The sequence below is a fragment of the Sphingomonas sp. R-74633 genome, from assembly GCF_013416555.1.
Taxonomy (GTDB): domain Bacteria; phylum Pseudomonadota; class Alphaproteobacteria; order Sphingomonadales; family Sphingomonadaceae; genus Sphingomonas.
The window spans coordinates 111,792-165,581 of the sequence record NZ_JACCFG010000006.1 but is presented as its reverse complement, the minus strand read 5'-3'; the positions used below and the strand labels follow the sequence as shown (position 1 = coordinate 165,581).

The 53,790-nt window shown below is 66.8% G+C and carries 62 protein-coding genes (2 of these 62 running past the window's edge); 27 read left to right on the top strand and 35 right to left on the bottom strand.

Annotated elements, in window-relative coordinates; all coding sequences use genetic code 11:
* The 4 genes in view from HZY97_RS19465 to HZY97_RS19450 are tightly spaced (at most 40 nt apart) and all read left to right on the top strand, a layout consistent with a single transcriptional unit that may run on beyond the window.
* Positions 1–227, top strand: partial view of a MauE/DoxX family redox-associated membrane protein gene (locus tag HZY97_RS19465; RefSeq protein ID WP_180147754.1) — the end only. 529 nt of this gene lie to the left of the window's left edge; only the last 227 of its 756 coding nucleotides appear in the window; the start codon falls outside the window, past its left edge; the stop codon is at positions 225–227.
* 2 nt (positions 228–229) lie between these two features.
* The gene (locus tag HZY97_RS19460) at positions 230–1,546 is read left to right on the top strand and encodes a hypothetical protein (protein WP_257215181.1); all 1,317 of its coding nucleotides are present in this window, start codon (positions 230–232) and stop codon (positions 1,544–1,546) included.
* Between the two features lie 40 nt (positions 1,547–1,586).
* Complete coding sequence (locus HZY97_RS19455) at positions 1,587–2,858, top strand: ectonucleotide pyrophosphatase/phosphodiesterase (RefSeq protein WP_180147752.1); 1,272 nt, start codon at positions 1,587–1,589, stop codon at positions 2,856–2,858.
* Positions 2,859–2,897: 39 nt separating this feature from the next.
* Positions 2,898–3,347, top strand: a complete 450-nt coding sequence (locus tag HZY97_RS19450; protein WP_180147751.1) for a MaoC family dehydratase — start codon at positions 2,898–2,900, stop codon at positions 3,345–3,347.
* A gap of 135 nt (positions 3,348–3,482) precedes the next feature.
* Here HZY97_RS19450 and HZY97_RS19445 read toward each other — a convergent pair whose 3' ends face one another.
* The 4 genes from HZY97_RS19445 to petA all read right to left on the bottom strand — a co-directional run bounded on the left by HZY97_RS19445 (position 3,483) and on the right by petA (position 6,777).
* Positions 3,483–4,019, bottom strand: a complete 537-nt coding sequence (locus tag HZY97_RS19445; protein ID WP_180147750.1) for an adenine phosphoribosyltransferase — start codon at positions 4,017–4,019, stop codon at positions 3,483–3,485.
* An 83-nt stretch (positions 4,020–4,102) separates the two neighbouring features.
* On the bottom strand, positions 4,103–4,939 hold the full coding sequence (locus HZY97_RS19440) for a cytochrome c1 (protein WP_180147749.1): 837 nt from the start codon (positions 4,937–4,939) through the stop codon (positions 4,103–4,105).
* Positions 4,940–4,953: 14 nt separating this feature from the next.
* Complete coding sequence (locus tag HZY97_RS19435; RefSeq protein WP_180147748.1) at positions 4,954–6,213, bottom strand: cytochrome b/b6; 1,260 nt, start codon at positions 6,211–6,213, stop codon at positions 4,954–4,956.
* Positions 6,214–6,225: 12 nt separating this feature from the next.
* Positions 6,226–6,777 (bottom strand): ubiquinol-cytochrome c reductase iron-sulfur subunit, encoded by a 552-nt coding sequence (petA, locus tag HZY97_RS19430; RefSeq protein ID WP_180147747.1) that lies wholly within the window; start codon positions 6,775–6,777, stop codon positions 6,226–6,228.
* A 203-nt stretch (positions 6,778–6,980) separates the two neighbouring features.
* On the opposite strand from petA, the gene HZY97_RS19425 reads away from it, so the two are divergent.
* From HZY97_RS19425 to HZY97_RS19415, 3 genes are read left to right on the top strand one after another with little or no spacing between them, the layout of a single operon-like run.
* Complete coding sequence (locus HZY97_RS19425; RefSeq protein WP_180147746.1) at positions 6,981–7,430, top strand: tRNA (cytidine(34)-2'-O)-methyltransferase; 450 nt, start codon at positions 6,981–6,983, stop codon at positions 7,428–7,430.
* Positions 7,427–8,269 (top strand): oxygen-dependent coproporphyrinogen oxidase, encoded by an 843-nt coding sequence (gene hemF / locus HZY97_RS19420; protein WP_180147745.1) that lies wholly within the window; start codon positions 7,427–7,429, stop codon positions 8,267–8,269. Before HZY97_RS19425 ends, hemF begins: the two co-directional genes overlap by 4 nt.
* Before the next feature lie 7 nt (positions 8,270–8,276).
* Positions 8,277–8,873: a GNAT family N-acetyltransferase gene (locus HZY97_RS19415; protein ID WP_180147744.1), complete on the top strand. Its 597-nt coding sequence runs from the start codon at positions 8,277–8,279 to the stop codon at positions 8,871–8,873.
* On the opposite strand, the gene HZY97_RS19410 is transcribed toward HZY97_RS19415, so the two are convergent.
* Together HZY97_RS19410 and HZY97_RS19405 are read right to left on the bottom strand one after the other, a co-directional pair.
* On the bottom strand, positions 8,840–9,574 hold the full coding sequence (locus HZY97_RS19410) for a hypothetical protein (protein ID WP_180147743.1): 735 nt from the start codon (positions 9,572–9,574) through the stop codon (positions 8,840–8,842). The genes HZY97_RS19415 and HZY97_RS19410 overlap by 34 nt on opposite strands.
* Positions 9,571–10,413, bottom strand: coding sequence for a hypothetical protein (locus tag HZY97_RS19405; RefSeq protein ID WP_180147742.1), 843 nt, complete (start codon positions 10,411–10,413; stop codon positions 9,571–9,573). The genes HZY97_RS19410 and HZY97_RS19405 overlap by 4 nt, the downstream gene beginning before the upstream one ends.
* Before the next feature lie 83 nt (positions 10,414–10,496).
* On the opposite strand from HZY97_RS19405, the gene lipB reads away from it, so the two are divergent.
* From lipB to HZY97_RS19390, 3 genes are all read left to right on the top strand, one after another.
* Entirely contained in the window at positions 10,497–11,141 is a 645-nt protein-coding gene (lipB, locus tag HZY97_RS19400; protein ID WP_180147741.1) for a lipoyl(octanoyl) transferase LipB, read from the top strand.
* 114 nt (positions 11,142–11,255) lie between these two features.
* Positions 11,256–11,495: a hypothetical protein gene (locus HZY97_RS19395; RefSeq protein WP_180147740.1), complete on the top strand. Its 240-nt coding sequence runs from the start codon at positions 11,256–11,258 to the stop codon at positions 11,493–11,495.
* Positions 11,496–11,680: 185 nt separating this feature from the next.
* A complete protein-coding gene (locus tag HZY97_RS19390) occupies positions 11,681–12,361 on the top strand; it encodes a hypothetical protein (protein WP_180147739.1) in 681 nt (226 codons plus the stop codon).
* A 164-nt stretch (positions 12,362–12,525) separates the two neighbouring features.
* Here the strand turns inward: HZY97_RS19390 and queE are convergent, their stop codons facing one another.
* From queE to HZY97_RS19355, 7 genes are all read right to left on the bottom strand, one after another.
* A complete protein-coding gene (queE, locus tag HZY97_RS19385; RefSeq protein ID WP_180147738.1) occupies positions 12,526–13,158 on the bottom strand; it encodes a 7-carboxy-7-deazaguanine synthase in 633 nt (210 codons plus the stop codon).
* Positions 13,155–13,838 (bottom strand): 7-cyano-7-deazaguanine synthase QueC, encoded by a 684-nt coding sequence (queC, locus tag HZY97_RS19380; RefSeq protein WP_180147737.1) that lies wholly within the window; start codon positions 13,836–13,838, stop codon positions 13,155–13,157. The genes queE and queC overlap by 4 nt, the downstream gene beginning before the upstream one ends.
* 158 nt (positions 13,839–13,996) lie before the next feature.
* Positions 13,997–14,359, bottom strand: a complete 363-nt coding sequence (locus tag HZY97_RS19375) for a hypothetical protein (protein ID WP_180147736.1) — start codon at positions 14,357–14,359, stop codon at positions 13,997–13,999.
* A 111-nt stretch (positions 14,360–14,470) separates the two neighbouring features.
* Positions 14,471–15,397, bottom strand: coding sequence for an Hsp33 family molecular chaperone HslO (locus tag HZY97_RS19370; protein ID WP_180147735.1), 927 nt, complete (start codon positions 15,395–15,397; stop codon positions 14,471–14,473).
* Positions 15,398–15,497: 100 nt separating this feature from the next.
* Entirely contained in the window at positions 15,498–16,418 is a 921-nt protein-coding gene (gene argF / locus HZY97_RS19365; protein WP_180147734.1) for an ornithine carbamoyltransferase, read from the bottom strand.
* A gap of 179 nt (positions 16,419–16,597) precedes the next feature.
* Positions 16,598–17,794, bottom strand: coding sequence for an aspartate aminotransferase family protein (locus HZY97_RS19360; RefSeq protein WP_180147733.1), 1,197 nt, complete (start codon positions 17,792–17,794; stop codon positions 16,598–16,600).
* Positions 17,795–17,959: 165 nt separating this feature from the next.
* Entirely contained in the window at positions 17,960–18,799 is an 840-nt protein-coding gene (locus tag HZY97_RS19355; RefSeq protein WP_180147732.1) for an ABC transporter permease, read from the bottom strand.
* 69 nt (positions 18,800–18,868) lie between these two features.
* Between HZY97_RS19355 and HZY97_RS19350 the strand changes: the two genes are divergently transcribed.
* The 3 genes from HZY97_RS19350 to HZY97_RS19340 all read left to right on the top strand — a co-directional run bounded on the left by HZY97_RS19350 (position 18,869) and on the right by HZY97_RS19340 (position 20,336).
* The gene (locus HZY97_RS19350) at positions 18,869–19,534 is read left to right on the top strand and encodes a GcrA family cell cycle regulator (protein WP_180147731.1); all 666 of its coding nucleotides are present in this window, start codon (positions 18,869–18,871) and stop codon (positions 19,532–19,534) included.
* A gap of 89 nt (positions 19,535–19,623) precedes the next feature.
* Positions 19,624–19,938, top strand: a complete 315-nt coding sequence (locus HZY97_RS19345; RefSeq protein ID WP_180147730.1) for a hypothetical protein — start codon at positions 19,624–19,626, stop codon at positions 19,936–19,938.
* A gap of 8 nt (positions 19,939–19,946) precedes the next feature.
* Complete coding sequence (locus HZY97_RS19340) at positions 19,947–20,336, top strand: hypothetical protein (RefSeq protein WP_180147729.1); 390 nt, start codon at positions 19,947–19,949, stop codon at positions 20,334–20,336.
* A 4-nt stretch (positions 20,337–20,340) separates the two neighbouring features.
* On the opposite strand, the gene HZY97_RS19335 is transcribed toward HZY97_RS19340, so the two are convergent.
* The gene (locus HZY97_RS19335) at positions 20,341–20,715 is read right to left on the bottom strand and encodes a hypothetical protein (RefSeq protein WP_180147728.1); all 375 of its coding nucleotides are present in this window, start codon (positions 20,713–20,715) and stop codon (positions 20,341–20,343) included.
* A 131-nt stretch (positions 20,716–20,846) separates the two neighbouring features.
* Here HZY97_RS19335 and HZY97_RS19330 point away from each other — a divergent pair, with 131 nt between their 5' ends.
* From HZY97_RS19330 to HZY97_RS19315, 4 genes are all read left to right on the top strand, one after another.
* Positions 20,847–21,161, top strand: a complete 315-nt coding sequence (locus tag HZY97_RS19330) for a hypothetical protein (RefSeq protein ID WP_257215180.1) — start codon at positions 20,847–20,849, stop codon at positions 21,159–21,161.
* Positions 21,158–22,684 (top strand): methyl-accepting chemotaxis protein, encoded by a 1,527-nt coding sequence (locus HZY97_RS19325; RefSeq protein WP_180147727.1) that lies wholly within the window; start codon positions 21,158–21,160, stop codon positions 22,682–22,684. Before HZY97_RS19330 ends, HZY97_RS19325 begins: the two co-directional genes overlap by 4 nt.
* A 199-nt stretch (positions 22,685–22,883) precedes the next feature.
* On the top strand, positions 22,884–24,866 hold the full coding sequence (gene parE, locus HZY97_RS19320) for a DNA topoisomerase IV subunit B (protein ID WP_180147726.1): 1,983 nt from the start codon (positions 22,884–22,886) through the stop codon (positions 24,864–24,866).
* A 73-nt stretch (positions 24,867–24,939) separates the two neighbouring features.
* Positions 24,940–26,271 (top strand): serine hydrolase, encoded by a 1,332-nt coding sequence (locus HZY97_RS19315; RefSeq protein ID WP_180147725.1) that lies wholly within the window; start codon positions 24,940–24,942, stop codon positions 26,269–26,271.
* Here HZY97_RS19315 and HZY97_RS19310 read toward each other — a convergent pair.
* Entirely contained in the window at positions 26,268–26,534 is a 267-nt protein-coding gene (locus tag HZY97_RS19310; RefSeq protein WP_180147724.1) for a hypothetical protein, read from the bottom strand. The two genes, HZY97_RS19315 and HZY97_RS19310, sit on opposite strands and share 4 nt — an antisense overlap.
* Positions 26,531–27,364, bottom strand: a complete 834-nt coding sequence (locus HZY97_RS19305) for a TIGR00266 family protein (RefSeq protein ID WP_180147723.1) — start codon at positions 27,362–27,364, stop codon at positions 26,531–26,533. The genes HZY97_RS19310 and HZY97_RS19305 overlap by 4 nt, the downstream gene beginning before the upstream one ends.
* 118 nt (positions 27,365–27,482) lie before the next feature.
* Here HZY97_RS19305 and HZY97_RS19300 point away from each other — a divergent pair, with 118 nt between their 5' ends.
* Positions 27,483–28,637: a hypothetical protein gene (locus HZY97_RS19300; protein ID WP_180147722.1), complete on the top strand. Its 1,155-nt coding sequence runs from the start codon at positions 27,483–27,485 to the stop codon at positions 28,635–28,637.
* Positions 28,638–28,640: 3 nt separating this feature from the next.
* Here HZY97_RS19300 and HZY97_RS19295 read toward each other — a convergent pair whose 3' ends face one another.
* From HZY97_RS19295 to HZY97_RS19280, 4 genes are read right to left on the bottom strand one after another with little or no spacing between them, the layout of a single operon-like run.
* Positions 28,641–29,177 (bottom strand): GNAT family N-acetyltransferase, encoded by a 537-nt coding sequence (locus HZY97_RS19295; RefSeq protein ID WP_180147721.1) that lies wholly within the window; start codon positions 29,175–29,177, stop codon positions 28,641–28,643.
* Positions 29,174–29,965: a LysR family transcriptional regulator gene (locus tag HZY97_RS19290; protein WP_180147720.1), complete on the bottom strand. Its 792-nt coding sequence runs from the start codon at positions 29,963–29,965 to the stop codon at positions 29,174–29,176. The genes HZY97_RS19295 and HZY97_RS19290 overlap by 4 nt, the downstream gene beginning before the upstream one ends.
* Entirely contained in the window at positions 29,962–30,360 is a 399-nt protein-coding gene (apaG, locus tag HZY97_RS19285) for a Co2+/Mg2+ efflux protein ApaG (protein ID WP_180147719.1), read from the bottom strand. Before apaG ends, HZY97_RS19290 begins: the two co-directional genes overlap by 4 nt.
* Positions 30,360–31,568, bottom strand: a complete 1,209-nt coding sequence (locus HZY97_RS19280; RefSeq protein WP_180147718.1) for a PLP-dependent aspartate aminotransferase family protein — start codon at positions 31,566–31,568, stop codon at positions 30,360–30,362. The genes apaG and HZY97_RS19280 overlap by 1 nt, the downstream gene beginning before the upstream one ends.
* Before the next feature lie 152 nt (positions 31,569–31,720).
* Between HZY97_RS19280 and HZY97_RS19275 the strand changes: the two genes are divergently transcribed.
* The gene (locus tag HZY97_RS19275; protein WP_180147717.1) at positions 31,721–33,022 is read left to right on the top strand and encodes a glycosyltransferase family 39 protein; all 1,302 of its coding nucleotides are present in this window, start codon (positions 31,721–31,723) and stop codon (positions 33,020–33,022) included.
* 4 nt (positions 33,023–33,026) lie between these two features.
* On the opposite strand, the gene HZY97_RS19270 is transcribed toward HZY97_RS19275, so the two are convergent.
* The 7 genes from HZY97_RS19270 to uvrC form a co-directional block, all read right to left on the bottom strand.
* Positions 33,027–34,130 (bottom strand): glycosyltransferase, encoded by a 1,104-nt coding sequence (locus tag HZY97_RS19270; RefSeq protein WP_373684444.1) that lies wholly within the window; start codon positions 34,128–34,130, stop codon positions 33,027–33,029.
* Positions 34,127–35,179 (bottom strand): 3-isopropylmalate dehydrogenase, encoded by a 1,053-nt coding sequence (leuB, locus tag HZY97_RS19265; RefSeq protein WP_180147716.1) that lies wholly within the window; start codon positions 35,177–35,179, stop codon positions 34,127–34,129. Before leuB ends, HZY97_RS19270 begins: the two co-directional genes overlap by 4 nt.
* Positions 35,180–35,227: 48 nt before the next feature.
* Entirely contained in the window at positions 35,228–35,959 is a 732-nt protein-coding gene (gene recO, locus HZY97_RS19260; protein ID WP_180147715.1) for a DNA repair protein RecO, read from the bottom strand.
* Positions 35,960–36,084: 125 nt separating this feature from the next.
* Complete coding sequence (locus HZY97_RS19255; RefSeq protein ID WP_218943167.1) at positions 36,085–37,026, bottom strand: GNAT family N-acetyltransferase; 942 nt, start codon at positions 37,024–37,026, stop codon at positions 36,085–36,087.
* 5 nt (positions 37,027–37,031) lie between these two features.
* Positions 37,032–37,988 carry a polysaccharide deacetylase gene (locus tag HZY97_RS19250; protein WP_180147714.1) on the bottom strand — a complete coding sequence of 319 codons (957 nt, stop codon included), beginning with the start codon at positions 37,986–37,988 and terminating at the stop codon, positions 37,032–37,034.
* 59 nt (positions 37,989–38,047) lie between these two features.
* A complete protein-coding gene (locus HZY97_RS19245; RefSeq protein WP_180147713.1) occupies positions 38,048–40,840 on the bottom strand; it encodes a DUF3857 domain-containing protein in 2,793 nt (930 codons plus the stop codon).
* Positions 40,841–40,904: 64 nt separating this feature from the next.
* Complete coding sequence (gene uvrC, locus HZY97_RS19240) at positions 40,905–42,827, bottom strand: excinuclease ABC subunit UvrC (RefSeq protein WP_180147712.1); 1,923 nt, start codon at positions 42,825–42,827, stop codon at positions 40,905–40,907.
* Between the two features lie 96 nt (positions 42,828–42,923).
* Between uvrC and HZY97_RS19235 the strand changes: the two genes are divergently transcribed.
* Positions 42,924–43,673 carry a class I SAM-dependent methyltransferase gene (locus tag HZY97_RS19235; protein ID WP_180147711.1) on the top strand — a complete coding sequence of 250 codons (750 nt, stop codon included), beginning with the start codon at positions 42,924–42,926 and terminating at the stop codon, positions 43,671–43,673.
* A gap of 146 nt (positions 43,674–43,819) precedes the next feature.
* Here the strand turns inward: HZY97_RS19235 and HZY97_RS19230 are convergent, their stop codons facing one another.
* Complete coding sequence (locus HZY97_RS19230) at positions 43,820–44,011, bottom strand: hypothetical protein (protein WP_180147710.1); 192 nt, start codon at positions 44,009–44,011, stop codon at positions 43,820–43,822.
* A 100-nt stretch (positions 44,012–44,111) separates the two neighbouring features.
* On the opposite strand from HZY97_RS19230, the gene HZY97_RS19225 reads away from it, so the two are divergent.
* On the top strand, positions 44,112–44,540 hold the full coding sequence (locus tag HZY97_RS19225; protein ID WP_180147709.1) for a surface-adhesin E family protein: 429 nt from the start codon (positions 44,112–44,114) through the stop codon (positions 44,538–44,540).
* A gap of 54 nt (positions 44,541–44,594) precedes the next feature.
* Here the strand turns inward: HZY97_RS19225 and HZY97_RS19220 are convergent, their stop codons facing one another.
* The 6 genes from HZY97_RS19220 to HZY97_RS19195 form a co-directional block, all read right to left on the bottom strand.
* The gene (locus HZY97_RS19220; RefSeq protein ID WP_180147708.1) at positions 44,595–46,451 is read right to left on the bottom strand and encodes a CHASE3 domain-containing protein; all 1,857 of its coding nucleotides are present in this window, start codon (positions 46,449–46,451) and stop codon (positions 44,595–44,597) included.
* 58 nt (positions 46,452–46,509) lie between these two features.
* On the bottom strand, positions 46,510–47,061 hold the full coding sequence (locus tag HZY97_RS19215) for a hypothetical protein (protein ID WP_180147707.1): 552 nt from the start codon (positions 47,059–47,061) through the stop codon (positions 46,510–46,512).
* Positions 47,054–47,548, bottom strand: a complete 495-nt coding sequence (locus tag HZY97_RS19210) for an ATPase (RefSeq protein ID WP_180147706.1) — start codon at positions 47,546–47,548, stop codon at positions 47,054–47,056. The genes HZY97_RS19215 and HZY97_RS19210 overlap by 8 nt, the downstream gene beginning before the upstream one ends.
* A 25-nt stretch (positions 47,549–47,573) precedes the next feature.
* Entirely contained in the window at positions 47,574–47,786 is a 213-nt protein-coding gene (locus HZY97_RS19205) for a F0F1 ATP synthase subunit C (protein ID WP_180147999.1), read from the bottom strand.
* A gap of 64 nt (positions 47,787–47,850) precedes the next feature.
* On the bottom strand, positions 47,851–48,636 hold the full coding sequence (locus HZY97_RS19200) for a F0F1 ATP synthase subunit A (protein ID WP_180147705.1): 786 nt from the start codon (positions 48,634–48,636) through the stop codon (positions 47,851–47,853).
* Positions 48,633–48,932 carry an AtpZ/AtpI family protein gene (locus HZY97_RS19195; protein ID WP_180147704.1) on the bottom strand — a complete coding sequence of 100 codons (300 nt, stop codon included), beginning with the start codon at positions 48,930–48,932 and terminating at the stop codon, positions 48,633–48,635. The genes HZY97_RS19200 and HZY97_RS19195 overlap by 4 nt, the downstream gene beginning before the upstream one ends.
* 194 nt (positions 48,933–49,126) lie before the next feature.
* Between HZY97_RS19195 and radC the strand changes: the two genes are divergently transcribed.
* Positions 49,127–49,807 (top strand): DNA repair protein RadC, encoded by a 681-nt coding sequence (gene radC, locus HZY97_RS19190; protein ID WP_180147703.1) that lies wholly within the window; start codon positions 49,127–49,129, stop codon positions 49,805–49,807.
* Between the two features lie 57 nt (positions 49,808–49,864).
* Entirely contained in the window at positions 49,865–50,305 is a 441-nt protein-coding gene (locus HZY97_RS19185) for a hypothetical protein (RefSeq protein ID WP_180147702.1), read from the top strand.
* Positions 50,306–50,389: 84 nt separating this feature from the next.
* On the opposite strand, the gene HZY97_RS19180 is transcribed toward HZY97_RS19185, so the two are convergent.
* A complete protein-coding gene (locus HZY97_RS19180; protein ID WP_180147701.1) occupies positions 50,390–50,932 on the bottom strand; it encodes an EF-hand domain-containing protein in 543 nt (180 codons plus the stop codon).
* 206 nt (positions 50,933–51,138) lie between these two features.
* Between HZY97_RS19180 and HZY97_RS19175 the strand changes: the two genes are divergently transcribed.
* The 4 genes in view from HZY97_RS19175 to HZY97_RS19160 are tightly spaced (at most 47 nt apart) and all read left to right on the top strand, a layout consistent with a single transcriptional unit that may run on beyond the window.
* Positions 51,139–51,795 carry a DUF1287 domain-containing protein gene (locus HZY97_RS19175; protein WP_218943166.1) on the top strand — a complete coding sequence of 219 codons (657 nt, stop codon included), beginning with the start codon at positions 51,139–51,141 and terminating at the stop codon, positions 51,793–51,795.
* A gap of 47 nt (positions 51,796–51,842) precedes the next feature.
* Positions 51,843–53,153, top strand: a complete 1,311-nt coding sequence (purB, locus tag HZY97_RS19170; protein WP_180147700.1) for an adenylosuccinate lyase — start codon at positions 51,843–51,845, stop codon at positions 53,151–53,153.
* The gene (locus tag HZY97_RS19165) at positions 53,150–53,701 is read left to right on the top strand and encodes a biliverdin-producing heme oxygenase (RefSeq protein ID WP_257215179.1); all 552 of its coding nucleotides are present in this window, start codon (positions 53,150–53,152) and stop codon (positions 53,699–53,701) included. Before purB ends, HZY97_RS19165 begins: the two co-directional genes overlap by 4 nt.
* Positions 53,685–53,790 carry the start of an HWE histidine kinase domain-containing protein gene (locus HZY97_RS19160; protein WP_180147699.1) on the top strand. Its footprint extends 2,447 nt past the window's final position, so the window shows 106 of its 2,553 coding nt (coding positions 1–106); its start codon is at positions 53,685–53,687; its stop codon lies off the right edge, out of view. Before HZY97_RS19165 ends, HZY97_RS19160 begins: the two co-directional genes overlap by 17 nt.

The window sequence follows — 53,790 nt, the reverse complement described above, 5'->3', positions numbered from 1 at the left end:
TGACCGCGGGCGCGCTGACCTGGTTCGCCGCACCTTTGGGGCTGGTGATCGGCGGGATCGGCGCGGTCTCGGTGTTCAAGGCAGTGTACATCGACCGGCGGGCGCTGAAATGCGCGTGCGTGGGCGGGAGCAGCAATGTGCCGCTGGGCTTCGTCTCGCTGACCGAGAATCTGTTCATGGTCGGGATGGGCGTGTGGATGCTGGCCAAGCCGGGAATGGGGATGTGATGATGAAGACCCTGCTCCTCGCCACCGCCGCGCTGTTCCCCCTGCCCGCCTTTGCGCAGGATCATGCGGGGCATTCGATGCCGGGGATGGATATGCCCGCACCGGCTCCGGCCCCGCAGGACCATGCGGGTCACGATATGGGCAATATCGCCGAGACGACGACGGTGACCGAAGTCACGGGCACCCCGACCCTGGCGCGCGGTTCCGGCACCTCCCTGCTGCCGGTGACCGACGGGATGAATGGCGGTTTCCACGTCATGGCCGGCGACTGGATGCTGATGGCGATGGGGTCGGCCAGCCTCGCCTATACCGACCAGGGCGGACCGCGCGGCGACAAGGCGGCCTATACCGCGAACATGGCGATGTTCCAGGCGATCCGCGGCTGGGAGGGCGGCACGGCGCTCACCTTCGATGCGATGCTGAGCCTCGACGCAGTCAACGGCCAGCGCGGCTATCCGAACCTGTTCGCCACCGGCGAGACCGCGCATGGCGCGCCGCTGGTCGACCGCCAGCATCCGCACGACCTGTTCATGGAATTGACCGCCCGGCTCGACGTGCCGCTGGCGGAGGGCCTCAAGGGCTTCATCTATGGCGGCCCGGTGGGCGAACCGGCGCTCGGCCCCTCCGCCTTCGTCCACCGCAAGTCGGCGCGCTATCTGCCGCTGTCGCCGATCTCGCACCATTGGTTCGACAGCACGCATATCAGCTATGGCGTGGTCACCGGCGGCCTCTCCGCCGGGGGCGTGCAGATCGAGGCCTCGGCATTCCGCGGGCGCGAGCCCGACGAGAAGCGCTGGGACATCGAGACGCCGAAGCTCGACAGCTGGAGCGTGCGCGCAACCTGGATGCCCTCGCCCAACTGGGTGATCCAGGCCAGCCATGGCCGGCTGACCGATCCCGAGGAGATGCACCCCGGCCAGGACGAGAACCGCACCACCGCCAGCGTGCAATATGCCGGCGGCGGCGTATCGGCGATGCTCGCCTTCTCAGCCAAGGACCGGGTGCCGGGCGACACGCTGACCGCCTGGATCGCCGAGGCGAACTGGGACTTGTCGAAGCACCACAGCCTGTTCGGACGCGTCGAGAATGTCGCCAATGACGAGCTGTTCCCCGACCATGCCGACCCGCTGCACGATACCAGGTTCCGGGTGACGCGCTTCGAGGGTGGCTATGCCTATCGCATCCCGCTGTCGGACAAGGGCGAGGTCGCGCTGGGCGGGTCGCTGGCGGCCTATGCCAAGCCGGCGGCGCTCGATGCGGCCTATGGCAAGGCGCCGCTCAGCTACACGCTGTTTGCCCGGCTGGGGCTGGGGATGTAACGACTTACCCTCGCAACAAACTGCTGCCAGGGGGCCGAGCATGCGCTGGTATTCGAAGATCGCCGCCGCGGCCCTCGCCGCCATCCTCCAGGCCTGTGCCACGGCGCCCGTCGCCGCGCCGCCGCCCGCGCCGGCCCCGGTGGCCATGGAGCAGCGCGCGCCGGTGACGATCCTCGTCTCGATCGACGGCTTTCGCAGCGACTATCTGGGCCGCGGCGTGACGCCCACCCTGACGCGCCTCGCCACCGGCGGCGTCACCGCGCCGATGCACCCGAGCTTCCCGTCCAAGACCTTCCCCAATCACTGGACCCTGGTGACCGGCCTCTATCCCGACCATCACGGCATCACCGCCAACAAGATGGAAGACGAGGCCCGCCCCAAGGAGGTCTTCACCATGTCGACCGACGATCCCTATTGGTGGAACACCGCCGAGCCGATCTGGGTCGATGCGGAAAAGGCCGGGATCCGTAGCGCGACCGAGTTCTGGCCCGGATCGAACGTGGCGATCGGCGGCACCAAGGCGAGCGAATGGCCCTATGAGATGCAGGGCGGCACGCGCCCGAGCGACTGGGCGCAGTTCAACCAGGTCATCACCGGCGAGCAGCGCGTCAACGCCGTGCTCGACTGGCTGCGGCGCCCCGCCGCGATCCGGCCGAAGCTGGTGACGCTCTATTTCGACACGGTCGATACCGCCGGCCATACCTATGGTCCTGACGACAAGCGCACCACCGACGCGGTGGCCGATATCGACAAGTCGATCGGCATGCTGGTCGACGGTCTCGCCGCGCTCGGCCAGCCGGCAAACCTGATCATCGTCGCCGATCACGGCATGGCGCAGACGAGCAGCGCGCGGGTGGCACTGCTCGGCATCGGCCCCGACGATGCGCATGTCGTCGAGACCGGCCCCTATGCCAGCCTGATCCCCGCCCCCGGCCGCGAGGCGCTGGTGGAGAAGGCGCTGCTCGGCAAGCACGAGCATTTCGAATGCTGGCGCAAGGCCGAGATCCCGGCGCGCTTCCATTATGGCACCAACCCGCGCATCCCGCCGATCTTCTGCCTGGCCGAGACCGGCTGGCAGCTGCTCGACAAGCCGCCCAAGCGCGACCAGGTCGGGGGCAATCACGGCTTCGACAACATGGCGCCCGAGATGAGCGCGCTGTTCATCGCCAACGGCCCGGCGTTCCGGCCCGGCGTGCTGCCCGCCTTCACCAATGTCGATGTCTATCCGCTGCTGCGCGACCTGATCGGGCTGCCGGCCAAGCCGGGCATCGACGGGAGCGACGCGCCGTTCAAAGACGTGCTGCGCCGCTGAGGGCTTGCCAAGGATCGGTTTTCATCCGAAACCGATCCCATGCTCTATCTCGAAGATATCCATGTCGGCATGAAGCGGAGCTTCGGCCGTTACGAGGTCACGCGCGAAGAGGTGCTCGACTTCGCGCGCAAATATGACCCGCAACCCTTCCACCTCTCCGACGAAGCCGCGGCGAAGACGCATTTCGGGCGGCTGGCGGCGAGCGGCTGGCATACCTGCGCGATGACCATGTCGATGTATGTCGCCGAGATGGGGGTGAACCCGCAGGCGAGCCTTGGCGCGGCCGGGGTGGACGATCTCAGGTGGCTCAAGCCGGTCTATCCGGGCGATGTGCTGCGCTGCGAGAGCGAGATCCTTGAAGTGACGCCCTCGCGCAGCCGCCCCGACATGGGCAGCCTCAAGAGCCAGACGACGACGTACAACCAGCATGACGAGCCGGTGCTGCGGTTCGTCGCGCTGGCGCTGATGCGGCGGCGGCCGGCGGAATAGCACCCGCATAGCTGCTCCCCGGCGACGGCCGGGGCCCAGCTCTTAGAAAATCACGCGCGGTAGCGCGCCTTCGCGCGCACGATGAGTCTGGGCCCCGGCCTTCGCCGGGGAAAAGAAGTTCCAGGCGCGGAAGCCTTAATGCCCCTCGAACGCGACCAGCGCGTGGACCTTCACGCCGTCGCCGCGCAGCGCATCGGCGCCGCCCAGTTCGGGCAGGTCGACGACGAACGAGGCCTGGACCACTTCCGCCCCAGCCTTGTTGAGCAGGCGCACCGCGGCGCGGGCAGTGCCGCCGGTGGCGATCAGGTCATCGACCAGCAGCACGCGGGCGCCGGGCGCGCAGGCATCGGCGTGGATGGCGATGCGGTCGGTGCCGTACTCGAGGGCATAATCCTCGGCGATCGTCGCGCCGGGCAGCTTGCCGTCCTTGCGGACCAGCAGCATCCCCGCGCCGAGCTTCACCGCCAGCGCCGCGCCGAACAGGAAGCCGCGCGCCTCGATCCCGGCGACCAGGTCGATCGGCCATTCGACCGCTTCGGCCATGCGGTCGATCGTCAGCTTCAGCCCCTCGGCATCGAGCAGCAGCGTGGTGATGTCGCGGAACATGATCCCGGGCTTGGGGAAATCGGGAATGGTCCGGATGCGCTGCCGGATATCGTCATTCTCTGCCATCGAACCCAAACCCTTTTAGTCAAAAAATATCCCGCCCGGGGCTGCCCCGGGCGGGATTTAAACTGTCCGCGCTGCCGCGGCTATCAGTGCTTCACGTTCGCCCAGACGACGCGGTACGCGCCATATGCCAGGATCGTTGCGAAGAGCAGGAAGCCCAGCACCACGAAACCGACCATGCGGCGGGTCTCGAGCGTCGGCTCCGCAGTCCAGGTCAGGAACGCCGCGACGTCCTCGGCCATCTGCGCCTTGGTGGCGCGGGTGCCGTCCGAATAGGTGACCTGGCCGTCCTGCGTCAGCGGCGGCGGCATCGCGATGTTGAGGTTCGCGAAATAGGGGTTGAAGTGCATCCCCTCCGGCGTCTTGGCGAATTCCGGGAACTTCTTCACGGCCTCGGCCGACGGCTTTTCGTCATAGCCGGTGAGCAGCGAATAGACATAGGCCGCGCCGTCATGCCGCGCCTTGGTGATCAGGCTGAGGTCCGGCGGCGTGCCGGTGCCGGCATAATAGACCTTGGGGAAGCGATCCGAGGGAACGTTGGGACGCTCGCCCCAGGTGCCGCCCTTCTCGTCGAACACCGGCTGCTTCATCGCCCAATCCTTGGCGATCTTCTTCACCTCGGGATCGGTGTAGCCGAGGTCCTTCAGGTTACGGAAGGAGACCAGGCTGAGCGAGTGGCACTGCGAGCAGACTTCCTTGTAGACCACGAAGCCGCGCTGGAGCTGCTGGCGGTCGAACTTGCCGAGCGGCCCGTCCGACGCGAGGCTGAGCTCCTTCGGGTGCTTGTGGATCGCGTGCTCGGCGGTTTCCTTCGGCGGCTCCTGGATGAGGCCGACGACGGTCCAGAGCAGCGCCCAGAGGAACACCCCGACGAACACGAGGCCGACCAGGTACTTGACCGATTTGATGGCTAGCGAATTCATTGGTCCTGGCCCCCTTATGCGCCGGTCTTGGCCAGCACGGCCTCGGTGATCGAGCCCGGCAGGGGCTTCGGCGTCTCGTACATCGAGATCAGCGGAACGATGATCAGGAAGTGCGCGAAGTAATAGGCCGCCGCGATCTGGCTGAGGACCACATAGAGCGGCTCGGCCGGCGAACCGCCGCAATAGCCCAGCACCAGCACGTCCGCCACGAGCACCCAGAAGGCGATCTTGTACATCGGGCGATAGGTGCCCGAGCGCACCGGCGAGCGATCCAGCCAGGGCAGGAAGAACAGGATCAGGATCGAGCCGAACATCGCCAGCACGCCCCACAGCTTCGCCGGCAGGAACAGGTTCGAGGTGCAGGCGCGCAGGATCGCGTAGAACGGCCAGAAATACCATTCAGGCACGATGTGCGCCGGCGTCGAGAGCGGGTTTGCCGGAATGTAGTTGTCCGGGTGGCCCAGATAGTCCGGCGCGAAGAAGATCAGCACCGCGAAGACCATCAGGAACACCAGCACGCCGACGCCGTCCTTCGCCGTGTAATACGGATGGAACGGCACGGTATCCTGCTCGCCCTTCACTTCCACGCCCGTCGGATTCGACGAGCCCGGGATGTGCAGCGCCCAGATGTGCAGGATCACGGCGCCCGCGACCACAAAGGGCAGCAGATAGTGGAGCGAGAAGAAGCGGTTCAGCGCGGCATCGTCCGGCGCATAGCCGCCGAGCAGCCAGATGCGGATCCAGTCGCCGACCACCGGGATCGCCGAGAAGAAGCCGGTGATCACCTGCGCGCCCCAGAAGCTCATCTGCCCCCAGGGAAGCACATAGCCCATGAAGGCAGTGGCCATCAGCAGCAGGAAGATCACCACGCCAAGCAGCCACACCATCTCGCGCGGCGCCTTGTACGACCCGAAATAGAGGCCGCGGAACATGTGGATGTAGATCACGATGAAGAACATCGAGGCGCCGTTCGCGTGGGCGAAGCGCAGGAACCAGCCCGCGTTCACGTCGCGCATGATGCCGACATTCACCGAATCGAAGGCGCCTGTGGCCGACGAGTGGAAGTGCATCGCGAGCACGATGCCGGTGACCAGCTGGCAGACCAGCGCCACGCCGGCGAGCACGCCGAAGTTCCACCAGTAATTCAGGTTGCGCGGCACCGGATAGCCGGCACCGACGGCGTTGTAGACGAAGCGCGGCAGGGGCAGACGCGAGTCCACCCACTGCATCACCGGGTTCTTAGGCTCATAATGCTTGGCCCAGGGAAAGCTCATCGCGCTATATCCTCACCCAACCACGACGACAGAGTCGGACGTGAAGTTATATTTCGGAACCTCGAGGTTCTTCGGCGCCGGACCCTGGCGGATGCGGCCGGCCGTATCATAGGCCGAACCGTGACAGGGGCAGAAATAGCCACCGAACGGCCCGCGATTCTCGCCCTCGCCCGCGCCCAGCGGCACGCAGCCGAGATGGGTGCAGACGCCCAGCGTGATCAGCCAGTTGGTGTGGCCCTTGGCAGTGCGCTGCTCGAGCGTCTGCGGATCGCGCAGCTCGGAGACCGGCACCGCTTCGGCGGCGGCGATCTCGGCCGGCATCAGGTTGCGCACGAACAGCGGCTGCTTGCGGAAGCTCGTCTTGATCGCCATTCCCGGCTCGATCTTCGACACGTCCACCTCGGTCGTCGACTGCGCGAGCACATCGGCGGACGGGTTCATCGAATTGATCAGCGGCAACACCACGACGCCGGCACCGACAGCCGCCACCGAAACGGCGGCATACTGCAGGTAATCGCGACGGCGGGGGTTTTCGGGACCTGCCAGATCGCCTTCAAATGCCATGTTTACCCCTTGCACTTCGGACTTGCCGCGAAAAACACGCGGGTACGATGGACGCAGACACGGGCGCTAAGGCCCCCCTCGTAGCCCGCCGGTGTTGTTCCCGGATTAAGCTAGCTGGCCTGATAGACGTGGCCCAAGCGCTTCGGCAACAGGGATTTTGAGCGGCTTGTTACACAGGCGCCGAGAAGGCTAGGAGCGAGGCCATGCGACTAGCCCTGTTCGAGCCCGATATTGCCGGCAATGTGGGTGCCGTGCTGCGCCTCGGCGCCTGTTTCGGCGCACCCGTGGATCTGATCGAACCGATGGGATTCGCGTGGAACGACGCCGCCCGCCGGCGCGCCGCGATGGATTATGGCGAGATCGCCGAAGTCGAGCGCCACGTCGATTTCGGCGCGTTCGCCGAGAAACTGACCGGCCGGGTGGTGCTGTTCAGCACCAAGGGATCGATCCGGCTCGACGAAGCGCGCTTCGAGCCGGGCGACACGCTGTTGTTCGGCTCCGAGAGCCGCGGCGCCCCCGATTTCGTCCATGACCGCGCGGATTTGATCGTGCGCATACCGCTGCGCGCCGGATTGCGCTCCTTGAACCTTGCGGTATCGGCGGGCATCGGGCTCGCCGAGGCGCTCCGCCAGACCAAAGGATTTCCGGAATGATCGAGCTCGACGAACAGCAACAGGCGGCCCGCACCTGGTTCGAGAGCCTGCGCGACGCGATCTGCGCCGAGTTCGAAGCGATCGAGGCCGAGGCCGGATCGGACGCGAAGTTCGACTATACCCCCTGGGACCGCACCGACCCGAACGGCGCGCCGGGCGGCGGCGGCGTGCGCGGGGTGATCAAGGGCAAGGTGTTCGAGAAGGCTGGCGTCAACGTCTCGACCGTCGGCGGCAGCTTCGAGGGCGAGTTCGCCAAGACGATCCACGGCGCCGGCGAGAACCCGAACTTCTTCGCCACCGGCATCAGCCTGGTCGCGCACATGGCCAATCCGCATGTGCCCGCGGTCCATATGAACACGCGCTTCCTGGTGACCACCAAGCGCTGGTTCGGCGGCGGCGCCGACCTCAATCCACCGATTCCCTATGCCGAGGATACTGCCGAGTTCCACGCGGCGATGCAGGCGGCGTGCGACGCGCATGATCCGCAACATTATCCGCGCTTCAAGGAATGGGCGGACGAGTATTTCTACATCCCCCACCGCAAGGTGCACCGGGGCGTCGGCGGGATCTTCTACGATCATCTCGAGGGGGACTGGGACGCGAACTTCGCCTTCACCCAGGATGTCGGCCGCGCGTTCCTCGACATCTTCCCCAAGCTGGTCCGCCGGCGGATGGGGATGGCGTTCAGCGAGGCGGAGCGCCAGCAGCAGCTCGAATGGCGCGGCCGCTATGCCGAGTTCAACCTGATCTATGACCGCGGCACGCTGTTCGGGCTCAAGACCGGCGGCAATATCGACGCGATCCTGATGAGCCTGCCGCCGGTGACGGCCTGGTCGTGAGCTGCCCATGGGCCTGATCCCGGTCGCGAACGACCAGATCGCCACGGTCGTGACTGCGCTGGAGATGCTGGCGCGGCCGCGGCCAAGGCCCCTGCCCGATTCGGCGCTGCGGCTGGTGCGCTGGAACGCGCCTGACCCGGCCAAGTACCGCGCGCTGTTCCGCCGCGTCGGCGAGCCCTGGCTGTGGTTCTCGCGGCTGGTAATGGACGACGACCGGCTGAGCGCGATCGTCCAGGACCCCAGGGTTTGGGTGCACGCCGTGGTCGACCGGGCGGGGATCGAAGTCGGCATGCTCGAGTTCGATTTCCGCGCCGAAGGGGTGTGCGAGCTGGGCTTTGTCGGCCTGGTGCCCGAGCTGGCCGGCAAGGGCCATGGCAACTGGCTGATGGCGCATGCGCTGATGCTCGCCTGGGCGCCGGGGATCAGCCGGGTCTGGGTGCATACCTGCACGCTCGACCATCCGGGCGCGCTCGGCTTCTACCGCAAGCATGGCTTCGTGCCGTACAAGCGCACGGTGGAGACCTTTGCCGATCCGCGGCTCGCCGGGGTGCTGGCGAGCGACGCGGCGCCTCAGATCCCCTGCTTGGGTGCGCCGAGCCGATAGGCGGCAACACGCGCCACCGCCAGCGCCGCCCATACCGCGCCGCCGAGCAGCGCCGTGGTGAGATACGAGACGATCGCGACTGCCTGGCTGCCGCCGACCAGGCCGGCGAGCGTGCCCAATATGCCGCTGGCGATGATGATCACGCCCAGCCCGAAGAAGAAGATCATCGTGCCGACCGCCAGTAGCGCCAGACCGCTGAACCCGGCGCTGCGCCGCCATCCCTGGCGAAACGCGTCGACGATTCCGCGCTCGGGCGCCGCGGCATAGGCCGGCCCGGCGAGCCAGGTCCGCGCAAGCGCGAACAAGGCGGGCAGGATCAGCCACAGCCCGAACGAGAAGAGCAGTCCGGCGATCACGTTGATCACGAAGAACACCGGGAAGCGCCGAAGCGTCAGCACCAGCACTTCGCCCAGCGTGCGTCCGCCGCCCTGAAGATAGAGGTTGAACACCGCGAAAGTGCCGAAATCGAAGACGAGGTTGATCGCGAAGATCGGCAGCGCATTCGCCCAGTAAAAGGCCATCAGCGCTTCGCGCATCTTTTCCGGATCGGGCGTCGCCGGCACGTCGAGCGTCGCGATGAGCAGGATCGCGGCGAGCATCGGCACGACGAAGAACAATCCCGCCAGCGGCACGAGCAGTTCGCGCTCGGCGCGCCAGAGGGTGCCGGCATCGATGAGGATGCCCCGGCTGGTGAAGCTCATGCGGTGTACACGCCTTCGCGCAGCCCGGCTTCGGACGAGAGCGCGAGGTAGAGCTTGGCGGTGAAGGCGGCGGCGACCAGCGTCAGGATGGCCTGCACTGCTGCCCGCGCGATGGAGGTGAGCACAAAGGCCAGCGAAAGCCCGGAGCCGCCCCCGGCGACAAGCTCGAATATGCTGCCGAACACCGTGGCGGCAGCCAGCACCGCGACCAGCGAAACCAGGATGAACAAGAGCAGGACGCCGATGATCGGCAGCGTATGCCCCCGCGTCAGCCGCCACGACTGTGCGAGTGCGCCGAACACCCGCCGCTCGTTGACGATGATCGAAGTCGTGAGGATCAGCCGGGCCATCATCCACAGGATCGCCGCGCTCACCGGGATCAGCCAGAGCACCAGCGCGCCCGAAGCCAGCTGGCTGATGCTGGACCGGTCCCCGCGCGCAACCGCGTCCAGGTCCGCGCCGAACAGCCCGAGGATCAGCGAGCCCGGGACGATCATCACTGCCGCGACGATGCAGAACAGCACCACCCAGACGAGCAGCGCGGCCGGCAGCCGGCGCGCGACGACACGCCGCGGCGGCGCGGTCCGGGCGCTGTCGATGCTCATGCCGACGATCGAGAGCCAGCCCCAGAACAGCATCACCGCGAGCAGGAGGTTGACCAGCGCCAGCGTGGTCGCCAGCCGCGGATCGGCGCCGTCGGCCATCACCGCGAGATTGCCCGAGACGCAGGCCGGAACGAAGAAGGCGAGCAACGCGACCGGCAGCACCGCCGGAAGGTTGTCGCTCAGAAACTCCGCCGTCCGATCCCAGACGGTGCCCATCTTCGCCATGCGACCCATGTCCTCCCTTTGCGGCGTGTTAGCCGCACGACATTATGTTGCCAATGCTTGCGCAATCGCTTCGGCGTGCGCAATTCGCACCCATGACCAAGGAAATCGAATGGCGGGTGTCGCCGGAGCCGATCGAATATGGCGCCGCGCTGGCCGAGATGGAGGCGCATGTCGCCGCGCTCACCGCCGGAACCGCCCCCGAACGCATCTGGCTGCTCGAGCACCCGCCGGTATACACCGCCGGCACCAGCGCGACCGATGCCAGCGAGCTGGTCGATGCCGCGCGCTTCCCGGTTTTCCGCACCGGGCGCGGCGGGCGCTACACCTATCACGGGCCCGGCCAGCGCATCGGCTATCTGATGCTCGACCTTAGAAACCGCAAAAGGGATGTGCGCGGCTATGTCCATGCCGTGGAGGGCTGGGTGATCGCCGCGCTGGGCGAATTGGGCATAGAGGCGTTCCGCGCCGAGGGCCGGATCGGGATTTGGACGCTCGATCAGGCGGGCAAGGAAGCCAAGATCGGCGCGATCGGGGTGCGCATCCGGCAATGGGTAACGATGCACGGCTTCGCCGTGAACCTTTCGCCGAACCTCAATGATTTCAACGGGATCGTGCCCTGCGGCATCGCCGAATTCCCGGTCACCAGCACCGCCGCGCTGGGCAAGCCTGTAACGAACGAGCAATTCGATTTGGCGCTACGGGCCACATTTTTGCCATTTTTGGACGCTCTCACCTAGGGCCAGGTAAATTCGAGTCTTGAGGGGTTTGCCCGAACCGTCTAATGTCCACTCCGGTTTGGGTATTAAGCGGCGTAACCGTAATCCAGATCCATTATCTAGGGAGCTTTCTACATGCGTGCAGTCATTTCGAAGATCGTTGCAGGTTCGATGATCGCCGGCGCGGCCCTCCTGGCCTCGGCGTGCACCAGCAATGAGTCGACCAACGTGACCAACACGACCGAGGTCGTTCCGACCGAGAACGTGACCACCGACACCATGGTGACGAACATCGACGCCGCCGCGACCGAGAACGGCGCGGTTGTCGAGAACACCACCACCACCGTGACGACGAACACCACCAACGCGATGTAATTTCGCGCTCGGTTGAGTGTTTGAAGAAAGGGGCCGTCCGGGCGACCGGGCGGTCCTTTTCTTTTGCGCTTTTGCGATGAAATGCCGGGATGACACGGCTCATATGGTAAAAAAGGGCTTCTGCCCGGAATCGAAACACCGTAACCCGGTGCCACGGGGTTCAACTGGTAGTTTTAGAGGGCAACATGCTCGCATCGCGTATCGCACTCGTGCTCGCCGGGGGGATTGGCCTGTTCGCCGCCATGCCGGCTTCGGCGCAGTTCTTCCTCAAGCCCGCCACGCTGGCCACCGGCCGCGTCACCGGCGAGGAGCCGGGCATGACCGGCCCCGCGCTGCCGGGCGCCACTGCTGACGAGCTGCGCGCCGCGCTCGCCTGGAACCTGCGCGCCGCACTCAACGTCGCCGCTCTCCAGTGCCAGTTCGAGCCGACCCTGCTCTCGGTCGACAATTACAATTCGCTGATCAAGGATCACTCGACCGAGTTGCGTGATTCATACGCTACGCTCGAGAAATATTTCATTAGAGCGTACAAGAACAAGAAGCAGGGCCAGCTAGAGCTCGACAAGTACGGCACCCGTATCTACTCGGGATTTTCCACTGTTCAGGGGCAGCTCTCTTTCTGCCAGACTGCCGCCGCAATCGGCCATGACGCAGTGTTCGTGAAGCCTGGCAAGTTCAGCGAGCTGGCACTGGACCGCATCAAGGAACTGCGCGCGAGCTTGGGCCCCTGGGGCGAGCAATATCGCCCGTCGGGCTATGTCGTCACCGGCATGTACGGCGTGAAGATGCCCCCCTTCGGCAACGACAAGTGCTGGAAGAAGGGCATGTACCAGGTCAAGAAGTGCGGGCCGCTGTTGCTCAACTGAGCTGCTGGTAATCTGCCTGCCAACAACATGATCGTCACCCCGGCCTTGTGCCGGGGTCCACCGTGCCGCACCCGCCGGCGCGGCCTTCTTGTCCGTGCCTAGCCTCCCAGCGGATCCCGGCACAAGGCCGGGATGACGGTTTGGGGGCTGTGTGACGGACCCGACTAGCGCAGCCCCAGCATCTTGTGCGTCTGCAAGGTCAGCCGCCATTTCGGCCGCGCCATCGCAAAGGCGATCGCCGCCTCGATATTCTCCTGCGCCGCAACGCTGTCCATCGGCTGGATCAGGAAGTTGGCGAAGTCCCAGCGCTCGATCGCCTCGACGTCGGTCCCTGCCTGCGGCCAGACCAGCTTGAGCTCGTCGCCCGAGCGCTGGACCACGTCGCTGCCTGCCTTTGGGCTGATGCACACCCAGTCGATCCCGGGATGCGCGGCGATCGTGCCGTTACTCTCGATCGCGATGCGGAAGCCGCGCGCGTGGAGCGCATCGACCAGCGCATCGTCGACCTGTAGCATCGGCTCGCCGCCGGTGAGCACCACGAAGCGCTTCTCCGCGCCCTCGCCCCAATGCCCGAGCACCGCCTCGGCCAGCGCCTCGGCATCGGCGAACTTGCCGCCGCCAACGCCGTCGGTGCCGACGAACTCGGTGTCGCAGAACTGGCAGACGGCGCTCGCCCGGTCCTGCTCCCGCCCGGTCCACAGATTGCAGCCGGCGAAGCGCACGAACACGGCACGCGCTCCCGCGTTCACGCCCTCGCCCTGGAGCGTGAGGAACATCTCCTTGACGCTATAGGTCATGGCTTCGTGGCGTATTTCGTCGGATCGGGGATGCCGGCTTCCTCGAAGCCCTTCGCGCGCAGGCGGCAGCTGTCGCACAGCCCGCAATGCAGCCCGCCGGGCGCCGGATCGTAGCACGACCAACTCAGCCCCATGTCGAGCCCCAGCCGCGTCCCTTCGCGGACGATGTCCGCCTTGGTCATGTGCTGGAGCGGCGCACGGATATGGAAGGGCTCACCCTCGACACCCGCCTTGGTCGCCAGCTCGGCAAGGCGCTCAAACCCCTCGATGAACTCGGGGCGGCAATCGGGATAGCCCGAATAATCGAGCGCGTTGACGCCGATATAGATGTCGCGTGCGCCCGCGGCTTCGGCCCAGCCGAGCGCGAGACTGAGGAAGATGGTATTGCGCGCCGGGACATAGGTGACCGGGATATCGTCGCCCACGCCTTCCTTCGGCACGTCGATATCGGCGGTGAGCGCCGATCCGCCGAACGCGCGCAGGTCCATCGGCATCACGACATGGCGCTCGGCGCCCAGCGTGGACGCGATGCGGCGCGCAGCGGCGAGTTCGACCTGGTGGCGCTGGTTATAGTCGAACGAAAGCGCGAACAGCCGATGCCCCGCTTCGCGCGCGAGCGAAGCCGAGATCATCGAATCGAGTCCGCCGGAAACGAGTATAATTGCAACGCTGTCAGCCATTTCGGCGACCTACTCCGGATTTTGCTGCAAAGCAAAATAACGCAAAATGGGCCGCCAAGGCGGCCCAGGTTAGGGAAAATCCATACCAGAGAGGAAAGTGCTCACTAAGAGCAATGTCACGGTAGCGCGGCAGCCGTGAAATAAGGGTTAAGACCCGTTCAGCTGCACGCGCCGATGCGGCGCGCCTCATATTCCTGCTCGAAGGGCGCGCCGTCGAGCACGCCCTGCGTCTCGATCTTGACCAGCCGCGGCGTTTCCACCGTCACCGTGGTGCGGCCCTTGCCATGGCCCGAACAGGTGTAGCTGATCGTCGTCGAGCGCTGGTCCTGCCCGATCACGAACTGATCGCACGGCGCGTTGCCATGACCGATCTGGATGAAGTTCACCGGTGCGGTGAAGCAGATCTTGCGCTCGCTGCCCAGCCGCTCCTTGAGCAGCCACTGGCCGCGCTCGATCTGGGTGAGCACGCCCTGCGTGGACGCGCGATGCGCCACGGCGGGCCCATCGACTGCAAGAAACAAGGATGCGACGGCAAGTGCCGCACACATCATACGCCCGAACAACATGCGCAACACCCTCCCGCGCGAACCTAAATCCGCGCCTTCACCCCGATATGGCGGTATCTGGGCGAATTACAACGCCGGCGGAACGAAATCCGCGAGCTTCACCGGGAATTTCTTCGAGCAGAACGCGCAATCGACGCTGATCACGCCGGTCTCGTCCGCCATCTCGGCCCGTTCCTCTTCGGGGAACTTGCTGAGCACGTCGGTGATGTACGCCGCGTCGCACCGGCAGCCGCGCGACAGCGCCGCACCGGCGAGGAGGCGCACCTCTTCCTCCTCGTTGAACAGCCGCCAGACCAACGTCTCGAGCGGGAGCGCGGGATCGGCGAGCTCGTCGAGGCCCATCGTCGATCCCATCGCCTCGACATGCTGCCATTCGGGATGGTCGAGCCGCACGTGCAGCCGCTCACGCCCGGCCTCGCCCTCGGGCAGATGCTGGAGGAACAGGCCGCCGCCGATCCACTTGCCGCTGGCCTTGTCGCGCACCGCGCCAAGCTGCACCAGACTTGGGATCTGCTCCGACTGGAGGAAATAGCTCTGCGCCGCCTCAGCGAGCGATTCGCCGTCGAGCGGGACGATGCCCTGATAGCGCTCCTTGGTGGTCGCCTGGTCGAAGGTGATCGCCAGATGGCCCTTGTTGAACAGCGCATAGAGCGACGGGTTCTTGCCGAGCTGCGACAGGCGCTTCTCGTCGAACTGCACATAGCCGCGCAGCTCGCCATTCTTATAATCGCACACCAGCAGACTGACGATGCCGCCCTGGGTCTGCGCCTGGAGCGTCATCTGGCCCTCGGCCTGTTTGAGCGTCGAGCCGAGCAGCGCGGTCAGCGTCAGCGCCTCGGCCAGCAGCCGCTCGATCTGCTCGGGATAGGCATGGGCGGACAGGATCTCGTCGAGCACCGGCCCCAGCCGCGCAACGCGGCCCCGGGTGTGGCGGCCGGGAATGGTGAAGCCGATCACGCGATCGAGATCGGTGGTGGGGGCGGTGTTGGTCACGTCGAAATCCTCGCTGCTCCGGCGATCACCAGAGCCATGCCTGCAGGCATAGGTTGTCGGAAGTTGGCTCGAATGTAGGAAGCCGGACTTCCGAAACAACTCAGCCAGTCTGGCCGAAGCACCAGCGCAATACTGCCTTCTGCGCGTGAAGACGGTTTTCCGCCTCCTGCCAGATCAGCGACTGGGGGCCGTCGATCACCGCGTCGACCACTTCCTCGCCGCGGTGCGCGGGCAGGCAATGGAGGAACTTGGCGCCGGGCTTGGCCTCGGCCATCAGCGCCTCGGTCACCTGGAAGGGCATCATCGCGGCGAGCTTGGTCTCGGCATGCGCCTGGCCCATCGAGATCCAGGTATCGGTGACGATGATGTCGGCGCCTTCCACCGCTTCCTGCGGCGTGCCGACGACGCGTGCGCGGCCCTTGCCGCGGGCGACATCCTCGTCGCTCGGCTGATAGCCCTGCGGGCAGGCGGCGACCACGTCGAAGCCCATCAGCCCACCGGCCTCCATGATCGAGGCAAGGACATTGTTGCCGTCGCCCAGCCACGCGACCTTGAGCCCCGGCAGGCCGAAGCCCGCCTCGAGGATCGTCTCCATGTCCGCCATGATCTGGCAGGGGTGCGAAGCGTCGGTCAGGCCGTTGATCACGGGCACGCTGGCATATTTCGCCATGTCGACCACCTTCTGGTGATCATCGGTGCGGATCATGATCGCGTCGACATAGCCCGAGAGAATCCGCGCGGTATCGGCGATACTCTCGCCGCGGCCGAGCTGCATCGAGCCGGCGTCCATCACGATCGAGGTGCCGCCGAGCTGGCGGATCGCCATGTCGAACGAGACGCGGGTACGGGTCGAGTTCTTCTCGAACACCATCGCCAGAACCCGGCCGGCGAGCGGGGCGTCGGCATCGACCTTGCCCTTGGGCCAGCCGGCGCGCGCCGCCTTGCGGGCGATCGCGTCGTCGAGCATCGCCTGGATGCCGGCGGCGCCGGCGTCGGACAGGTCGAGAAAGTGGCGGGTCATCTTCTTAATTCCTCCCCCAGCTCGCCTGGGGGAGGGGGACCGCCGGCCGAAGGCCGGGGGTGGAGTGGCCACGCCGAAGGCGCCGGAGGCCGCTCCACAACCACGCCGCTACGCGGCGCCCCTCCACCATGCTGCGCATGGTCCCCCTCCCCCAGACAAGCTCGGGGAGGAATTGTTGGTCAATCGTCACTCGGGATCCCGAAGGTCCGCGCGCCTTCGCTGAGGCGCTCGACGCATTCGGCGATGTGATCCTCGTTGATCACCAGCGGCGGCAGCACGCGGAAGACGTTCTCGCCGGCGGCGACCGTGAGCAGCCCGTGATTATCGCGCAGATGCGCCACGAAGTCGCGCGACACCGCCGGCTCCTTCATCTTGATGCCGAGCATCAGCCCCTTGCCGCGGATCTCCTCGAACAGGTGATCGTGGTTGGGGATCATCTGCTCGAAGGCCTGGCGCAGGCGCTCGCCCATCTTGGTGACGTTCCCCAGGAAGCCGTCTTCCAGCATCACGTCGAGGATCGCCGAGCCGGCCGCCATGGCGAGCGGGTTGCCGCCATAGGTCGAGCCGTGCGTGCCGATCACCATGCCCTTGGCCGCCTCTTCGGTGGCGAGGCACGCGCCGAGCGGGAAGCCGCCGCCAATGCCCTTGGCCGCGGTCATGATGTCGGGGGTGATGCCGTAATGCTCATAGGCCCACATCTTGCCGGTGCGGCCATAGCCGCACTGGATCTCGTCGAGGATGAGCAGCAGGCCATGCTCGTCGCAGGCCTTGCGCAGGCCCTGGATGAACTCCGGGGTGCCCGCGGTCATGCCGCCCTCGCCCTGCACCGTCTCGACCATGAAGCCGGCGGTCTCGTCGTCGATCAGCGCCAGCGCGCCCTCGAGGTCGTTGAACTTCGCGTACGCAAATCCCGGCAGCAGCGGCTCGAAGCCGTCGCGCATCTTGGCCTGGTCGGTCGCCGAGATCGCGCCCAGCGAACGGCCGTGGAAGGCGTTCTTGAAGGTGATCAGCTTGTGGCGCTGCGGGTTGCCGTTGACGAAGTGATAGCGGCGCGCGGTCTTGATCGCGCATTCGACCGCCTCGACGCCCGAATTGGTGAAGAACACCGTGTCGGCGAAGCTGACATCGACGATCCGCTGCGCCAGCACCTCGCCCTGGGGCGAGCCATAGAGGTTCGACACGTGCATCAGCGTGGCGACCTGGTCCTGCAGCACCTTGGTCAGATGCGGATGGCCATGGCCGAGCGCGTTGACCGCGATGCCCGCGGCGAAATCAAGATATTGCTCGCCGCGCTCGCCATAGAGGTAGACGCCCTCGCCTCGCACCGGCCGCACTGCGCACCGCGGGTAAACGGGCATGAGCGGGGTGATAGGCATGGGAACATACTCCTCAGGAAAAAGCTCGAAACGAGGCTCCAGAAACGCAAAAGGGCGGCCTATCGGGACCGCCCGAGGCGGGTGTTTACGAGCGGGGGGCCGGAGGCGTCAATAATCGTTTCGGCGAGGGGCATGCCGGGGCGTTATCGCCGCCCGGCATTGCCGTCAGTTCTTGATCTTCCACCCACGGCGCAGCAGCGTGTAGCAGACGCAGCCCAGCACCACGTCGAGCCCGAGGATCACCAGGCTGCCGATCAGGATCGGCGAATCGGCGACGCCGAGGAAGCCGTAGCGGAAGCCCGAGATGATGTAGAAGAACGGGTTGGCGTGGCTGATCGCCTGGAAGGTCGGCGCCAGCCGCTCGACCGAATAGAAGGTGCCCGACAGCAGCGCGAGCGGCGCGATGACGAAATTGTTGACCGCCGCGCTGTGATCGAACTTCTCCGCCCAGATCGAAGTCAGCACGCCGAGAAAGGCGAGCAGCACCGAGCCGAGCAGGCCGAACCACAAAACCGCCCAGGGCTGGACCGGCAGCGCCTCGCTGCCCAGATAGACCAGCATCACCATCCACACCGCCGCGCCGACCATGAAGGCGCGCGTCACGGCGCCGCCGACCATCGCCGCGAGCAGCTCAGCAGTGGAGAGCGGCGGCATCAGATAATCGACGATCGTTCCCTGGATCTTGCCGACGAGCAGCGAGAAGCTGGAATTGGCGAAGGAATTGTTGAGCATCCCCATCACGATCAGGCCGGGAGCGATAAAGGCGGCGAACGGCACCTGCGTCCCACCGACATGCACCGCCCCGCGCGACCCCAATGCGGTGGTGAAAACCACCATCAGCAGGAGCTGCGACATCGCCGGCGCCCAGATCGTCTGGAGCTGCACCTTGAAGAAACGGCGCACCTCCTTGATATAGAGGGTGCGCAAACCTCCCCAGTTGACGTTGCGGATAACCGGAACGCCGGGCTCGGGGAGCTGTTGACCTATTTCGGGCTGGCTGCTCATTACGCGATCGCGTACCCGCTGACCACAGCGTGGGCAAGATGAAGCTGGCCGCAAGGTGAAGGAAGAGAGTTGAGCTGGACCGAAGAGCGTATCGATACGCTGAAGAAGATGTGGGACAGCGGGCTGACCGCAACCCAGATCGCCGAGGAGCTGGGCGGCGTGAGTCGCAATGCCGTGATCGGCAAGGCGCACCGCCTTGGCCTGCCGGCACGCCCGTCGCCGGTGAAGCCCAATGAGCCCAAGGTCGCGGCCGAGCCCAAGCCGGCCCCCGCGCCGCGCCCGGCGCCCGTCGCCTCCGCCGCACCGGCCGAATCGCCCGCCCCGCGCGCTGCCGCCCCGGCCGCCGCGCCGTCGTCGAGCGACGACAGCGATGCGCCTGCCCCGGTCAAGCCCAGCGGCCCTGTGCTCCGCTCGGTCGGCCCCGGCGGCTTCGTCCGCCAGAATCCCGGCGAGCAGACACCGCCGATCGCCCCGGCCCCGCCGCGCCGACTCGTCCCGGCTCGTCCCAGCGAAGCGATCGCAGGCAAGACCGGCCTGCTCGATCTCAACGACAAGATCTGCAAATGGCCGCTCGGCCACCCCGGCGAGCCTGACTTCCACTTCTGTGGCGACAAGGTGAATCCGGGCTTCCCGTATTGCGTCGCGCATTGCGGCCATGCCTATCAGGCCCAGCTGCCCCGCCGCGACCGCCGCCCGCCGCCGCCGCTGCCCTTTGGCGGCCCGCGAGTCCGCTGACTTTCCTCGGGCTGCGGAGCGATCCGCAGCCCGATTGCCTTCACGAACCCGCAGGCGTAGCCTCCCCTATCTCGCAAAGGGGCTGGGCAATGGCATCTGCGGCCGGAAGCATCGCCGACTATCTGTTCGACGCCGCGGCGGGCCATGTCCACGCGATGGGCCGGCATTTCGGCGACGGCGCCGATGCCAGGCTGCACGAGATGACCGCGCAGGCCGGCCACATCCTCACCGCGGAAGGCGCTTCCGATGCCGAGATCGACAAGGCCCGCGACGCGCTGATTGCGCTGCTCGACCATGCCGCGATGCTCGCGCGCGACCTGCCCGACTATCCCGACGATTTGCTCGGCGAGCGCAGCTTCTTTCCCGCGCTGTCCTGGTTCTGCCCGCGCCATCCGTTCTGCTGAGCGCTGCGATGAGCACGAGCATCGAAGGCTTCAAGGCGGCGATCGACATTGCCAAGCAGGTGATCGCGCTGTCGACCGGATCGGTCGCCTTCACCGTGACCTTTCTCGACAAGTTCATCACGCGGCCTGCCGGCCAGGCGGCGGTAATCCCGACCAGCCTCTATGTCGCCTGGGTCCTGTTCGGCACGGCGATCTTCTTCGCGATGTTCCATCTGATGGGGATCACCGGATCGCTGGAGAGCATCGATCGCAAGGCCAATGGCTGGACGCTGAGCGAGTCGCAGCAAAAGGCGGCGGACGGCGGCACGGCGCATCTGCAATGGCCGGCGCTGCTGATGCTGGTCTTCTTCCTGGCGGCAGTGATCGCGATGATCGTCGCGGGGTTCGCCGCGCGCTGACGCCTCAACTATCGGGGGTGAACAGCCCCTGCAGGCCGGTAAGGATCGCGATGATCCCGAAGATCGCGAGCAGCAGCCCGCGCCCGCTGGTGCCGCTGCTCGGCGCGGGACGGCTGGTGAGGCGGTCCCAGAGCAACGCCAGGCCGACGCCGATCCCGACAATCTCGAAATGGAAGACGTGCGGGCCGCTGGTCAAATGGACGATCAGCCAATAGCCGCCCGCCACCAGCGCGACGATTCCGACGATCCAGCCGAACGGTGCCAGCTTGCCGGCGAATCGGCCCAGATCGTCCCCCACCCGCGGCGATTGCTCGAGCAGGGCGATGGCGAGCAGGAAGCCGCCCAGGATATTGGCGAGGTCGAGGAGCAGCGCGATCATCCCGCCCGAACGCACCTCCCGCCTTTTGGTTCGCCGGCGTGGCCGCGCGAATATTCGCAATTTATGCAGATCCCTGAATTTACGTGGCCAGGTTTACGCGACGCTAACCATCGCGGGCCTAGGCGAACGGAATGGACCGTTTTGGAGCTATGCTTGCCCGTCATGCCCTGAGCGCACAGCTCGCGCTCGTGCTGCTGGCCCTGTTGTGCGCGGCATTCTGGCCGCCTGCGCAGGGACGGATGCTCCTCGTGCCGGTGTCATCTGGTGCCGCGACGCACATGCTCGCGCGTGCCGTCGATGGCGGCGCACAGCTGCTCGGCACCGGCCCGATCCCCGGCAGCTTCGTCATCACCGGCAGCCACCTCGCGGTCGCCTCCGCCCTTACCGGCGAGGCCGTGCTGATCCTTGCCGCCCCGCCGGCACTGTGCGGAGGAGTCGCGGCATGAGCGAGATCGATCGCCTTCGCCGCCGCGGCGTCGAGATCCTGGTCATCGGCGCCTGGGCCACCGTCGCGGTGGTCTTTCTGCTCGGCCTGTTGCTACGCGGCAGCCAGCAGGAGTGGATCACGCTGCTGCTCGGCGCGGCCGCCAATGTCGCGCCGACGATCGTCGCGCTGCGCCGCCGCTACGACCTGTCCGCACGGCTGATCGTCGGCACGCTCGCCGCGATCCAGCCCGCGCTCGCTATCTATGCGCTGAATGGCCATCCCTGGCAGATGGACACGCACATGTACTTCTTCGTCGCGCTCTCGGCGCTGACGCTGCTGTACGACTGGCGCCCGATCGCGCTCGCCGGCGGCCTGATCGCCGCGCACCATATCCTTTTCCAGCTCCTGCTCCCCGCTTGGGTGTTCGAGGGCGGCGGCGATTTCGGCCGCGTCGTCTTCCACGCCGTGGCGGTGGTGCTCGAATTCGCAGTGCTCGCCTATCTCACCACCCAGCTCGTCCGACTGATCGAAGCGCAGGCCGATGCCCGCGCCCAGAGCGACCGCTTCGCCCAGGATGCCAGCGCGCGCGCCGGGGATGCCGAATCGGCGCTCAGCGCCGTGCGCGCCGCCGAAGCTCGCGAGCGCGCCGAGCGCGAACGCCGCGAGGCGAGCGAGCGCGGGGCCGCCGAACAGCGCCGTGGCGAGATGCTCGCGCTCGCCACTGCCTTCCAGGAATCGGTCGCCGAGACCGTGCGCGACGTGACGCGTGCCGCCAGCGAGCTCGATCATTCCGCCCATTCGCTCAACACGCTGGCCCACAAGGCCAATGGCGAGCTTGCCGCCACCGTCCATATCGCCACCCAGGCCTCGGAAACGGCCGAGGGGCTCGCCCACGGCGTGCGCCAGCTCTCCGCCTCGATCATGGCGATCGCGACCAGCGTCGACCAGCAGGCGACATTGAGCGGCGCGGCGCGCGGCGTCTCGCGCTCGGGCGAAAGCGCGGTGCGTGCGCTGGCCGGCAAGGCCAGCACGATCAGCGGATTCGCCGAATCGATCCAGGAAATCGCCGCGCGCACCAATTTGCTCGCGCTCAACGCGACGATCGAGGCGGCGCGTGCCGGCGAAGTCGGCCGCGGCTTCGCGGTGGTCGCGCATGAAGTGAAGGCGCTCGCCAATCAGACCGGCGGCGCCACCGAAGAGATTCGCAGCCTTGCCGGCACCGTCCATAGCGGCGCGGCGGAAGCCTCTGACGCACTAGGCGAGATCGCGCGCACCGTTGCCGAAGTCGCCGCGGCGGCCGAGGCGATCCGCACCGAAGTCGATGGCCAGCACCAGGCCGCGGGCATGATCGAGGCGACGGCACACGACACTGCCGAGGGCGCCAACCGCATGGCCGAGCGGATCGGCGCGGTCGCCGGCGTGGCGAGCGATACCGAGGCCCTGTCCGACCGCGTCTCCTGCTCCGCCACCGGGCTTTCGCAGGCCGCGCTGGCGCTGGAAGCGGCGACCGACAAGTTCATCGCGCAGCTGAAGGCGGCTTAGGCCCCCGACCTTCCCAAACACCCGTCGTCACCCCGGACTTGTTCCGGGGTCCACGGTGCCGCGCCTTCTGAATTCCGAGCCTCTTGCCCCTGGCTCGCCTCCCGGTGGACCCCGGCACATGGCCGGGGTGACGAAATTGGGTTTTGCGGGCAGCCCACACCGCTTGCGCCCGTCACCGCACACCCCCTATACGTTCTCCATGGCTGCTGAAGACTTGTTTGCCGCGCCGGGCGTGCCCTCCGGCACCTATGACGCTTCCTCGATCGAAGTTCTCGAAGGACTGGAGCCGGTCCGGCGCCGGCCGGGCATGTATATCGGCGGCACCGACGAGCGCGCGCTGCACCACCTCGCCGCCGAAGTGCTCGACAATGCGATGGACGAGGCCGTGGCCGGCCACGCCAACCGCATCGAAGTCACGCTCGAGGCCGGCAACCGGCTGACCATCGTCGACAATGGCCGCGGCTTTCCGGTCGATCCGCACCCAAAATTCCCCGACAAGTCGGCGCTCGAGGTGATCCTCTCGATGCTCCACTCGGGCGGCAAATTCTCGGGCAAGGCCTATGCGACCTCGGGCGGCCTGCACGGCGTCGGCATCTCCGTGGTCAACGCGCTGTCGGTCGAAACCACCGTCGAAGTCGCGCGCGAGAAGCAGCTCTATCGCCAGCGCTTCAGCCAGGGAAAGACGCTCGGCCCGCTCGAGCATCTCGGCGGCACCCCCAATCGCCGCGGCAGCTCGGTCAGCTTCATCCCCGACAGCGAGATCTTCGGCGAGATGCTGTTCAAGCCGAACCGGCTCTACAAGCTGGTCCGCTCCAAGGCCTATCTGTTCGCCGGCGTCGAGATCCGCTGGAAGTGCGACGCCGAGCTGATCAGCGACGACACGCCGGCCGAAGCGGTATTCCAATTCCCCGGCGGCCTTGCCGATCACCTCAAGGAGCAGATCGGCACGCGCGAATGCGCCACGTCCGACTTCTTCGCGGGCAACCAGGATTTCCCCGGCGAGAATAACGGCCGGGTCGAATGGGCGGTGTCGTGGCCGCTGTGGAGCGACGGCTCGTACAGCTGGTATTGCAACACCATCCCGACCCCTGATGGCGGCACGCACGAAGCCGGCCTGCGCGGTGCGCTGACCAAGGGCATCCGCGCTTTCGGCGAACTGATCGGCAACAAGAAGGCCAAGGAGATCACCGCCGACGACATCATGGTCGGCTCCGAACTCATGCTGTCGGTCTTCATCCGCGAACCGCAATTTCAGTCGCAGACCAAGGACCGGCTGACCTCGCCCGAGGCGACCGCGCTCGTCGAGAAGGCGGTGCGCGACCATTTCGACCATTTCCTCACCGACAATATGGACCGCGGCAAGGCGCTGCTCGGCTATGTGCTCGAGCGGATGGACGACCGGTTGCGCCGCAAGCAGGAGCGCGAGGTCAAGCGCAAGACCGCGACCAGCGCGCGCAAGCTGCGCCTCCCCGGCAAGCTCACCGATTGCTCGGCCGACGATCCCACCGGCACCGAGCTGTTCATCGTCGAGGGCGATTCGGCAGGCGGCAGCGCCAAACAGGCGCGCGACCGCAAGACGCAGGCGATCCTGCCGATCCGCGGCAAGATCCTCAACGTCGCCAGCGCCACCTCGGCCAAGATCCTGGCCAACCAGGAAATCGCCGACCTGATCCTCGCGATGGGCTGCGGCACGCGCAAGGACTGCGATCCCTCGAACCTGCGCTACGAGAAGATCATCATCATGACCGACGCAGACGTGGACGGCGCGCATATCGCCACGCTGCTGATGACCTTCTTCTTCCAGGAAATGCCAGATCTGGTCCGCCAGGGGCATCTCTACCTCGCCCAGCCGCCGCTCTATCGCCTCACCGTTGGCTCGAAGTCACTCTATGCCCGCGACGACGCGCACCGGCTCGAGATCGAGGCGACGGCGTTCAAGGGCAAGAAGGTCGAAGTCAGCCGCTTCAAGGGCCTGGGCGAGATGAACCCGAACCAACTCAAGGAAACCACGATGGACCCGAAGACCCGGGGCCTGCTGCGCATCACGCTCCCCCAGGAATATGAGGAGCGCGCCGGGGTGAAGGACCTGGTCGACCGGCTGATGGGCAGCAATCCGGCGCACCGCTTCGCCTTCATCCAGGAGAATGCGGCACGGATCGACGAGGAAGTGATCGACGCCTGATTGCGCGCGATAAATGTTGATATCATAATTTATCGCGCGTAGAAGCAGCACCTCCATAGCCGATGAGGCACCGATGCGCCTGCTCCCGTATCTCGCCGCCTTCCTGATCGCCGCGCCTGCTTTGGCGCAGACCGCAGCGCCGCCGGTCGCCCCGGCCGCCCCCGTCAAGGCCGATCCCGCCTTTACCGAGCGGGTGAACCAGCTGCCCGGCCTGCTCAGCGGCAAGGTCAGCTATGACGAGTATTTCACCCCCGCCTTCAAGGCCGCGGTGCCGCGCGAGAAGTTCGATCCGATCATCGCGCAGTTCAAAGCCGCCGGCGTAGGAGGGGTGGAGAAGATCGACCAGGTCACGCCTTGGCAGGCGACGGTGCAGATTGGGCTCAACGAGGCGGTGGCGACGCTGAAGATCGCCGTGGATCCGGCGCCGCCGCACCAGGTGACTGGCCTGCTGATCACCGGCAGCGCGCTGCGCGATACCGGCAAGACCCCCGCCACCGCTACCGAGGCGATGGCCGAGCTCAAGACGCTGCGCGGCTCCGCCGGCTTCGCGATCGCCCGGCTGGGCGCGGGCAAGCCGCAGCTCATCCAGGGCTATAATGCCGACAAGCCTTATGCGATCGGATCGGCGTTCAAGCTGGTGATCCTGTCCGAGCTGGTCCGCGAGACCAATGCCGGCACGCGCAAATGGGACGATCTCGTCACGCTCGACGGCACGCCGCTGCCCGGCGGCGGCTATACGATGAAGCCCAAGGGCACGCAGGTCTCCTTGCGCGAACTCGCCACCCAGATGATCTCGATCAGCGACAACAGCGCGACCGACATCCTGCTCCACACGCTGGGCCGCGAGAAGGTCGAGGCGATGATGCCGGTGCTCGGCATCGCCGATCCGGCGCGCAACCGCCCCTTCCTCGCCACGCTCGACATGTTCAAGCTCAAGGGCGTGGCAGGCCTAGCCGATCGCTATCTCGCGCTCGATGAGGCTGGACGGCGCGCGCTGCTGAACGGCGAGATGACCGGCATCCCGACGATCCTGATCGACGCGACAAGCTTCACCCAGAAGATCCCCAAGCTGATCGACACCTTTGAGTGGTTCGAGAGCCCCAGCGATCTGGTCCGGGTGATGGACTGGCTGCGGCGCAACACCGAGGGGCCCGCCGGCGCCGATGCCCGCGCGGTGCTGTCGAAGAACCCCGGCCTGCCGCCCGAGGCCAAGGCGCGCTGGCAATGGGTCGGCTTCAAGGGTGGATCGGAGCCGGGGGTGATCAACCTCACCTATCTGCTGGAGGCGAAGAATGGCGACTGGTATGTCGTCACCGCCAGCTGGAACGATCCCGCCAAGGAAATCGAGCAAGGCCATTTCGCCGCGCTGATCGCCAAGGCGGCGGAGCTGGTGCCCGCGCCCTAGATCTCCCCGCGCATCCGCCGCTTGTGATATTTGGTGCGGACCCCGATCCCCACCAGCATCAGCGCGAAGCCGGTGACGATCGCGGCCAGCGTGACGACGTTCGGGATCGGCGTCCAATAGGCGTTGATCAGGATCAGCGCCGAGCCAAGCACCGCCAGCGCCACGCCGGTGCGGCGAAGCGGCTTGGCCACCGCCATCAGCTCACGGCGATAGGCGCGCCGTTCCTCGGGGTCGTTGAGGTTGGGGATCGGCCGCGGGGTCAACGATTGCCTCCGATGATGTCGCCGAGCGAGCCGAGCACCGAGCCTTCGCCGCGATTCTGCCCGCCATAGGAAGAGGCCGCCGCCATCATCCGCCCGGCCAGGCGCGAGAAGGGCAGCGACTGGATCCATACCTTGCCCGGGCCGCGCAGCCGCGCGAAGAACAGCCCCTCGCCGCCGAAGATCATGCTGCGCACGCCGCCTGCGCTGATCAGGTCGAAATCCACCGACGGCGTGAACGCCGCGACACAGCCGGTGTCGACATGGAGCTCCTCGCCCGGCGCCAGCTCGCGCTCGACGACCATCCCGCCGAACTGGACGAACACCCAGCCATCACCGTCGAGCTTCTGCATGATGAAGCCCTCGCCACCGAACAGCCCGGTCATCACCCGGCGCTGGAAGGCGATGCCCATCGACACGCCCTTGGCGGCGCAGAGGAACGCGTCCTTCTGGCAGATCAGCGTGCCGCCCAGCTGATCGAGCTTGAGCGGCACGATCGCGCCGGGCACCGGTGCCGCGAACGCCACGCGCGCCTTGCCCGAGCCATTGTGCGTGAAGACGGTGGTGAACAGGCTCTCACCCGTCACCAGCCTTTTGCCGGCGCCGAGCAGCGCGCCCATGAAGCCGCCGCCCTGCTGGCCGCTGCCATCGCCGAACACGGTGGTCATGCCGACACTCGCATCCTTCCACACCAGGGCGCCCGCCTCGGCCACCGCGCTTTCGCCCGGATCGAGCTCGATCTCGACGAACTGGAGCTCCTGCCCCTTGATCTCGAAATCGATGTCGTCGGCGATGCCGGCGCTGCGGCTATGGCTCCACGGACTTTGCGGCATGGTCACTCCCTCCTCATGCGAAGCGCGACCCTAGCGATCCACCGATCCGGCGCCAATCACTCTGGACATCCGGGGGCAAAACAAACGCATATGGTGCGGCGCCAAGGGAGAAATCGGTATGCGTGGTCTGATCCTGTTCGCGGCAATCGCAGCGGCCCCGCCTGCCTGGGCGCAGAGCAAGCAGGAGGCGCCCGCGCCGACGATCCTCGTTACCGGCAAGCCGATCGCGGAGACCGAGAAGAACCTCGCCGACTGCCTCGCCCGGCATTGCCCGCCCAAGGAAGATATCGACGCGACGCTGGCGCATGCCGAGAACCAGTATCTCGCCGGCGACTATCTCGCCGCGCGGCGGACGGTGGCGGAATCGCACCACCGCAACGCCCGCTTCGCCAAGGAATATCCGGTCGATGTCTCCGACCTCCAGCGCGCCTATGGGCGGCTGAACGACATTATCGGGCTTCCCGACAATGGCCGTCTGCTCCAGATCTTTTCGTTCGAGACGCTGCGCGACGGGCTCGGCTCCACCAACGACCGCGTGCTCAACCAGCAGCTGATGACCGGCGACTATTTCCTCAATGTCGGCCGGCTGAACGGCGCGATGGACGTCTATCGCGCGGTCGAGCGCAAGGCGCATGACGCGGGGCAATATCAGGTCGAGGGCCGGGCGATGCTGCGCCAGGCGGGCACCTATGCGACGCTGGCGATCCGCGACGACGGCTATAACGCGATCGCCCGCGCCAAGATCGCCAAGATGGAGAAGACCACCGAGCCCCAGCTCGCCACCTATCGCCTTGCAGCGGCGGTGCTGCGCGCCCGGCTCGCGGCCGCGCGGGGCGACGAGGAGTCGCTCGAAAAGGCGGTCGCCGCGCTGGCCGGCAAGGGCATCGACACGCCGATCGCGATCTATGCGCCGCCGCTGATCCCCAAGGATCCGCGCACCGGCCTGACCACGCACAACGAAGCCGAATGGTTCGACCTGCGCTATCGGATCGATGCGGCTGGCCGCGTGCAGGACGTCGAGCGGCTGCGCAGCTCCGGGCCGCTTTCGGGCGACTGGGCCAAGCAGGTCGAGGAATCGATCGCCCGCCGGCGCTATGTGCCGATCGACCTCGGCTCCAACAGCGACGGGATGGTCCGCATCGAGCGGTTCAGCCTGGTGTTCGACGTCACGAGTGGCGAAACCGGCACGCACATGCGCGGCCGCTCGAAGACCGGTCGCATCGTGACGCTCGACATCACGCCGGACGACGACGCGAAGACTGCCGCCAAATAGGTTTCAGCGCGGCACCCGGTCGGCGGGCAGCAGGCCGTAGAGCGCAGTGTCGCGCACCCCGATATGCGTTTCCCATTCAGCGCGCAGTATCCCTTCGAGCCTGAAGCCGAGCCGCTCGAGCAGCCGGCGCGACGCCCTGTTCTCGGGATCGGTATCGGCGAAGACGCGGCGCTGCCCCTCGGCGAAGATCTGGTCGATCACGGCGGTCACTGCCTCGGCGGCGATGCCGCTGCCCCAATGGCTGCGCCCGAGCATATAACCGATCTCGCTGACCCCGCCCTGGCGCTTCTCCCCCGCCGCGACCACGCCGATCGCGGTGTCGTCGCCCTTCAGCGTGATCGCCCAGGCGCGCCACTCCGGCCGCGCGCGTGCAAACTCCGCGCGGGTTTCCGCGACGCTGGCATGCGGCGGGCCCGACCAGAAATGCATCAGCTCAGGATCGGAGAGGCTTGCAAACAGCGCCTCGGCATCATCGGGGGTGCGCGGGCGCAGGCGGAGCCGCCCGGTCTCGAGCGTCACCGTCTCGCGCGGCGCGTTCACTGCGCCAGCGCGTCGACCAGCGACTTCACCTTCTTCTGCCGCCACTGGGGCAGCGGTGCGACCAGCCAGTAACCGAGCTTCGAGCTTTTGGGCTCGCCGACCACGACGACCCGGCCCGAGGCGATGTCGCCGCGCGCGAGCAGTTCGGGCACAGTCGCCCGGCCCAGCCCCTCGGCCGCCGCTTCGAGCGCGAGCCCGGCATCGGCGACGCGAACCAGCGACCCGGCATCCTCGGCCATGCAGCCCGGCCAGGAGATGCGCACGTCGATGCTGCCGCCGGCGCGCTCGACCGTGATCATCCCGTCGCTTTCCAGCGCCTCGCCCTCATGCTCTCCCGGGCCTTCGCCCCAGCGGATGGCGAGGTCGAGATTGGCTTCGGTGAAGTCGATCGCCTCGTCGGCGGGGACGAGCATGAAGCGGATCTCGCTGTCCGCCCGCGCAATCTCGGCGAGGCGCGGCATCAGCCATTTCGCGGTCAGGTCGCGCGGTGCGGCGATGGTCAGCGACTTGGACGACTGCCCAGCCTGCATCGCGCGCACGCTTTCCTCGAACTGGAGGAAGCCTGCGCGCAGCGCCGCGAGCCCTGCCTCGGCCTCGGGCGTGAGCTCCAGCCCCTTGGTGGTGCGGCGGAACAGGACGACGCCCAGCGTGTCCTCGAGCGCGCGGATCTGCTGGCCGACCGCCGCCGGCGTGACCGCCAGCTCGTCCGCGGCGCGGGTGAAGCTCAGATGGCGCGCGGCGGCATCGAGCACGCGCAGGCCGTTGAGCGGGAGATGCGTCCGCTTCATTCCGCCACCGCCGGCGCCGTGAGCGCGAATTTGGGGATGGCGACGTCGAACGCCGAACCATCCTCACCGATCATGTGATAATTGCCCTGCATATTCCCCGTCGGCGTGGCGAGCGGGCAGCCCGAGACATAGTCGAAGCTTGCCCCCGGCCCGATCATCGGCTGTTCACCGACCACGCCTTCTCCTTCCACCGTGTGGCGCGCGCCGCGCCCGTCGGTGATGATCCAATGCCGCGTGAGCAGCTGCACCGTCACGGCGGAGCTGTTCTCGATGCGGATGTGATAGGCCCAGAACCAGCGGCCACGGCTCGGCTCGCTCTGTTCGGGCAGATAGCTCACCGACACGCGCACGGTGATCCCGCGCGTTTCCGTCGCATCGGTGAACAGCTGGTCCATCACAAACCGGCGGCCCTCAGCGCCTGATCGAGATCGGCGATCACGTCTTCCGGATCCTCCAGCCCCACATTCACGCGCAGCATGCCCTCGGTCACGCCCATCTCCAAGCGCTTCTCCTCGGCCACGCCATAATGGGTAGTCGAGCTGGGATGCGTCATCAGCGAGCGCGAATCGCCGATATTGTTCGAGATGTCGACGAGCTCGAGCGCGTCGAGCAGCGCATGCGCCTGCTTGCGGCCGCCATCGACTTCGAACGAGAAGATCGGGCCGGCCGCGTCCATCTGGCGCATGAACAGATTGTGCTGCGGGTGGCTGGGCAGCGCCGGGAAGTTGATCTTGGGCACGCGCTTCTCGAGGAAGCTGCCGACCTTGAGCGCATTCTCGCTCTGGCGGCGGATGCGCAGGTCGAGCGTCTCCATACCCTTCAGCACCACCCAGGCGTTGAACGGCGACAGCGTCGGGCCGGTGTTGCGCGTGAAGGGCAACAGCACGTCGTTGATGAAGGCCGACGAGCCGGTGACGGCGCCGGCGAGCACGCGGCCCTGCCCGTCCATCATCTTGGTCGCCGAATAGGCCACCACGTCCGCGCCGAAATCGAGCGGGCGCTGGAGCGCGGGGGTGGCGAAGGCATTGTCGACCACGCTGGTGATGCCGTGCTTGCGCGCGATGCCGCACACCGCTTCGAGATCGACCACGTCCATCGTCGGGTTGGCCGGGGTCTCGAAGAAGAAGACCTTGGTGTTCGGGCGGATCGCGTCCTGGAACTGCTGCGGATCGCGCGCATCGACGATCGTCGTCTCCACGCCGAAGCGCGGCAACAGGCTGTCGGTCAGCCAGCGGCACGAGCCGAAGGCGGCGCGGCCCTGGACGATGTGATCGCCCGCGCTGACCTGGCAGAGGATCGCCGCGGTCATCGCCGCCATGCCGGTCGCCATGGTGCGGCAGGCCTCGGCGCCTTCGAGCAGCGCGATCCGCTCCTCGAGCATCTGCACCGTCGGGTTCTGCAGGCGCGAATAGGTCATGCCCTGCTGCTCGCCCGCGAAGCGCGCGGCGGCGTCGCCAGCGCAGTCGTACGCGTAGCCCGAGGTGAGGAACATCGCCTCGCTCGTCTCGCCCCATTCCGAACGCGCGGTGCCCCCGCGCACGGCCTGGGTGGCGGGCTTCCAGTTGCGGGTGATGCTGCGGTCCTGGCCGGTATGACGCTTCATAATGGTTTTGCTTTGCGGCTGGGGGGCCGGGGCGTCAACTCCGCTCGTCGCCCTAACTTGTTTCAAAGGGCCAATCTCGGCTTGGCCACGCGCAACTTTCGGAAACCAAGTTCAGCATGACGGACGCGGAACGGTCGGCTATCCCACGCGCCATGCTCGACCGGATCAAGTCCTTGGGGAACCGCCCCTGGCTCGTCGCCCTGCTTCTCGCCATCGTCACCCAGGCGCTGTTCCTGATTCATCTCGATCAGCCGAGCGTGATCATGTTCGACGAGATCCATTACCTCCCCGCGGCGCAGGCGCTGCTCGACCTTTCGGGCCCGCGCAATGTCGAGCATCCGATGTTCGGCAAGGAGCTGATCGCGGCGGGCATGGCGCTGCTCGGCGACAATCCGTTCGGCTGGCGCATCGCGTCCACGCTCGGCGGCACCGCGACGGTGCTCGGCGTCTTCGCCTTCCTGCTGCTCTTCACTCGCCGGATGCGCGCCGCGCTGGTCGGCGCGCTGCTGACGCTCCTCAATCAGACGGTCTATGTCCAGGCGCGCACCGGCATGCTCGACGTCTTCCTCGGCATGCTGCTGGTCTGGGCGCTCGTCTTCTTCCTCTGGGCGATGCAGGGCCAGGGCAAGGCAGTGCGGTGGCGCTGGATCGTCGCGAGCGTGCTGATGGGACTGGTCACCGCCGTCAAATGGGCGGGCGTACCCTATATCGTGCTGGCCAGCCTCGCCTTCCTGGTCATCCGGGTTCGCGATGCGCGGCTGGCGAAGAAACCGCTGCTCTCCGCGCTCTCGGGCAAGGACCAGCGCCACTGGGCCGGCCTGCCCGCCATCCCGGCGATCCTGGCGCTCGGCGTGGTGAGCGTGGTCACCTATTTCGTCACCTTCGCGCCTGCCTTCTTCTACACCACCGATCCGCTGACTTCGCTCTCCGGCCTGCTCGCCCAGCAGATCCATATGTGGCAGATGCAGACGCAGATCCTGCCGCACCACACCTATCAGTCGAGCTGGTGGAGCTGGCCGCTGATGCTGCGGCCGATCTGGTATTTCTATGAATGGGATCGCGGCGCCCAGCGCGGCGTACTGCTGATCGGCAACCCGCTGATCATGTGGGGCGGGCTGGTCGCGGTCGCCGCCTGCTATTGGGCCTGGTTCAAGGACAAGGCGATCAAGCCGCTGGCGATGGCGTTGCTATGGACCGGGTCGCTGGCGATCTATGTCGTCATCCCCAAGTCGATCGGCTTCTTCTATTATTACCACCCGAGCAGCATCTTCCTGTGCATGGTGCTGCCGGTTGCCTTCCTCCATTTCGACCGCGGCAAGAACCGCGGCTGGGAAGAGTGGTTCGTGGCGCTGTCGCTGCTGATGTTCGGTTATTTCTACCCCGTCCTGTCGGGCGCACCGCTGGCTGACAGCCAAGGCTTCCAGCACTGGATGTGGATGGGCAGCTGGCGCTGAGCGCCTAGTAGCGCCCCCAGACGAAGCGCGACGACAGCGCGAAATTCCACACCGCGGCCACTGCGATCCCGGCGAGCGCCGCGAAGCGCCAGTCGCCGTGCTGGACATTGTGGAGGAACGCCGCGACGCCGACATTCGCCGCTGCGCCGACGCTGCACACCACGCAGAACGACACCCAGCCGCCCAGCATCGGGCCGAATCCCTTCAGCCGTTGCTCGCGATAGGTCAGCGCATTGTTGAGGAAGAAGTTGAAGGTCATCGCGACCGCGGTGGCGAGGATCGTCGCGCCGACGAAGGGCCAGTTCAGTCCGCGGAAGAACGCCGCGAGGATCAGGAAATGCACCCCCGCGCCGAGCGCGCCTATCCCTGAGAACATCACGAAGCGCACCGGCACGACCTTGCCAAACATCCGGTCGTACAGCGCGATCAGATATTCCATCGCCACGACGTAATCGAGCTTGGACTCGCCGAGCGCGCGGGTGCGGAACACATAGGGCAGCTCGAGGAAGTTCAGCGGCCTGGGCGACGCGGTCATAATGTCGAGCAGGATCTTGAACCCGATCGCCGAGAGCGTCGGCACCAGATCGCGGACGATGCCGGCGCGGATCATGAAGAAGCCGCTCATCGGGTCCGACAGATCGGCCTTGAGCACTTTGCGGGAAAGCCTGGTCGCGAAGGCCGACTTGGCGACGCGGTCGTCGTCCCATTCGCCGGTGCCGCCGCCATCGACGAAACGCGATCCGATCACCACGTCGAGCTCGGCGCTGGCTTCCAGCGCGTCGAGCATCTTCGGGAGCAGCGTCTCGTCATGCTGCAGGTCGCCGTCGATCACTGCGACGAAGGGCGCGGCGGTGGCGCACATGCCCTCGATGCACGCCGAGGAAAGCCCGCGCCGGCCGATGCGCTGGATCACGCGCACGCGGCTATCGCGACGCCCCAGTTCGCGGGCGGCGTCCGCCGTCCCGTCCGGGCTGTTGTCGTCGACGAAGATCGCTTCCCAGTTGCGCCCGGCCAGCGCCGCGTCGAGCTTCTCGATCAGCAGCGGCACGTTCGCCCGCTCGTTGAAGGTCGGGATGACGACCGCCAGTTCGAGCTGATCGGGGATCACGCGAGCGCCTTCAGCACCGCATCGCCCATCTCGGTGGTCGACATCGATCCGCCGAGATCCGCGGTCCGCGCGCCACCGGCGAGCGCCGCTTCGACCGCGCGCTCGACCTTCTGCGCTGCTTCCTCATTGCCGATCGAATGGCGCAGCAGCATCGCCGCCGAGAGGATCGCCGCGCAGGGGTTCGCCTTGCCGGTGCCGGCAATGTCGGGCGCCGAGCCGTGGATCGGCTCGTACAGGCCATTGTCCCCGCTCCACGCGCGCAGCGAGGCCGACGGCAGCATGCCGATCGAGCCGGCGCACATACTCGCCTGGTCGGAGAGGATGTCGCCGAACAGATTGCCGGTGACGATCACGTCGAACGAGGTCGGCGCGCGCACCAGCTGCATCGCGGCATTGTCGACATACATGTGGGTCAGATGGACGTCGGAATAGTCGGTCGCCATTTCGTTGACGACGTCGCGCCATAGCTGCGAGGTCTCGAGCACATTGGCCTTGTCCACCGAGCAGAGCTTCTTCTTGCGGCGGCGGGCCATCTCGAAGCCGACCCGGGCGATGCGCTCCACTTCGACTTCATTGTAGCTCATGATGTCGAAGCCCTGGCGCAGGCCCTCGACGGTGTGGCGCCGGCCCTTCTCGCCGAAATAGACATCGCCGACCAGCTCGCGGACGATGACGATGTCGAGCCCGTTCACCACTTCGGGCTTGAGCGGCGAAGCGTCGGCCAGCGCCGGGAACAGCGTCGCCGGACGGATATTGGCGAAGAGCTGGAGTTCGCGGCGGAGGCCCAGCAGCGCCGCCTCGGGGCGCAGCCGCCGCTCGAGCGCTTCGAAGCGCGGATCGCCGATCGCGCCGAACAGCACGGCGTTCGCCTTCTTGGCGAGGTTGAGCGTCTCGTCGGGGAGCGGCCGGCCGGTCAACAGATAGGCCGCGCCGCCAACCGGCGCCTCCTCGAAATCGAGCCCCAGCGCGAGCGCTTCCAAAACCCGGCGCGCCTCGCGCGTAACTTCCGGCCCGATCCCGTCCCCGGGCAGTACAGCAATCAGCGGCAATTCAAGCTCCCCACGTCTTCGCCGCCCGCTTTGCCGCTCTTGTGTCCGTCACGCAACCGCGCGCTTCAACCGATCGACCAGCCGCGCCCGCGCTGCGAGCAGTTCGGCGCCTTTTCCGATCAGCAGGTCGCGCTCGAGGAAGTGGCCGGTGAGCCTGAACCCGTCGAGTATGTCCTCCCACCCGGCCTCACCGCCCTCGACCAGGAAGCGCGGCAGGCGGAGCAGCCGCGCCTCATAGCCCTCGGCGCCGATCCGGCTGACCGCGATCCCGCTCTTTGGGCTGACATAGGCCAGGTCGTCGTTGCGCCCCGTCGCCGCGCAATGCTCGAGGTCGAGCCCGAAGCCGAGTTCGGCGAGCAGCAACAGCTCGTAGCGCACCATCGCCACTGCCCAGCCCCGCGCCGCCGGTGCCGCCTCGATTGCGGCGAGTACGCCGTCGAGCGCGGCATAGAGCCGTGGATAGGGCAAGGCCTCGGGCAGCGCGAAGGCGGAGAGCGCGGTCGCCCATTGGAAGGCAGCGGCGGGCAAGGCTTCGGAGAACATCGCCGCGCGGCTGTGGAGCAGCTCGACGGTCAGCCCCGCCAGCGCCTCCTCGGTCCGCGAGCGCCATTCGCCCTGCACGAGGTTCGCCGGCTGGAGCACCGGCCGCATCGTCCGCCCATGCCCGCCACGGACATAGCCCGGCTGGACGCCATGCTCCTCGGTGAACGCCCGCACGATCGCGCCGTGCTCGCCATGCGCGCGAACGGAAAGGATAATGGCTTCGGCGCGCAGGTGCATGGGAGGTCTATAGTCTGCCCCTCCCCTTCAGGGGAGGGGTTGGGGAGGGGGAGTCTCAACGGGCTTTGTAGCTTGGAGAGAGTACCCCTCCCCCGGCCCCCCTCCCCGTTCCGGGGAGTGGGAGTTCAGCCCCGCCGAACCTTCTTCGCCAGCTTCTCCGCGCCAACGCGCTTCACCAGCGCCTTCACGCCCGCAACCCCGCGATTGAACCCGCCAAGCGCGCCCATCGTCACCCGGTTGGCGAGCGACGGCCGCAGCAGGAACAGGTCGACGCAGTCCACGCCGCCGGTAGCGAACTGGCGCTTGTGCTGGCCCTCGCCCTCGGTGAAGTCGAAGCGGGCGAATTTCCCCTCGTCGAACAGGTCGCGCATCGCCTCGAGCTGCAACACCGCGCCGGGCGACAGGTCGTTGAACGCCGGGTCATGGCCGACATAGGCGTAGATCACCACGCCGCCCTCGATCACCGGGCAATAGAGATAGGCAGCCGGCTCGCCCGCGATATAGAGCAGCCAGGCACGGACCTGACCGGCGGCGCCCTGCGCGATCATCGTCGCGAGGAATTCGGGGCTATCGGGCAGGCCCGAACCGAGCAGGCGCTCCTGATAGGTGCGCAGCGAAATCCGCCGGGCGACGTCGTGGAATGCCTCGAGCTCGTGCGGCGCCTGGAACGCGCGGACATCGAGCTCGCCGCCGCTCTCGGCCGCGATCTTCTTGGCCTTGCGCTTGATCCCCTGGCGGGCGTTGGACGAGAGGCCATTCCACCAGGCATCGAAGCCGACGCCGAAATCGGTGAAATAGCGCGTGTAGCGCTGGCGGACGAAGGGCAGCATGTCGCCCGATGCCTTGACCAGCGCCGGCAGCAGATGCTCGGGCAGCGAAGTGACGACATAGCCATGCGCCTCGCGCGGCAGCGGCGCGAGCACCGGCAGACGATCGGCGCGGGCTTCGTCGAGGGTCAGCGGGATGCGCACCAGATAGCGCTGGATCGTCGCCAGCGTGCGCGCGCCGATCTCGAACTTGAGGCTCGTCGGCCTGGCTTGGGCCACTTCGGCGGTAACGTCGCTCATCGCATTCACGCAGCGCGCTCCTCGACGAGGTTCGACCAGAGCTGCTCGGCCTGGCGCCAGCGCGTGCGGATCAGGCTCGGCCCGAGCGGCGCGTCGTCCTGCCCGAGCGCCATGCGCGGCCGGTCTGCGAAAAATTCGGTCACCAACACCCCCCGGCGGCTGGCCAACATGCGGCACAGCGCCTCGAAGCGCCGTACGTGCACGGCGTTAGGCCGCGTCCCGGCGCGATTTGCAAGTTCGAAGCCGTGGCTGACGATCGTGACTGCCGAATGGCTGCGCAGCACGGCATGATCGAGCGCGGCGCGCATTTCGCCCGCCGACAGCGCGCAGATCTGGAAATGGCGCAGATGCCCGGCGCGGTCCTCGATCAGCGTGACCGGCACTTCGATGATCCCGCGATGCTCGATCGGCGCGATCTGCCGCTCGCCAAGCCCGATCGCGCTCGGCCAGGGATGTTCGGAGCCATTGTGGCTGCTGTCATATTCGAAACCGAGCTGCGCGAGTGCGGCCAGCGTGTCGTCACTCGCTGAATAGGAGCCGGAACGGAACGCCACCGGCTCGGGTGCCCCGCAGGCGACCAGCATGTCGGAGGCGCCGGCGAGCAGCTCGACCTGTTCCTCCAAGCTATAGTCGATCAGCTCGAACGCGCCATAGGTCGTGCCCTTGTCGCCGGCATGCGCCCCGGTCCAGTTCGGGTGGAGGTGCAGCTGCACTTCCTGCCCCGCCTCGAGGATCGCGCCAACGACGCGCTTGATCGGGTCGAGCCCATAGACCAGCGCCGGCATCGGATCGACGAAGAAACAGGCCTTGAGATCGTGCCGGGCAAGCTGCTCGAGCTGCCAGGCGACGCCGACATTGGCGGGCTCCAGCGAGCGCTGGACGATCGTATCGACATCGAGCCCGGCGACGTGGTGCCGCCACATGATCTCGGTGTCGATCGTGATGAAGACCCGGGTAGCCATTCCGCCCCTTTAACGCAGGGGCGTGAAGAAAAGGCGAATGGCGTGCCCGGAACGCCTGTTTATCCCCTGATCCCCCAGCGCGCATAATCGGCGTCGACCTTGGGCGAGAGGAGTCGCGCGTCGGCGATGTCCGCCTGGCCTTCCTTCGCCTTGCCCATCTTGGCCTTCACCACCCCGCGCAGGAACAGGCTCGACGCGGCCGAGGGCCGCTGCTCGAGCGCCGCGTCGAGGTCGGCCAGCGCCTCGGTAAGCTTGCCCATGCGGAAATAGACCATCGCCCGGCTGTCGAGCGCGGCGGCGGTGTCGCTGCTCAGCTGGATCGCGCGGGTGCAGTCGGCCAGCGCGCCGTCGAGCTGCACGTTCATCGTGCCCCTGATCCAGCAACGATTGTTGAGCAGCTGGCCATTGCCCGGCTTCTTCTCGATCGCCGCGTCGCTTGCCGCGATCGCGCCCTCGGCATCGCCGGCGCGCGACAGCGCGGTCGCCTTGATCGAGAGCATCGTCGGCATGTCCTCACCTTCCTCGGCGATCTTCTCGTCGAGCATCGTCAGCGCGGCCTGCTTCTCGCCGGTCTCGACCATCAGCGCGGTGAGCGGCCCCAGCGTCGCAGCGTCGCCGGGATCGAGATCGAGCGCGGCGCGATAGTCCGCGATCGCCGCCTTGCGGTTGCCGGTCTGCTCATAGATCCCGGCCCGGCGCCGATAGCTGGCGGCATCGGCCTGGATCGCGATTGCCTTATCGAGATCGGCGATCGCCTTGTCGCGCTCGAATATCGAATTGAGGAAGCCCGCCCGCAGCACATAGCGGCCCGGCTCCTCGGGCTTGTCGGCGATGTAGCTCGCATAGCGCGCCAGCACGACATCATAGCGGTGCGCAGCCTTGGCGGCGGGCACGCCGTGCCAGGGCGAGGGATAGCCCGCCACCGTCCGCGCGCCGAGCCGGCGGTTCTTCGCCTCGGCGAACTGTGCACGCGCGGTGGTGAAATCGGCCGGGGCGATCTCGGCGCCGGTCTGGCTGTCCTCGAAATCGATGGTCAACACCTCGCCGGCGATCACCGCCTTGCGCACCGCGTGCATGCCGCCGGGAAGGTCGGCCTCGATCACCGGATTGCCCTCAAAGCCGAAGCCGGTCCCGCCATCGGGCAGCTGCATCCGGATCGTCCGCTTCGAGCGCATCGCACTGCCGGTCTCCACCGGAATGTCCTTCCAGGTGGCGCGCGAGCGATCGGGCATGGTGAAGCCGCCGCCCGTCGTGATGTCGTAGCGATAGCGGCGATCGGCATAATTCCAGCGCGGCATGGCGATGCCGCTCAGCTTGATCGTGGCGGTACCCGCCGCCTCGTCGAACGCCACGTCGCTGGCGGTGACCAGCGTATCGCCGCCGCCGAAGGGGACCAGCCGCTGGAACTGCTCGCGGATCTCCTTCTTGTCGGTATTGGCCGCGATGTTGCGGATCATGTCCGCCGACGAACCGCGCAGCATGACTTCGGCCTCGAACGGCGCCGGCAGGTTGATCCCGCCGCGCAGATCGACGTTGAGCGTGCCGACCTGCGCCGCCCGGGCCGGCGCGCGGTTCGGCGCTTCCTCGATCACTGCGCCCGCGGGGCGCAACGGCAGCACCCAGCCGGAGATCGGCACGTCGGCGATGTCCTCCAGATAGGTGCCCGACGCGGTGCCATCGAGCCAGAGCGTCTGTCCGTTCACCCGCGCGACGACGAAGATATGGTTGAACGCCCCCGGCGAGGGCAGCCGCGCCGCGACAAGATCGCCCATGCCGAGATTGGCCAGAGTCGGCTCGGCATCGACGCCGAGTTCGTGCAGGATGGCGAGCAGCAGCAGCGTCTTGGCCTTGCAGTCACCGTACTTGGTCGCCCAGGTCTCGGCGGGCGACTGGGGCACGTAATTGCCGTTGTCCATGCCCTTGAACAGATAGCGGACCTTGCCCTGGACCAGCGCCAGCGCCGCCGCGGTGCGGCGCAGCGGATCCCTCTCTGCCGCGGCGATCTTCGCCACTTCGGCTGCAAGCAGGCTGCCCGGGGCGATCAGCCCCTGGGTGCGGTATAGCGGCTCCATCGTCTTCGACACCGACTGCCAGTCCGGGAAGGTCGTCGCCTCGACGATCGGCGGCTTGAAAAAGCGCCCGGGCATCCTCCCCGGGCTCGGCTGCTGGCGCATCACCGGCTGCTTGAACAGCATTTCGTGCCAGCCGCCGGCATCGCGCTGCTCGGGCACAGCGCCTTCGGAATAGGCCTTCCACTTCACATCGGTGCCGGTCGGCCAGAGCAGCCGGGTCCGCGCGAAGCCGATCTTGACCGGCTCGGCGATGATCGGCGCCATCGCCACGGCATTGCCCTTGAGCGTCGGGTCCTTGCTGGTGACCGAATAGCGCAGGTCGAGCACGTCGCCGACCTGGAGCCCCTCCACCGCCAGCGTCGCGGTCAGCCGGCCGTCGAGCATCATCCGCTCGAGCCCCTGCTCGCGCTGGATCACGGTGAACTTGGCGCCCTTCAGCGCATCGATCCGCTTGCCGCCGCGCAGGATGTCGACGCTGTGGACGATCAGGTCGCCATGCGCGGGCTGCCAGTCGATCTTCACCGTGCCGGCGGAGGACACCGTCTGGATCGTCGTGAGCCGCGCGGCGCGCTCATAATAGACCCAGCTCTGCCCGTCGGCGAGACGCGCCTGGACGTCGCTGATCATCATCGCCGGCGCGTCGCTGCCCGGATTGGCGGTGGCAGGCTCGGGCGCGAGCGTCACCCAGGCGGGGACCGATTGGTAGAGCGGCTTGTCGCCCGCATGGGCTACCCCGGCCGTGCCGCACAGCAGGGCCGCAACAATCAAACGCCGAACCATCGAATCCTCCCCGGAACCTGGGACTAGTGTTTCGAAAGTCCCGGCTTTTCAGGCAAGCGGCAATTCAGCGGGAATGGAAATAATCATAGACCTGCTGCGCGACCCCCGCGCTGACGCCCGGCGCCTTCTGCAAATCCTCCAGACTCGCCGCGCGCACTGCCCGCGCCGTGCCGAAATGCATCAGCAGCGCCTTTTTGCGCGCCGGGCCGATCCCGGGGACTTCGTCGAGCGGGCTCGCCCCGATCGCCTTGGCGCGCTTCTCGCGGTGCGCGCCGATCGCGAAGCGGTGCACTTCGTCGCGCAGCCGCTGGAGATAGAACAGCGTCGGCGAGTTGACCGGCAGCATCAGCTCACGCCCGTCCATCAAGTGGAACACCTCGCGGCCGTCACGCCCGTGATGCGGCCCCTTGGCCACGCCGACCATGCAGACATCCTCGATGCCGAGATCCTCGAGCACCGCCTTGGCAGCATTCAACTGTCCCCGCCCGCCGTCGAGCAGCACGAGGTCGGGCCAGTTGCCGCCCTGCCGGTCGGGGTCCTCTTCCTGCGCGCGGGCAAAGCGGCGGCTGAGCACTTCGCGCATCATCGCATAGTCGTCGCCCGGCGCGGTCTCGGCGCGCTTGATGTTGAACTTGCGATACTGGTTCTTCTGGAAGCCCTCGGGCCCCGCCACGACCATCGCGCCCAGCGCATTGGTGCCTTGGATGTGGCTGTTGTCGTACACCTCGATCCGCTCGGGCGGTTCGGGCAGCTCGAAAATGTCGGCAACCTCGGCGAGCAGCTTGGCCTGCGTCGTCCCCTCGGCGAGCCGCCGGTCGAGCGCTTCCACCGCGTTGCGCTTGGCCTGGTCGAGCAGCCGCCGGCGCGGCCCGCGCTGCGGCACGCCGAGCGCGACCTTGTGCCCCGCGCGTTCTGCAAGAGCTTCAGCGAGCAGCGCCGCTTCCTCGAGGTTGCGATCGACGAAGATGATCTTCGGCGGCGGCACTTCCTCGTAGAATTGCATCAGGAACGCCGCGAGCACTTCGTCCTCGCTCACTTCATTGGTGTGCGCCGGGAAGAAGCTGCGATGTCCCCAATTCTGGCCGCCGCGGATGAAGAAGGCCTGGATGCCCATCACGCCCGACTTGTTGGCGAGCGCGAAGATATCGGCGTCGCCTACCCCTTCCGCGTTGATCGCCTGGCTGCCCTGGATGAAGGTCAGCGCCTTCAGCCGGTCGCGCAGGATCGCCGCCAGCTCGAAATCGAGCCCCTCCGCCGCCGCCTGCATCTGCGCGCCAAGCTTGGCCTGGACCTGCGTCTTCTTGCCCATCAGGAAGTCGCGCGCGTCGTCGACCAGCTCCTCATATGCCTCGGGCGCGATCCGGTCGACGCACGGCGCCGAGCAGCGGCGGATCTGGTAGAGCAGGCATGGCCGGTCGCGCGTGTTGAAGAAGCCGTCGGTGCAGCTCCTGAGCAGGAACAGCTTCTGCAGCGCGTTGAGCGTCTTGCGCACCTGCCCCGCCCCGGCGAACGGCCCGAAATAGTCGCCCTTCACCTTGCGCGCGCCGCGGTGGAGCTGGATCCGCGGATAGTCGTGGTCGCGGCGCAGCAGGATGAACGGGAAGCTCTTATCGTCGCGCAGCAGCACATTGTAGGGCGGGCGGAAGCGCTTGATCAGCTGCGCCTCGAGCAGCAGTGCCTCGGCTTCGTTGTTGGTGGTGACGATCGTCATCGAGCGCGTCTGCGCCACCATCCGCTGCAGCCGCTTCGAGAGCCGCTGGACCTGGGTATAGTTGGTCACGCGGTTCTTCAGCGCCCGCGCCTTGCCGACATAGAGCACATCACCACGCGCATCCTGCATCCGGTAGACGCCGGGGCGTACCGGCAGCGTCTTCAGCACATTGCGGATCGCCGCCACGCCCGCCTCGAGGTCGGGGGCATCGGCGCCGCGCACGGCGAAGGTGGCGGTCTCTTCATTGAAGCGGTTGGGCGAATTGGGATCGGACATCGTCGAAGGGGATTTAGGCGCGGCTCCCGCTCGGGGCAACTTGAACGGTCACACGGATGTGTCATGCTCCGCCGACACACTTAGGAGAGTCGTCCGATGAAGCTCGTCCTGTCCGCCGCGCTGCTCGCGCTGGCAATGCCGCTCGCCGCACACGCCCAGACCGTCCCCGCGCCGATCGCCACCGCGCTCACCGATGCCGGCCGGCCCCAGGCGGACAAGGACCGCGACGCCGCCCGCCACCCGGGCGAGATCCTCGCCTTTGCCGGCATCGCGCCGGGGGAGAAGGTCGCCGACTTCATCATGGGCGGCGGCTATTGGACCCGCATCCTCGCGCCGACGGTCGGCGCCAAGGGCAAGGTCTATGCCTATCAGCCCGCCGAGTTCATCAAGTTCCGCGCCGCCTATGCCGATGACCAGAAGGCCGCAGTCGAGGGCCGCGCCAATGTCGTGCCGTCGAGCGACAGCCTGCAGAGCTTCTCCTTCCCCGAGCCGCTCGACGCGATCGTCACGGTGCAGAACTGGCACGACATGCACCTGAAGGTGGTGCCGCCGGGCGGTTCGAAGGTCATCGCCAAGAAGCTGTATGATTCGCTCAAGCCGGGCGGCGTGCTGCTGGTGGTCGATCACGTGGCCAATGCCGATCCGGACTTCGCGCTGCCGCAGACGCTCCACCGCATTGACCCCGCCGCCGCCCGCGCCGAGATCGAGAGCGTCGGCTTCAAGTTCGAAGGCGAGTTGCCCCTGCTGCGCAACCCCGCCGACCCGCACACCGCGAACGTCTTCACCCCCGAGATCCGCGGCAAGACCGACCAGTTCATCTACAAGTTCCGCAAGCCGAAGACCTGATCGCACGTCCGTCACCAGGACAAAGCTGATCCCCGGCGAAGGCCGGGGCCCAGTCTCGGCTTATCTGGTGATGCGCCAGAGCCTCTCGAACTTCGTGGCAACTGGGCCCCGGCCTTCGCCGGGGAACTGAAGAAACTAGTTCCGCCCTACCGCCCCGCTTCATTCTCCAGCGCGTTCGCCCGCGCCTCGATGCGTTCCATCGTCGCCTGCGTCCGCGCGCCGATGTCGCTCGCGCGGCGCTGCTCCTCCACGGCGCTGCGCCAGGCGATCGCGATCATGAAGACGAGCAGCAGGGCGGTGAGCGCGGTGGCGAGCTGGAGCCAGCGTTGGGTGGTCATGCCCTATCCTAACCGCCCTGACCCGCCCCGACCAGCACCGCCTCTTTCCACCGAAATGGACTCATGGCAGCATGGCTCCGGAAACAAGGGGGAATTGAACATGCGCATCCTGCTCGCCGCCGCGGCCCTGCTGCCCTTCGCCGCAACGCCCGCCGCCGCCCAGCAATGGTACCGTGTCGGCGGCAGCGACACGACGATGAGCTATGTCGACCTGGGCAGCCTGCGCACGCTCGGCGACCGGATCGTCGGCGATGTCGAGAGCGTCTATGTCCAGCCGATCGGCGAGGGCATCATCGCCGCGCGGATCCGCACCGAGTTTAATTGCACCGACAAGAGCTTCCGCACGCTCGAATACAGCTATTTCGCGCCGGGCGGGAAATACCTGCGCACCGAGCCTTCGGATACACTCAACGACGTCAAGCGGCCCAAGCCCGGCAGCATCAACGAAGCGATCATGGACTTTGCCTGCTTCCGCAAGGGCGGCACTGCGGTCGCGGACCCGTTCACCGACGCGCCGGCGCAATTCTAGGACAGCTTCATTCCCCTCCCTGAAAGGGAGGGGAATACAGGGATGCGCTCAGGCCTATTCGCGCCCGTCCAGGACCTGGCGCACCTTCACCGCGAGCTGGCCGATGCTGAACGGCTTGGCGAGGAAGTCGACATCATGGTCGAGCATCCCGTTATGCACGATCGCGTTGCGGGTGTAGCCGGTGGTGTAGAGCACCGGGACGTGCGGCAGCTTCTCCTGCATCCGCTCGGCCAGCACCCGCCCGGTCATGTCGGGCATCACGATGTCGGTGAACAGCAGGTCGATGCTCGGATGGTCGTCGAGCATCGCCAGCGCCTGCACGGGACCCGATGCGTGGATCACGACATAGCCGAGCTCGCGCAGCGCATCGACCGACATGATCCGCACCTGCTCCTCGTCCTCGACGACCAGGATGATCTCGCCGCGGCCCTGCGGCAGCTCGGCCTCGGGCGCCGGCACCGGCCGGCGGTCTTCCTCGCCGAAATGGCGCGGGAGATAGAGCTTGAGGATCGTGCCGACCCCGAGCTCCGAATAGATCTTCACATGCCCGCCGGACTGTTTGACGAAGCCATAGACCTGGCTGAGCCCCAGCCCGGTGCCCTTGCCCACTTCCTTGGTCGAGAAGAACGGGTCGAAGGCGCGCTCGACCACATCGGCGGGCATGCCGGTGCCGCTATCGGTGACCGACACCATCACATATTGCCCCGGCGTCACTTCGGCGTGGTTGGCGGCATAGGCGTCGTCGAGATGCGTGTTCGCGGTTTCGATCGTCAGCCGCCCGCCATCGGACATCGCGTCGCGCGCATTGACGCACAGATTGACCAGTGCGTTCTCGAGCTGCCCGGCATCGATGAACGCCGGCCATAGTCCGCCGGCCAGCACCGTCTCGAAGCGGATATTCTCGCCGATCGTGCGGCGCAGCAGCTCGGACATGCCGGCGACCAGCTTGTTCGCATCGAGCGCGCCCGGCGCGAGCGGCTGGCGGCGGGCAAAGGCGAGCAGGCGCGAGGTGAGCTGCGCGGCGCGCTCGGCGCCCTGCAGTGCATTGTCGATCGACTGCGACGCCTTGGCCGGGTCCTTGAGGATGCGGCGCTTGGCCATGTCGAGCGACCCGATCACGACCGCCAGCATGTTGTTGAAATCGTGCGCGATGCCACCGGTCAGCTGGCCGATCGATTCCATCTTGCCGAGCTGGCGAAGCTGCGCTTCGGCCGCCTCGCGCTGCGCGGTTTCCTCGAGCAGCTGCAAATGCGCCGTCTCGGCTGCGTCGCGCGCCAGCATCGCGGCATAGGTGCGCCGCATCGCCGAGCGGGTGACGAAGAACGCGACCACCGCCACGCCGATCGCCGTCACCACCAGCCACAGCAGCAGCAGGTTCGCCTGCCACGCCGCGTCGCGGGTGCGCCCGGCGAGCAGATTCGCTTCATGCGTGCGCATCTCGTCGATCAGCCCGCGGATCTCGCGCATCTGGTTGAGCCCGACCCCGGTCTTCACGCCCGCGGCCACGGCGGCGCTGTCGCCGCGGCGGATCATCTCGACGAACTGCGTAAGGCGCGCGATCCGCTCCGTAGCGAGCTTGTCGACCCTGGTCGCGCGATCGGCCTCGACGGGGCTGTCCGCGACCAGCCGGTGCAGTTCGTCCAGCTCGGTGCGCAGGTTGCGCGCGCCGGTGGTGAACGGTTCCAGATAGGCAGTGTTGCGGGTGATCATATACCCGCGCTGGCCGGTCTCGGCCTGCTGCACGCGGGAGAGCACGCTGCTCAGCTGCTCTTCGACCTCGAGCGTGTGCGCCACCCAGCGCTGGGCCTGTTGCTGCCCCTTCACGAGGAACAGCGCACCCACCAGCGCCGCGGCCAGCAATGCAAAGGAGATCAGGAGGGCGAGATGCCCGGGGTCGCGCGCGGCGGGCACATCGGCTCCGCCTGCGCTTGGGGGAAGGGCCGAATTGGAATTCCGCCCTTCAACCACCTCAGTTCAGTCGGCCGAGCCCGGCGATCGTCTTGTCGACGAGTGCCTTGTCCGCCTCGGCGCCGTGCTTCTCGGCGATGATCGCACCGGCCGCGGCAGCGGCGGCGTCCGCCGCCTTGGCGCGAACCTCGGCGATCGCGGTGCGCTCGGCAGCGGCGATCTTGTCTTCGGCCATCTTCGCGCGGCGCTTGGTCAGTTCCTTGGCGTCCGCCTCGGCCTTTTTGAGCAGCGCCTTGGCCTCTTCCTCGGCATGCGCGACGATCGCGGCGGCATCCGCCTCGCTCGCCGCGTTGCGTGCCTTTGCCTTGGCCAGCTCGGCCTCCGCCTCGGCACGAAGCGCAGTGGCTTCGTCCAGCTGCGCACGGATCGACGCGATCTTGGTGTCGAGCATGTTGCTGATCATCGCCGGCACGCGCTTCCACAGCACGATACCCAGGACGACGAGCATGGCAATGGCAACGAAGCCCGGCGCGGTGATGCCGAACGCCGAGGGCTCATGGTGCAGCTCGACAGTGCCGGTCTGCGTCTTCATGCCATGGGGTTCCTCAGCCATTGGCCAGCGCCGCCTTCACTTGCTTGGCCACCGACGCGCGGTCGGCCTTGATGCCCGAGAGCTTGGCGACGATGTCCTGGACGGCATCCACCGTCTCGGACTCGATTTCGCCAAGCGCCTGGGTCTTGGTCGCGGCGATGCGCTGCGTGGCCTCGGCGATCTTCGCCTCGGACGCTGCATCGCCCTTCTTCACATCGGCTTCGGACTTGGCGGTCGCCTTGTCCTTGGCCTTGCTCAGCGTCGCGAGCGCGGTGGCCCGGGCCGTTTCCAGCCCGAGCTCATACGCTGCGTCAGACGCATGGGCAGCGTCCCGGGCAGCCTCTGCCGCGGCGAGGTCACCGGCGATGCGGGCGTTGCGGTCTTCGACCGTACGCTCGATCTTCGGGACCATCGCCTTGCCGATCCCGAAATAGATGAGGGCAAACACGATCGCGAGCCAGAACAGCTGCGACGCGTAGATCTCAGGGATTTGGGATAGCTGTGGCATTGGACGTCCTCGGGCCGCTTGTGGCTTACTTGACGACGAACAGGATCAGGATCGCGACGACGAACGCGATCAGGCCCAGAAGCTCGGCACCGGCGAAGCCGATGAACAGGCGGCCCTGCTGGCCGTCAGCCGCACCCGGGTTGCGCAGCGCGCCCTCGAGGAACGAACCGAACACATTGCCCACGCCGAGCGCGGCCAGGCCAACGCCGATCGCCGCGAGGCCGGCACCGATGTACATGAGACCAGTATCAGTCATTTCAAACTCCCTACGTAATCCAGATAAACCAAACAAACAGCGCGACTTAGTGCAGGTGCACCGCGTCGTGGAGATACAGCGAGGTCAGCAGCGCGAAGACATAGGCCTGGATCGCGCAGACCAGAAGCTCGAGCGCGCTCACGCCGATGATCATCAACATCGAGGCGAACCACACGCCGAAGCCGATCGGACTGCCCGCCGTGCCGGCGTTGAGGCCCTGCACCGCGAAGCTGCCGAACACTTCGAGCAGGATGTGCCCCGCGGTCATCGCGACGAACAGTCGCAGGCCCAGCGAGAACGGACGCACCATGAACGAGATGAACTCGACCGGGATGATCACCGGCATCAGCCACAGCGGCGCGCCGTGCGGCACGAACAGGCCGAAGAACTTGAAGCCATGCTTGAACAGCCCGACGAACAGCACGATGCCGAACGAGAAGAACGCCAGCACCGCGGTCACGGTGATATGGCTGGTCACCGCGAAGGTGTGCAGCCCCGGCACCACCGCCAGCGGCAGGATGCCGACCAGGTTGGCGAACAGGATGAAGAAGAACAGCGAGAAGATGTAGGGGGCGAACTTCTTGCCGCCCTTGCCGATGCTGGTGTTCACCATCGAATCGATGAAGCCCACCGCGCCTTCGGCCATCAGCTGCCACTTGCCCGGGATCAGCGAGCGCTTCATGCCGCCCAGCATGAACACGAACAACAGGCCTGCCACGACGAACATGAACAGGGCCGAGTTGGTGAACGAGAGGTCGTAGCCAAGCAGATCGAACTTGATCAGCTTGCCGACCTCGAACTGCTCCATCGGATTGATTGCGCCGGCGCTCACTCTGCCCGCTCCTTCGAAATCTTGTAGATGCTACGGAAAGCCGCCACGATGGACAGCGCGAGCAGGGTCAGCAACAGCCACGGGCTCGTGCCCAGCCAGCTGTCCAGCGCATACCCCAGGATAACACCGCCAAGCGGCATGCCGATCAGGTCCATCAGCACGCGCGAGCCTTGCTTATAGCCCTTGGCGTCGCCCGGAGCCTTGGGGCCCGTCCCCGCGCCGGTGCGCGCAGCCTCGGCCGTCTTCGCATCGGCGATGCGGCGGTCAAGGTCGCTCGGAGCACGGTCTTGGGTCAAGGCGGTCAAGGCGTTCCAGATATGAAAAAAGCCGCCGAACGCGCCGGCGACATTGAAGCATCACCAGCCATTCGACCGCGTTGCTCGGGCGCTTTAGGAAGCGTCGCCGGGCGAGTCAACTCCAACACATTTCCACGCCGTTTCGGAGAAGTCCTCGCCTTGAATAACGCGGGGTTTGCAGGAACAACTCGGACATGTCCGAGGCCCCCGACAATAGCGGCCACCGCGCGCGCCTGCGCCGCCGCCTGTTCGAGGGTGGGCCCGATGCGTTGCTCGATCACGAGCTGATCGAATATCTGCTCGCGCTCGCCATTCCGCGCCAGGATACCAAGCCGCTGGCCAAGGCGCTGCTCCATGAATTCGGCGGGATCGCCGGGCTGCTTACCGCCGACGCCGAGGCACTCTCTCGGGTGAAGGGCATGGGCGAGACCAGCGTCGCCGCGCTGAAGGCAGCGCACGCCGCCGCGCTCCGCCTGCTGCGCGCCGAAGTCGCCGAGCGCCCCGTGCTCGCCAACTGGCAGGCGCTGCTCGACTATCTGCGCGCCGACATGGCGCATCACGGCACTGAGCGCTTCCGCGTGCTTCACCTCAACTCGAAGAACATGCTGATCCGCGACGAGCTGATGAGCGAGGGCACGATCGACGAGACCGCTGTCTATGTCCGCGAGATCATCAGCCGCGCGATGGAGCTTAAGTCCGCCGCGCTGATCCTCGTCCACAATCACCCCTCGGGCGACCCCTCCCCCAGCCGCGCCGACATCGAGATCACCCGCCAGGTCGCCGCCGCCGGCAAGGGGCTGGGCATCGGCGTGCACGACCATATCATCCTGGGGCGTGACGGGCATGCGTCGCTCAGGGGGCAAGGGCTGATCTAGGCAGCGGGGACGGCGAAACCGTTTCGCCTCGAAACCAAAGCCGGATAGGGTCCGGGGATGGACGTGCAGCTTCGCAGGGTCAGTTTCTGGGTCGCCGTCCTTGCCGGCACCATCGCGCTCGCCAGCCTGGCAATCACGCCGCTACGCGGCATCCTGATCCCCGCCACAGCCATTGTCGCAGCAATCGCGGCGCTGCTCTTCCTGCGCATGTTGTTCAGCCCCACCTATCGGCGGGGCATCGAAACCGCCGACACGGCGATGCGGGCCAACAAAGCATCGCCCCGCCGGGCGATCGGGATGCGCGATCCGGAATGGGGCCTTTTCGGCGGACGAACCGGCGCGCCGGCACTGATATGGCTGCGCGCGATACTGTTCCTAGGCATTTTCCCCGCGATGCTGCTCCAGGCCTGGATCGGCGAAGCGATCTGGCTGTGGGTCGCCGGCACGTTCGTGGCGATGGAACTCAGCCTGATGCACATCGCCCTGGAACACGCCTGAACTCCAGACAAACCAAACGGCCGCCGGAGGCAAGTCCGGCGACCGTTCGGGAGTGCGCCATGCGTATTTGGCGCGACGAAAGTCTTACGAGGGCTTCGGGGTCAGGAAGACCGTCAGCTCCTGCTTGTTCACCGATGCGCTCTTGTCGGTATCGGCGCTGGCGAAAGCCTGGTTGGCCCAGGTCGTCGCCTCGGGCGTGCCCGGCTGGAAGGTCGGCTCGGCGGCCTTGCGCAGGCTGCCCATCCAGGCGGCGAACTCGGTCGTGTTCAGCTTGCCGTCGGCATCCTTGTCATAGCTGCCAAAGTCACGGCCCACGGCTTGGGCGACCTGCTCCTGCGTAGCGGCCGGCTGCGCGGCAGGCACCGCGGCAGGTTCGGTCGAGGCCGCAGCCGCCGGCTGCGCGCCCGGCGCAGCGGTAGCGTCCTGCGCCACGCCCTGGGCGGGCTGCGTCGCGGGCTGGGCCGGCGCCGGAGTCGTCTGGGCGGTTGCCGTCTGATCCTGGGTGCCGGGCGCCTTGTCGTCGGTCACCGGCGGAGTCGCCTTCTCGGGGGCAGGCGCAGTCTGCATCGACTGGGTATTATCCTGCGCCGGCGCTTCCTGCGCAATAGCAGGAACAGCAAACATCATAGAAGTGGCAAGAAGCATGGGCTTCAGCATGAGAATTTCTCCTATTCTATTCAGGCGCTATATTTAATCTCTAGCCTGATTGTCTCTTGAACATTCTCCCTATCAACCTTCAATCTGGAAGTTATGTTCCACCCTCCAAGCCCTGTAGCCTCAACCCATCCGCGCGCGGGCTCGCCTTATCGCATTTCATTTGCCCTGTGGCGCGCGTGCCACGGCGCGTGCAGGATGCGGGCATGATCGACCGGCGGACGCTGCTGCTTGGAATGACCGCCGGCCTCGCCGGATGCGGCGGTCCTGCACAGGCGCCGACCGGGCCCGGCCCACGCCTTGCCGAGAGCGATTCCGCCCGAAAGCTGGTCGCTGCGGCCCGCGGCCAGGTCGGTGTCACGCGCCACTATGATTCTGCGTACACGGCCCTCCCCTTCCCTAATGGCGACGTCCCGCGGGTGAAGGGCGTCTGCACCGACGTGGTGATCCGCGCCTATCGCGACGCGTTCGGGATCGACCTTCAGGCGCTGGTCAATGCCGACATGAAACAGGCCTTTGCCGCCTATCCGCGCAAATGGGGCCTGACGCATCCCGACCCCAGCATCGACCATCGCCGCGTGCCCAATCTCGCCCGCTTCCTCGCCCGGCAAGGCGCGCAGTTGCCCGTCCCGACCGACGCCAACTGGCAGCCCGGCGACATCTTCACTTCCGCGCCTTCCAACGGCGCGGGCGGCACCGGCACGCATATCGGGCTGGTCTCGGACGTGCCGGGCGCCCGCGCGCCGATGATCCTCCACAATATCGGCGGGGGCGCCCGCGAGGAGGATGCACTGCTCGACTGGCCGATCACCGGCCGCTTTCGGTGGAAAGTCTGAGGCTCCCTTGCTAGGGGCGCGCCAAACCTCCCGGTGAAAGGCTTCAAATGGTCCCCCGTTATTCGCGCCCCGAGATGACCGCCCTCTGGTCGCCCGAAGCGCGCTTCCGCATCTGGTTCGAGATCGAGGCGCACGCGACGGAAGCTCTGGCCGAGCTCGGCGTGGTGCCGAAGAGCGCCGCCAAAGCGCTGTGGGACTGGTGGGCGACCAACCCCGCGATCGACGTCGCCGCGATCGACGCGATCGAGGCCGTGACCAAGCACGACGTCATCGCCTTCCTCACCTGGGTGGCCGAGCAGGTCGGCGACGAAGCGCGCTTCATGCACCAGGGCATGACCAGCTCGGACGTGCTCGATACCTGCCTCGCGGTCCAGCTCGCCCGTGCGTCGGACATCCTGCTCGCCGACCTCGACCAGCTGCTCGAAGTACTCAAGCGCCGCGCCTATGAGCACAAGCTCACCCCGACGATCGGCCGCAGCCACGGCATCCATGCCGAGCCGGTCACCTTCGGGCTCAAGCTCGCCGAGGCCTATGCCGAGTTCAAGCGCAACAAGGAGCGGCTGCTCGCAGCCCGCGCCGACATCGCCACCTGCGCGATCTCGGGCGCGGTCGGCACGTTTGCCAATATCGATCCGCGCGTCGAAGCGCATGTCGCTGCGAAGCTCGGCCTGTCGATCGAGCCGGTCTCGACCCAGGTCATCCCGCGCGATCGCCACGCGATGTTCTTTGCAACCCTCGGCGTGATCGCCTCGTCGATCGAGCGCCTCGCCGTCGAGGTCCGCCACCTCCAGCGCACCGAAGTGCTCGAGGCCGAGGAATATTTCTCGCCCGGCCAGAAGGGCTCGTCGGCGATGCCGCACAAGCGCAACCCGGTGCTGACCGAGAACCTGACCGGCCTCGCCCGCATGGTCCGCAGCGCCACCATCCCGGCGATGGAAAATGTCGCGCTGTGGCATGAGCGCGACATCAGCCACTCCTCGGTCGAGCGCTATATCGGCCCCGACGCGACGATCACGCTCGACTTCGCGCTCGCCCGCCTCACCGGCGTGATGGACAAGCTGCTCGTCTATCCGGCGCGGATGCAGAAGAATTTGGATCGAATGGGCGGCCTCGTGCATTCCCAGCGCGTGCTTCTTGCCCTCACCCAGGCCGGCGTCAGCCGCGAGGACAGCTATCGGCTGGTCCAGCGCAACGCGATGAAGGTGTGGGAATCGGATGGCGAGCTGTCGCTGCTCGAGCTGCTCAAGGCCGATCCCGAAGTCACTGCGGCGCTCAGCCCGCAGGAGATCGAGGACAAGTTCGACCTCGGCTATCACTTCAAGCAGGTGGACACGATCTTCGAGCGCGTGTTCGCTTGACGCCGAGCCGCAAGGCGCTGCGCGCGGCGACCGCCGAGGCACATGACCGCGTTGACGCGGCGTTCGGCGATTTCGACCTGACCGACCGGGAAAGCTATGCCCGCTTCCTCGCCGCCCATGCCGATGTGGTGTGGGCGCTGGAAGCGGCGCTTCCCGGCGAGCGGGTGACGGCGGACTGGGAAGACCGCAAGCGTGGCGCCTTGCTGCGCGAGGATCTCGCCCAGCTCCCCAAGGTAGGCCAGGCGCATCCCGCGTCGCCACCCGTCTTCGACAGTGATGCCGCCATCGCCGGCACGCTCTACGTCCTCGAAGGGTCGCGCCTCGGCGGCAAATTCCTCGCGCGCAGCCTGCCCACCGGATTTCCCCGCGCCTATCTTGATTCAGATCAGCGCGCCGAAAAGTGGCAGCAATTACTAGCCGCTATCGACGATAGCTTGCGCGATCCCGCCGCACTGGAAGCAGCGCGCACCGCAGCGCTTGCGACTTTCGCGGCATTTGAGCATTCGGCGGAAAATTGGCGAAAGGTCCAGATTGGCGACGGACGGTAATTTCGAGGTCGATCTCACCAATTGCGATCGCGAGCCGATTCACGAGCTGGGCGCGATCCAGCCGTTCGGCTTCCTGCTCGCCTTGTCGA

Coding starts and splice junctions, on each gene's coding strand:
- HZY97_RS19460 (WP_257215181.1), top strand. CDS start 230: ATGAAGACCCTGCTCCTCGCCACCGCCGCGCTGTTCCCCCTGCCCGCC.
- HZY97_RS19455 (WP_180147752.1), top strand. CDS start 1,587: ATGCGCTGGTATTCGAAGATCGCCGCCGCGGCCCTCGCCGCCATCCTC.
- HZY97_RS19450 (WP_180147751.1), top strand. CDS start 2,898: ATGCTCTATCTCGAAGATATCCATGTCGGCATGAAGCGGAGCTTCGGC.
- HZY97_RS19445 (WP_180147750.1), bottom strand. CDS start 4,019: ATGGCAGAGAATGACGATATCCGGCAGCGCATCCGGACCATTCCCGAT.
- HZY97_RS19440 (WP_180147749.1), bottom strand. CDS start 4,939: ATGAATTCGCTAGCCATCAAATCGGTCAAGTACCTGGTCGGCCTCGTG.
- HZY97_RS19435 (WP_180147748.1), bottom strand. CDS start 6,213: ATGAGCTTTCCCTGGGCCAAGCATTATGAGCCTAAGAACCCGGTGATG.
- petA (WP_180147747.1), bottom strand. CDS start 6,777: ATGGCATTTGAAGGCGATCTGGCAGGTCCCGAAAACCCCCGCCGTCGC.
- HZY97_RS19425 (WP_180147746.1), top strand. CDS start 6,981: ATGCGACTAGCCCTGTTCGAGCCCGATATTGCCGGCAATGTGGGTGCC.
- hemF (WP_180147745.1), top strand. CDS start 7,427: ATGATCGAGCTCGACGAACAGCAACAGGCGGCCCGCACCTGGTTCGAG.
- HZY97_RS19415 (WP_180147744.1), top strand. CDS start 8,277: ATGGGCCTGATCCCGGTCGCGAACGACCAGATCGCCACGGTCGTGACT.
- HZY97_RS19410 (WP_180147743.1), bottom strand. CDS start 9,574: ATGAGCTTCACCAGCCGGGGCATCCTCATCGATGCCGGCACCCTCTGG.
- HZY97_RS19405 (WP_180147742.1), bottom strand. CDS start 10,413: ATGGGTCGCATGGCGAAGATGGGCACCGTCTGGGATCGGACGGCGGAG.
- lipB (WP_180147741.1), top strand. CDS start 10,497: ATGACCAAGGAAATCGAATGGCGGGTGTCGCCGGAGCCGATCGAATAT.
- HZY97_RS19395 (WP_180147740.1), top strand. CDS start 11,256: ATGCGTGCAGTCATTTCGAAGATCGTTGCAGGTTCGATGATCGCCGGC.
- HZY97_RS19390 (WP_180147739.1), top strand. CDS start 11,681: ATGCTCGCATCGCGTATCGCACTCGTGCTCGCCGGGGGGATTGGCCTG.
- queE (WP_180147738.1), bottom strand. CDS start 13,158: ATGACCTATAGCGTCAAGGAGATGTTCCTCACGCTCCAGGGCGAGGGC.
- queC (WP_180147737.1), bottom strand. CDS start 13,838: ATGGCTGACAGCGTTGCAATTATACTCGTTTCCGGCGGACTCGATTCG.
- argF (WP_180147734.1), bottom strand. CDS start 16,418: ATGACCCGCCACTTTCTCGACCTGTCCGACGCCGGCGCCGCCGGCATC.
- HZY97_RS19360 (WP_180147733.1), bottom strand. CDS start 17,794: ATGCCTATCACCCCGCTCATGCCCGTTTACCCGCGGTGCGCAGTGCGG.
- HZY97_RS19355 (WP_180147732.1), bottom strand. CDS start 18,799: ATGAGCAGCCAGCCCGAAATAGGTCAACAGCTCCCCGAGCCCGGCGTT.
- HZY97_RS19345 (WP_180147730.1), top strand. CDS start 19,624: ATGGCATCTGCGGCCGGAAGCATCGCCGACTATCTGTTCGACGCCGCG.
- HZY97_RS19340 (WP_180147729.1), top strand. CDS start 19,947: ATGAGCACGAGCATCGAAGGCTTCAAGGCGGCGATCGACATTGCCAAG.
- HZY97_RS19335 (WP_180147728.1), bottom strand. CDS start 20,715: ATGATCGCGCTGCTCCTCGACCTCGCCAATATCCTGGGCGGCTTCCTG.
- HZY97_RS19330 (WP_257215180.1), top strand. CDS start 20,847: ATGGACCGTTTTGGAGCTATGCTTGCCCGTCATGCCCTGAGCGCACAG.
- HZY97_RS19325 (WP_180147727.1), top strand. CDS start 21,158: ATGAGCGAGATCGATCGCCTTCGCCGCCGCGGCGTCGAGATCCTGGTC.
- parE (WP_180147726.1), top strand. CDS start 22,884: ATGGCTGCTGAAGACTTGTTTGCCGCGCCGGGCGTGCCCTCCGGCACC.
- HZY97_RS19315 (WP_180147725.1), top strand. CDS start 24,940: ATGCGCCTGCTCCCGTATCTCGCCGCCTTCCTGATCGCCGCGCCTGCT.
- HZY97_RS19305 (WP_180147723.1), bottom strand. CDS start 27,364: ATGCCGCAAAGTCCGTGGAGCCATAGCCGCAGCGCCGGCATCGCCGAC.
- HZY97_RS19300 (WP_180147722.1), top strand. CDS start 27,483: ATGCGTGGTCTGATCCTGTTCGCGGCAATCGCAGCGGCCCCGCCTGCC.
- HZY97_RS19290 (WP_180147720.1), bottom strand. CDS start 29,965: ATGAAGCGGACGCATCTCCCGCTCAACGGCCTGCGCGTGCTCGATGCC.
- apaG (WP_180147719.1), bottom strand. CDS start 30,360: ATGGACCAGCTGTTCACCGATGCGACGGAAACGCGCGGGATCACCGTG.
- HZY97_RS19280 (WP_180147718.1), bottom strand. CDS start 31,568: ATGAAGCGTCATACCGGCCAGGACCGCAGCATCACCCGCAACTGGAAG.
- HZY97_RS19275 (WP_180147717.1), top strand. CDS start 31,721: ATGCTCGACCGGATCAAGTCCTTGGGGAACCGCCCCTGGCTCGTCGCC.
- recO (WP_180147715.1), bottom strand. CDS start 35,959: ATGCACCTGCGCGCCGAAGCCATTATCCTTTCCGTTCGCGCGCATGGC.
- HZY97_RS19255 (WP_218943167.1), bottom strand. CDS start 37,026: ATGAGCGACGTTACCGCCGAAGTGGCCCAAGCCAGGCCGACGAGCCTC.
- HZY97_RS19250 (WP_180147714.1), bottom strand. CDS start 37,988: ATGGCTACCCGGGTCTTCATCACGATCGACACCGAGATCATGTGGCGG.
- HZY97_RS19245 (WP_180147713.1), bottom strand. CDS start 40,840: ATGGTTCGGCGTTTGATTGTTGCGGCCCTGCTGTGCGGCACGGCCGGG.
- uvrC (WP_180147712.1), bottom strand. CDS start 42,827: ATGTCCGATCCCAATTCGCCCAACCGCTTCAATGAAGAGACCGCCACC.
- HZY97_RS19235 (WP_180147711.1), top strand. CDS start 42,924: ATGAAGCTCGTCCTGTCCGCCGCGCTGCTCGCGCTGGCAATGCCGCTC.
- HZY97_RS19230 (WP_180147710.1), bottom strand. CDS start 44,011: ATGACCACCCAACGCTGGCTCCAGCTCGCCACCGCGCTCACCGCCCTG.
- HZY97_RS19225 (WP_180147709.1), top strand. CDS start 44,112: ATGCGCATCCTGCTCGCCGCCGCGGCCCTGCTGCCCTTCGCCGCAACG.
- HZY97_RS19215 (WP_180147707.1), bottom strand. CDS start 47,061: ATGGCTGAGGAACCCCATGGCATGAAGACGCAGACCGGCACTGTCGAG.
- HZY97_RS19210 (WP_180147706.1), bottom strand. CDS start 47,548: ATGCCACAGCTATCCCAAATCCCTGAGATCTACGCGTCGCAGCTGTTC.
- HZY97_RS19205 (WP_180147999.1), bottom strand. CDS start 47,786: ATGTACATCGGTGCCGGCCTCGCGGCGATCGGCGTTGGCCTGGCCGCG.
- radC (WP_180147703.1), top strand. CDS start 49,127: ATGTCCGAGGCCCCCGACAATAGCGGCCACCGCGCGCGCCTGCGCCGC.
- HZY97_RS19185 (WP_180147702.1), top strand. CDS start 49,865: ATGGACGTGCAGCTTCGCAGGGTCAGTTTCTGGGTCGCCGTCCTTGCC.
- HZY97_RS19180 (WP_180147701.1), bottom strand. CDS start 50,932: ATGATGTTTGCTGTTCCTGCTATTGCGCAGGAAGCGCCGGCGCAGGAT.
- purB (WP_180147700.1), top strand. CDS start 51,843: ATGGTCCCCCGTTATTCGCGCCCCGAGATGACCGCCCTCTGGTCGCCC.